Raw genomic sequence first — 57,671 nt, 5'->3', positions numbered from 1 at the left:
GCCTTCCCGACGAAGGTGCGCTACAGCGGGCTGTCACTGGCCTACAGCGCGGCGGTGTCCATCTTCGGCGGGTCCACCCCGCTGATCCTCTCCACGCTGGTGGAGTTCACCGGGAACCCGATGTCACCGGCGTACTACCTGATCGGGGTGGCGGCGGTGTCCGCGGTGGCCGCGTGGAGCCTGGCCGACACCTCCCGCGCCCCGGCGCCCGCTGAAACCGAGGCGGTCTCCGCCCGCTGAAGTGGGGTGTGGGTGGGGGAAGTTTTCATGAAAACTTCCCCCACCCACCCAATTCACCCCACACCCGCACCTCCACCCGCACCTCCACCCACGCCTCCCGCCGCGCCGGTACGCGCGTGCGTTTGGCGAGACGGGGATGCCGGTGGACGATCAGGGCATGGCTGGTGAATTCAAGCGGGACATGAACTACATCGCCACGCGGATCACCGCGGACGGGCGCGACGGGTACCCGGTCGAACCCGGCCGGTACCGCTTGGTGGTGGCCAGGGCGTGCCCCTGGGCGAACCGCGCGGTCATCGTGCGGCGGCTGCTGGGCCTCGAACCGGTGCTGTCGATGGCCATCGCCGGGCCCACCCACGACGAGCGGAGCTGGCAGTTCGACCTCGACCCGGGCGGGCGGGACCCGGTGCTGGGCATCGAGCGGCTGCGGGAGGCGTTCCTGGCGCGCTTCCCGGACTACGACAAGGGCATCACCGTGCCCACCATCGTCGACATCCCGAGCGGGCAGGCGGTCACCAACGACTTCCCGCAGATCACCCTCGACCTCTCCAGCGAATGGCGCGAGCACCACCGGCCCGGGGCGCCGGAGCTGTACCCGGAGGATCGGCGAGCCGAGATCGACCAGGTCAACGACCTGGTGTTCAAGGTGAACAACGGCGTCTACAAGACCGGGTTCGCGCAGACCCAGGAGGCCCACGACAAGGCCTTCACCGAGCTGTTCGAGGCGATGGACCTGCTGAGCGAGCGGCTGGCCGGACAGCGTTTCCTGGTCGGTGACACCATCACCGAGGCCGACGTGCACCTGTTCCCGACGCTGGTGCGCTTCGACGCCGTCTACCACGGGCACTTCAAGTGCAACCGGCACAAGGTCTCCGAGATGCCGGTGCTGCGCGACTACACGCGAGACCTGTTCCAGACCCCGGGTTTCGGCGACACGATCGACTTCCCGCAGATCAAGGAGCACTACTACGTGGTGCACCGCAACGTGAATCCCACCGGCATCATCCCGGCGGGTCCCGACCTGACCGGTCTGCTGGAACCTCACGGCCGCGAGGAGCTCGGCGGACGTCCGTTCGGCGACGGCACCCCGCCCGGACCGCCGCCGGCCGCGGAACGCGTCCCCGACCTGGTCTGACCCCGGGCGCCGCGTGCGGTCGAGGAGGAGCACGACCTCCACGGCCGCGCGCGGGAACCGGTCGCTGCGCGCGAAAGCCGTTCGAGTGCTGCGCGAATCCCTTCGTGCCGAGATGAGATCCACCCGTTCTCAACTCATTGCCCGCATTTCCCGGGGCATGGCATGTTTCACGCTCACCTGCTGAACGGAGATCCTCGGAGTCCTCTCCGCTGGAACTCCCGTTGAATTCCGACGCCGTCGGTTCGACACGGGCCGAGCAGTTCCGGCTCCGGGCGGCGCCGTGGCATCGCGCACCGAACACCGCAGAGGAGCGGATCGTGACCGCATCGGACGCAGCGACAACGGACCACGACAGACTCGCGAATCAGAACTCCGAACCCCGTTCCGGACCTCTGTCCGGTGACCCCTCGCTCATCGGAGTGCCCACCTTCGTCGTGGGTTCGATCGCCCTCGGGATGACGTTGACCGGGTTCGTGCCCGCCGAAGCCGTGGGAGCTCCGGTGGCGATCATCCTGGCCGCCACCGGGATCGGCCAGCTCGTCGCGGCGTTGTGGGCCGCCGGAGCAGGTCAGAGCGCGGTGGCATCCATCTTCGGTGTCTTCTCCGGGTTCTGGCTCAGCTACGGGTTCCTCGTCCTCGGGTTGACCCACGACTGGTTCGGGGTTCCCGCGGAGAGCGCGACCGCCACCCAAGCCGTGTTCCTGACGTCGTGGTTCATCGCCGTCGCACTGCTCACCGCGGCGACGCTGCGCCTGCCCGCCGCCTACACCGCGCTGTTCGCGCTGATCGCGGTCGCGCTCGGGCTGGTCCTGATCGCCACCGTGCAGGATTCGGCGCAGCTGAAGGCGATCGGCGGGTACGTCGTGTTCAGCTTCGCGGCGCTCGGCGGATACCTGTTCCTGCACGTGATGTCGGAGGCGACCGGCGGCCGCGGGCTGCCGCTCGGGCGCCCGGTGCTGGGGGCCTGACCCCGCGGGGCGCGGAGCGATCGGGAACGACCTCCGCGCCCCGCGGTCGTCAGGCTCAGGAGCGCAGCTCGGGGAACTGGTCGTCGCGCCACTCCACGTTCTGGCCCGCGGAGTCCTCTTCGCGGGCGCGCAGTTCGACGCGGCGGATCTTGCCCGAGATCGTCTTCGGGAGGTCGAAGAACTCCAGGCGGCGAACCCGTTGGTAGGGCGCGAGGTGCTCGCGCGCGTAGCGCAGGATCTCGAAGGCCGTCGCCTTGTCGGGTGCGTGACCGGGAGCCAGCGCGACGTAGGCCTTGGGCACCGCGAGCCGCACCGGGTCGGGCGAGGGGACCACGGCCGCCTCGGCCACCGCCGGGTGCTCGATCAGCACCGATTCCAGCTCGAACGGGCTGATCTTGTAGTCGCTGGCCTTGAACACGTCGTCGGTGCGCCCGACGTAGGTGATGTAGCCGTCCTCGTCGATCGTCGCGACGTCGCCGGTGTGGTAGAAACCGCCGTCCATCGCCGCGTCGTTGCGCTCGGCGTCGTTGCGGTATCCGGTCATCAGCGGCAACGGTTCCTGGGCGAGGTCCAGGCAGATCTCGCCTTCGCCGGGACCGTCCACCGGCCGGCCCGTCGCCGGGTCGACCAGCACGACCGGAACGCCGGGCAGGGCGCGGCCCATCGATCCCGGGCGGAGCTCGGAGCCGGGCGTGTTGGCGACCTGCGCCGTCGTCTCGGTCTGCCCGAACCCGTCCCGCAGCTTCAGGTCCCACGCGCGCTCGACCTGCTCGATGACCTCCGGGTTGAGCGGTTCGCCCGCGCCGATGACCTCCCGCAGCGCGCCGGGCCGCTCGCCGAGGTCGGAGTTGATGAGCATCCGCCACACCGTGGGCGGGGCGCAGAACGTCGAAACCTCCCACTGCCGCAGCCGGTCGAGCAGCATGGCGGGGTCGAACCGCCGGTAGTTGCACACCAGGATGGTCGCCTCGGCGATCCAGGGGGCGAAGAAGCACGACCACGCGTGCTTGGCCCAGCCGGGCGAGGAGATGTTGAGGTGCACGTCGCCCGGTCGCAGGCCCAGGAAGAACATCGTGGTCAGGTGCCCGACGGGGTAGGAGACCTGGGTGTGCTCGACGAGCTTCGGGCGCGAGGTCGTGCCGGAGGTGAAGTAGTGCAGCAGCGGATCTCCCGGCCGGGTGCCCGGATGGGTCACCGGACGGGAGGGGGAGGAAGCGGCCTCGCGCAGGTCCGCCCACCCGTCGGCGGCACCGACGCTGATGCGGCCGTAGTCGCCGGGCACGTCGGTGAACTTGCTCGTGTCGGCGGCGTTGGCGATGACGTGCCGGGCACCGCTGCGGAAGATCCGGTCGATCAGCTCGGCCGGTCCCACCGCGGTCGTGGTCGGCACGATCACCGCGCCCAGCTTCATGATCGCCAGCATCGATTCCCACAGCTCGACCTGGTTGTCGAGCATGAGCACGACGGAGTCGCCGCCGCGCACGCCCCTGGCGGACAGCCAGCCCGCCAGGCGATCGGAGGCGGCGGCCATGTCGGCGAAGGACCGCCGCAGCTCGGAACCGTCCTCCTCGACGATGACCAGCGCCGGGCGTTCGTTGCCGCGGGCGATCGCGTCGAACCAGTCGATCGCCCAGTTGAACCGCTCGCCGAGATCCGGCCAGCGGAAGTCGGTGACCGCGCGTGCGTGCTCTCCGCGGAGCGCCAGGAGCTGGTCGCGGCTTTCCCGGTATGCCCCGGTGACGTCCATTGCGGTTTCCCCTTCGATGTGACGACGCTGTCCGGGGACGAGAGTGCACCGCTCGCTGGGCGAGCGGACACCCACCCGTGGGGGTAGCGGTGATCGGCCGTTGTGGGGTATTCACCCACGAGAAGCGGGGAGGAGCGAGCATGGACGACGATGTCCAGGTGGCCGGCTGGATCGACCGGCTCCTGCCGGAACGGTTGAGCTGGCTGGCGCGATCGAGCGGAATTCCGGTCGTGTTCGGCGGCGGCACGTCGGCGACACCGGACCAGCTGGTGATCGGCCGGCTGAAGGGCACCTTCGGGTCGGGGTTGCGCGGGCTGGAGGTGGGCCGGGGCACCGGGCTCGGCGGCAGGGTCCTGCGCGACCGCGTCGCGCACCGCGTCAACGACTACGCCCGCACGACCGACATCACCCACGAGTACGACGCCATCGTGGTGCGCCAGGAACGCCTCACCTCGGTGTACGCTCTGCCCATCAAGGTCGGCGGTGCGGTGCGGGGCGTGATCTACGGGGCGGTCCGGGATCACCGGCCGCTGGGCGACCGCGCGCTGCGCACGGCGGAGGTCGTGGCCGCGCAGCTGTCCCGCGACGTCGAGAGCCGGTTGCGGCCGGACCCCGCGCTCCGCGAACCCGACCCGCTGAACGAGCTCGCCGCGCTCATCGAGGAGACCGGCGACGCGGCGTTGCGCGCCCGCCTCACCCGGATCCACGACAGCCTGGGTGGCAGCAGGGCCCCGGCGGTGAGCAGCGAGCGCTCCCTGGCCCCGCGCGAGATCGAGGCCCTGCGCCTGGTCGAGATCGGAGCGTCCAACGTGGAGATCGCCGCCCGGATGGGTCTCAGCCCGCAAACGGTCAAGACCTACCTGCGCAACGCCACCCGCAAGCTCGCCGTCCGCAACCGCACAGCAGCAGTCCACGAAGCTCGCCTCGCAGGTCTGCTGTAGGAGCCGGGGAACCTTCCACCGCCGACAACCCGCCTTTCACACGGCGTGAACTTCAACGACGAAGAACGAGAAAGTCGACGTCGTCGCGATCCGTAGGAAGGGGCCGGTCCCGGTTCCGGTTGTGATGTCCGGGGAGGTCGGTCGGTGGGGTGGGGAAGTTTTCATGAAAACTTCCCCACCCCACCGACCAGACGTTCCGGGGTCGGAGGTCGGGTCAGTGGAGGGTGATGAGGCCGAGAGCGAGGCCTGTGGTGATGACCACGGTGCAGACCAGCAGGGCCCACTTGATCGCGAACCGGTGGTGGTCGCCGAGGTCGACCTTGGCCAGGCCGATCAGGACGTACATGGCGGGCACCAGCGGGCTGAGCATGTGGATGGGCTGGCCGAGCAGGGAGGCGCGGGCGATCTCCATCGCGCTGATCCCGTGCTGGGCGCCGGCTTCGGCGAGGATCGGCATGACGCCGAAGTAGAAGGCGTCGTTGCTCATGAAGAAGGTGAACGGCACGCTCAGCACCGCGACGATGACGCTGAAGAACGGGAACAGCGCGTCGGGCATCGCGGTGAGCAGGTACTGCGCCATCTGCTCGATCATCCCGGTGCCGGAGAGCACCCCGGTGAACACCGCTGCGGCGAACACCATCGCGACCACGGCCACCACGCTGTCGGCGTGCGAGGCGATGCGGTCGCGCTGCTGCTCCAGCTTCGGGTAGTTGACGATCAGCGCCAGCGCGCAGCCGATCATGAACAGCACCGAGATCGGCAGCACACCGACGATCAGCGCGGTCAGCAGCGCGACGGTCAGACCGGCGTTGAACCAGTACAGCTTCGGGCGCAGCGACTCGCGGTCGGGAGCGAGCACGTCGAAGTCGCCCGACCCGGAACCAGCCGAGTCGGAACCACCCGAGCCGGAACCGCCCGAGTACGACACGCCCGAGCCCGCGCCGGCCAGGGCCGGAGCGGCGGCGCGCAGTCGGGCGCGCTCGCGCTGCCCCAGGACGTAGGCGAGCACGAACACCGTGACCAGACCTGCGGCCAGGGCCGGGATCATCGGGACGAACAGCTCCTGCGGGTCCAGCCGCAGCGCGCTGGCCGCGCGGGCGGCCGGCCCGCCCCAGGGCACGACGTTGAGGATCGCGTTGGTCAGGCACGCGAGGCCGGTCATCACCACCGGGCTCACGCCCAGCCTGCGGTAGATCGGCAGCAGCGCCGACACCGTGATCATGAAGGTGGTCGTGCCATCGCCGTCCAGGGACACCAGTGCGACCAGCGCGACGGTTCCCATGATCAGCCGCAACGGGTCGTTGTGCGTGAGGCGGACCACGCCGCGCGCGATCGGGTCGAACAGCCCGGCGTCGATCATGATCCCGAAGTAGAGGATGGCGAACAGCAGCATGGCCGCGGTCGGTGCGACCGACTTGATGCCGTCGGTGATCATGTCGCCGAGGTCGGGCGCGAAGCCTCCGATCAGGGCGAACGTCGCGGGAACCGCGATGAGCGACACCATCGGGGAGAGGCGTTTGCTCATCACCAGGTAGAGGAAAACCGTCACCATGCTCAAGCCGAGTAGCGCGATCAACGCGTCCTCCTCCCGCGGACCTCCGGTGGTCCTACTTGCAGCTCCGTTGCGTTCCGGGGAACCGTAGGTGAGCTACGTCGCGCTGACGAGATTTGTCGATGTTGCCCGCGTATGCCGCGTTCAGCACGTTCTGCGCGTTCTGCTCACGACGTAGGGTCGGGGGATGCCCCACCGCCCGATGCGGTTCGCGCGACAGGCCCTGCTCCTGCAGATCGCGTTGGTCACCCTGGTCACCACGATCGGGTTCTTCCTGGTCGCGTCGCTGCTGGACCGTCACCTGGTCGACCAGTACGGTCAGCGCGCCCTCACCGCCGCCCAAGTGCTGGCCACCGACACCGACCTCGCCGACTCGGTCGCGCGCGGCGACCAGCCCGGGGTCCGCGAACAAGCCGCCCGGGCGCGTGCCGCTTCCGGGGCGCTGTTCGTCGTCGTCACCGACAAGCGCGGCATCCGGATGTCGCACCCCAACCCGGACGAGATCGGCGAGCCCGTCAGCACCGACCCGCGCCAGGTCCTCGCGGGCCAGGAGGTCGTGAACGTGCAGCGCGGCACCCTTGGGTTCTCCGCCCGGGGCAAGGTTCCGCTGCGCGCCCCCGACGGAGTGGTGATCGGCCAGGTCAGCGTCGGTTTCGACGCCGAGGACATCAACACCTCGCTGCTGCGGCTGCTCGGCACGACCGCGGCGTTCACCGGTGGCGCCCTGCTGGTCGGCATCGCGGGCGCCGCGTGGCTCACCCGGCTGCTCAAGAGGCGCACGCTCGGGCTCGAACCGGAAGAGCTCGCGGAACTGGTGCGTCAGCGCGAAGCCGTGCTCTACGGGATCGGGGAGGGCGTGCTCGCCGTCGACGCCTCCGGCGACGTCTCCGTCCGCAACCGCGAGGCCGAGACGCTGCTCGGCACCGCGATCGAGGTCGGTACCCCGGCGAGCGACCTGGAGATCCCCTCACGGCTGCGGGACCTGCTGCTGCACCGACGCGAGGCCGACAACCTGGTCGCGCTGGCCGGGGACCGGGTGCTGGTCGCCAACCACAGGCCGGTCACGCGCGGAACCCTCCAGCTCGGCAGCGTGCTCACCTTGCGCGACCGCACCGACCTCGAGGCGCTCAACCGCGAGCTCGACAAGGTGCGGAGCATGACCAACACCCTGCGCGCGCAACGGCACGAGTTCACCAACCGCCTGCACACCCTGTCCGGTCTGCTGCAGACCGGTCGGCACGGCGAAGCCGTTGAGTTCGTGCAGGCGTTGACCCACGGCGAGGTCAGCGGGCTGGGGCCGGCCGCCGAAGCCGTGCGGGACCCCTACCTGGTGGCGTTCCTGTCGGCGAAGAAGTCGGTGGCCACCGAGCGGGGCGTCGATCTGGAACTGGCGGAGACGAGCTGGGTGCCCGCGGCGCTGAGCGCTCCGGTGGAGGTGATGACGGTGGTGGGCAACCTCGTCGACAACGCCATCGACGCGGCGCGAGCCGGGACCGCCCGCCCGCCGCGGGTCGAGGTCGACCTGCTGTCCGACGGCACCACGCTGCACGTGTCGGTCGTGGACAGCGGTGACGGTGTTCCGGAAGGGTTGCGCGAGGACATCTTCGTCGAAGGCGTGTCCTCCAAGGACTCCCACGGCAACGGCCTCGGGCTCGCGCTGTGCAGGCAGGCGGCGCGCAGCCTCGGTGGGGACGTGCGGATCGCCGGGACCGGCGACGAACCGGGCACGCTGTTCGTGGCGACGATGCCGAACGCCATCGAAGAAGGAACCCAGGCGAACGAGGAGGCGAAGTCGTGATCGGTGTGGTCGTGGTGGACGACGATTTCCGCGTGGCGCAAGTGCACGCCGAGTTCACCGATCGCGTCAGCGGTTTCCGGGTGCTGGGCACGGCGCACACCGCGCAGCAGGCGCGCGAGCTCATCGCCGAGCGGAACCCGGACCTTGTGCTGCTCGACAACTACCTGCCCGACCACGACGGGATCGCGCTGCTCGCCGAGCTCGAAACCGACGCCATCATGCTCACCGCCGCCACGGACCCCGCGACAGTGCGCGCCGCGTTCGCAGCGGGCGCGCTGAACTACCTGGTCAAGCCGTTCACGGCCGAGCAGCTCGCGGAACGGCTCAACGCCTTCGCCCGCTACCACGCGCGACTGCCCGTGACCGGAGGTGCCGTCGACCAGGAGGACATCGACCGCGCCATGCGGCTGCTGCGCGAAGGTGACCGCCCCGCAGCGCCGAAGGGGCGCTCGACGCAGACCACGCAGCTCGTCCTCGACGCCCTGCGCAACGACGGTCGCGCCCGCTCCGCCGCTGAAATCGCCGACGAGCTCGGGATTTCCCGCGCGACGGCTCAGCGCTACCTGGCAGCCCTCACCCAGGACGGCAAGGCCACGATGACGTTGCGCTACGGCGCCAGCGGTCGCCCCGAGCACCAGTACGAACCTCTCCCCGGTTAGGGACGAGTGTGTGGGGGTGGGGGAAGTTTTCATGAAAACTTCCCCCACCCCCACACGACGGCCCCCAGGCGCTCAGGCCGTCTCGTCGCCGGCTCGGCCCGGTTCCGGCGGTTGGGTCCGCGCTGCCACGACCTGGCCGATGAACAGGTCGTACACCACGGCACCGATCACCGCGCCGATGAGCGGACCGACGATCGGGATCCAGAAGTAGAAGCTGAACCACTCGTGGGTGCCCGGCAGCGCCATCTCACCCCAGCCGGTGAAGAAGGTCCACAGGCGCGGCCCGAAATCGCGTGCCGGGTTGATCGCGTACCCGGCGTTGGGGCCGAACGTCAGACCGATGACCGTGACCACCATGCCGATCATGAACGGCCCGAGGTTGGCCGCCGGGGCGCTGTTGCGCGCGTCGATCAGAGCGAAGATCAGCAGCACCAGGATGCCCGTGCCGACGATCTGGTCGAGCAGCGGCCCCCACCAGGAGCCGCCGAAGTACTCGGCCGGGAAGGTCGCGAATATCGCGTAGGTGTCGAGGGATTCGCTCCTCGGCACGCCCGCCTTCGCGTTGAATGCGTCGATCGCCCAGCTGTACACCGAGTACACCAGAGCGGCGGCGGCGAACGCCCCCACCAGCTGGGCGAACATGTAGGGCACGACCTTGACCCAGGGGAAAGCGCGGCGGACCGCGAAGGCCAGCGTCACCGCGGGGTTGATGTGCGCACCGGAGACCCCGCCCGCGACGTACACGCCGAACACCACGGCGAATCCCCAGCCGAAGGCGATAATGAGCCAGTTGCCGGCACCGAAGGCTTCTTCTTGCCGCCCGGACCCCGGTAGGCCGGCGACGGCGACTGCGACCGAGCCGCAGCCCAGGAGTATCAGCACGAATGTTCCCAGGAACTCCGCCAGCAGTTCGCCGGTGAGTCCTTTGCCGTAACCGGGGCGGCGTTGTGTCTGCTCGGCCATCGGTTCTCCAACGGACTTGCGGCGCGGGCGGCCTCATGACGACCCCGCCGCTGTGACCCCCAGAGGGGGGATTTCACCTAGCAGAGTAGGACGCCGGTGAACTCCCAGCATCTCGTCGCCGCTGGGCAACGGGCGTGGTGTCGGAGTCATACACGCGTTCAGCCGGATTCGTTGTAGTCGTGTGACTTGCCTCGGCTGACCGGGCCGCTATGTTGCGCGCACAGATTCGACGCCCCGAGGGAGTGGTTGTGTACCAACAGGTGCTGGATCCGCTGTTCGGCTCGCTCGGGTTGAGCGCGCTCGCCGCCGCTCTGCCGCTGCTGGTGCTGTTCGTGCTCCTGGGCGTGGTCCGGATGGCGGCGTGGAAGGCCTCGCTGATCTCCTTGCTGGTGGCCCTCGTGGTCGCGGTGCTCGTCTACCCGATGCCGGTCGGGCCCGCGGTGCTGTCGGCGACGCTGGGCGCGGCGTTCGGGTTCTTCCCGATCCTGTGGATCGTGATCAACGCGATCTGGGTGTACAACATGACCGTCACGACAGGGCATTTCGCGGTCCTGCAGCGGTCGTTCTCCCGGGTCAGCGGTGACCGCAGGATCCAGGCGGTGATCATCGCCTTCTGCTTCGGCGCGCTCCTGGAAGCGCTGGCGGGCTTCGGCACGCCGGTCGCCATCACCACGGTCATGCTGCTCGCGCTGGGGATCTCGCCGATCACCGCGGCCGTCGTGGCACTGGTCGCCAACACCGCGCCGGTGGCCTTCGGCGCGCTGGCGTCCCCGCTGGTCACCCTCGCCAGCGTCACCGACCTGCCGCTGTCCGAGCTCGGCGCCATGACGGGCCGCCAGACCCCGCTGCTGGCCGTGTTCGTGCCGATCGTGCTGGTGGGCATCCTCGACGGGATGAAGGGTGTGCGGCAGACCCTGCCCGCGACGCTGACCTGCGGCATCACCTTCGCCCTCGCGCAGTTCGTCGCGGCCAACTACATCTCGGTGCCGCTGACCGACATCATCGCCTCGCTCGTGGCCGCCGGTGCCACGGTCCTGCTGCTGAAGGTCTGGACCCCGCGCGGCGTCGACGAGCCGGAGGTCGTCGCTGAGCACGACTCGCGCGGCCAGGTGGCGCGCTCGTACCTGCCGTACCTGATCATCATCGCGGTGTTCGTCGTCGCGCAGCTCGGCCCGGTCAACGACCTGCTCGACGCGGTGACGGTGAAGTTCAACTGGCCGGGCCTGCACATCACCGACGTCAGCGGGGACGAGCTCTCGCTGACCGAGTTCAAGTTCAACTGGCTCACCAGCGCGGGCAGCCTCCTGCTGATCGCGGGAGCGCTGAGCATCCCGGCGATCCGGATCGACCCGCGCCGCGCTGTCGAGCGCTACCTGTCGACCTACGCCCAGCTGAAGTGGCCGATCGTCACCGTGATGTCGGTGCTCGCGATCGCCTACGTCATGAACGCCTCCGGCCAGACCGCCACGCTGGGCAGCTGGATGGCCGGGGCCGGCGGCGTGTTCGCGCTGATCTCACCGATCCTCGGATGGCTGGGCACGGCGGTGACCGGCTCGGACACCTCGTCCAACTCGCTGTTCGGCGCGCTGCAGGTCGCGGCCGCGAACAAGGTGGGCATCGATCCCACGCTCGCCGCGGCCGCCAACGGGTCCGGCGGTGTGCTGGGCAAGATGATCTCGCCCCAGAACCTCGCCATCGCCGCCGGTGCCGTCGGGATGTCCGGCAAGGAAGGCGATATCTTCCGCCGAGTGCTGCCGTGGAGCCTGGTGTTCCTGGTCGCGATGTGCGTTCTCGCCTACCTCCAGTCCCTCCCGGTCCTCGCCTGGATGGTGCCCTAGAGCTCCGTCACCGGGTCGCTCGGTCGATCACCAGTCGTGGACCGTTCCGTCGAGGAGGCGGTTGGTGGGGAGGTAAGCGGGCTCGTAGGGGTACTTCTCGGCGAGCTGCTCGTCGAAGTGGATGCCCAGCCCGGGTTCCTGGCTCGGGCGGAGGCCGCCGTCGGCGAACTCGACCGTCGGTCCGAACACCGCGTTGGTCCGCTCGTCGTGCAGCATGTACTCCTGGATGCCGAAGTTGTGCAGCGCGAGTCCCAAATGGACGGACGCGGACATGCCGACCGGTGACACGTCCGTCGGGCCGTGCATCCCGGACTTGATCTGGTACATCGCGGCGAAGTCCATGATCCGCCGCACGCCGGTGATTCCGCCGGCGTGCGTGACGGGGGAGCGGACGTAGTCGATGAGCTGCTCGCTGATGAGCGTCTGGTAGTCCCAGATCGTGTTGAACACCTCGCCGATCGCCAGCGGCGTGGTCGTGTGGCTGCGCACCAGCCGCAGGGCCTCCTGGTTCTCGGCCGGTGTCACGTCCTCCAGCCAGAACAGGTCGTACGGTTCCAGCGACTTGCCCAGCCGGGCGGTCTGCAGCGGGGTGAGCCGGTGGTGGGCGTCGTGCAGCAGCGCGAGCTCGGGGCCGAACTCGTTGCGCACCGCCTCGAAGACGGACGGCACGTGGCGCAGGTAGGCGCGGGTGTCCCACACCTCCTCGGCGGGCCGGGCGGAGCGTCGCGCGGGTTCGTAGTCGTAGCGGCCACCGCCGTCGTCGGACGCCGAGCTCGCGGCCACCCCGTACACCGAGGGCAGGCCCGGAACGCCGGTCTGCACCCGGATCGCGGTGAAACCGAGTTCGAGGTGCGCGCGGATCGAGTCGAAGAGCTCGGGCAGCTCGCGCCCGCTGGCGTGGCCGTAGACCCGGCAGCGCTCGCGGCTCTCGCCACCGAGCAGCTGGTACAGCGGCATGCCGGCCGCCTTGGCCTTGATGTCCCACAGCGCCGTGTCGACCGCGGCGATGGCCGTCATCGTCACCGGCCCCCGGCGCCAGTACCCGCCCCGGTACAGGTACTGCCAGGTGTCCTCGATGTTGTGGGCGTCGCGGCCGATCAGCAGCGCTGCGACGTGGTCCCGGAGGTAGCCGGCCACCGCGAGCTCCCGGCCGTTGAGGGTGGCGTCGCCGTAGCCGACCACGCCGTCCGAGGTCGTGATCTTCAAGGTGACGAAGTTTCGTCCGGGGCTGGTCACGATGACATCGGCGCGTTCGATGCGCACGGCGGTCACTCCTCTTGGCACGCGGGACTTTCGAGCGTCGGCTCGGCCACAAACTACGAACTTCGGGCTACTATGACAACTTGTTGCCAGGTGTTGTCAACGCTGTTTCCAGCGGTGCGGAGGGACGAGTGGAGCAGGAACGGCCGACGATCTACGACGTGGCCCGCCACTGCGGCCTCGCCGCGTCCACGGTCTCGCGGACCTTCAGCAACCCCGCGCGGGTCAGCCCCGCCACGCGGGAGCGGGTGCAGGCCGCGGCCGACGAGATCGGTTACGAGCCGAGGCCGTTGGCGCGGGCGGAGGCTCCCGGGCGCATCCGCGTGCTGACCCTGGTGGTCACCGACATCTCCAACCCGTACTACGCGAGCCTGATCAAGGCCGCCCAGGCCAGGGCCATCGAGCGCGACTACACGCTCGCGCTGACCGACAGCGACGAGTCGGCGCGCCTGGAGGCCAACAACCTGCGACAACTGCTGGCCACCACCAGTGGCGGGATCCTCGCGACCTCCCGGCTCTCGGACGACGCGGTGCGCCAGATCGGCGGCTACCGGCCGATCGTCATGATCAACCGCGAGGTCGAGGGCGTGCCGAGCCTCGTCGTGGACACCGCCGCCGGGATGCGCAAGGCCGTGCGGCACCTCGCCGTGCTCGGCCACCGCCGGATCGCCTACCTGTCGGGCCCGCGCAACTCCTGGGTCAACGGTCAGCGCTGGCAGGCGGTGCGCGAAGAGGCCGCGGAGCTGGACCTGGACGTGACGTTCCTGGGGCCGTTCCCGCCGAACCGGCGAGGTGGCGAGGACGCAGCGGACGCGCTCGTGCTGGGGAAGGTCTCGGCGGCGATCGGCTACAACGACCTCATCGCGATCGGAGCGCTGCAGCGGTTGCGCGCCACCGGCGTTCGGGTGCCCGACGACCTGTCCCTCGTCGGCTGCGACGACATCTTCGGCGCCGACCTCACCGTTCCCGGTCTGACGACGATCGCCGGACCCGCCGACAAGCTCGGTTCCCAGGCGGTCGACGCCCTGCACGCGCGCCTGTCGGGGCGCGGTGACGGCCTCGGCTCGGTCACCTTCGACTCCCACATGGTGATCCGCGGATCCACGGGCCCTCGCACGACCTGACCCCGAGGCCGGTCCGGGACGGTCGCGTGCGGTGGGGGTGACAACTGCTGGCAACCGGTTGTCCTCGGTGGCGTCCGCGGATGAAGCTCCGGCCATGGACGGCGCCACTGCACCCACCCCGGCCGACCGGCCGCTGAGTCCGCACCCCGATCGCCTGCTGCCGGTCGATCCGGTGGAGCGGGCGATCGCCCGGCGGCTGTACGACAGCGTCCGGGACCTGCCCCTGATCAGCCCGCACGGACACGTGGACCCGCAGCTGCTCGCGGACGACCCGGCGTTCACCGACCCGGCGTCGTTGCTGGTGACGCCGGACCACTACGTGACCCGCCTGCTCCACGCGCACGGCTGGTCGCTGCACGACCTCGGCCTGCCCGACGCCGAGGGCGCCCCTGTCGCGAAGCCGAGGGAGGTCTGGCGCGCGTTCTGCTCGGGGTGGCAGTACTTCCTGGGCACGGCGTCGCGGCAGTGGATCGAGGCGGAGCTGCACGACGTGCTGGGCGTGCGCAGGCAGCCCTCGCCCGACAACGCCGACGAGCTCTACGACGAGCTCGTCGACCGGCTCGCGACACCGGCCATGCGCCCGCGGGCGTTGTACGAGACCTTCAACATCGACGTCCTCGCCACCACCGACGACCCGGCCGACGACCTGCGGCACCACCAGGCGCTCGCGGCGGATCCGAGCTGGTCGGGACGTGTCGTGCCGACCTTCCGCCCGGACCGCTACGTCGATGCCACGAAGGCGGGATGGCTGCAGGCGCTCGACGACCTGGCGCAGGCCGGCGGGATCGACACCGGCAGTTACCGCGGGCTGGTGCGAGCGCTGGAATCGCGCCGCGAGCACTTCCGCGCCCACGGCGCCACCGCCACCGACCACGGCGCGCCGGACCCCGAGATGGCCTTCCTGCCGGAGGCGGAGGCGACCCGGCTCTTCGACGCGGTCCGCGGCGGCAGCGCGACGCCGGAAGAAGCGCAGCTGCTGTCCCGGCAACTGCTGGGGGAGAACGCGCGGATGTCCAGTGAGGACGGTTTGGTGATGGCGCTGCACTCCGGCAGCTGCCGCAACCACCACGCGCCGACCTTCGCCCGCTACGGCGCCGACACCGGTCACGACATCCCGGTGCGCACCGAGTTCACCCGGGCGATGCGGCCGATGCTGGAACGCTTCGGCACGCACCCGCGCTTCCGCAGCGTCGTGTTCACCCTCGACGAGACCGCGTTCTCGCGAGAACTGGCTCCGCTGGCGGGTTTCTACCCGTCGCTGCACCTGGGTGCTCCGTGGTGGTTCCTGGACGCGCCGCGTGCCATGCGCAGGTTCCGCGATGCCGTCACCGAGACGGCGGGATTCCACCGCACGGCCGGATTCGTCGACGACACGCGCGGCTTCTGCTCGATCCCGGCGCGGCACGACACCGCTCGACGCGTCGACGCCGGTCACCTGGCGAGCCTGGTGGCCGAGCACGTGCTCAGCGAGGAGGACGCGGCGGCAGTGCTGCACGACCTCAACGACGAGCTGCCCAGGAAGGCGTTCCGCCTGTGACGGCCAGGATCACCAGGGCAGCGGCCAAGCTCGGCCCCGCCGCGCCCGTCCGGGCCGTGCACCTGGGACTGGGTGCCTTCCACCGCTCCCACCAGGCTTGGTACACCGCCTGCGCACCGGAGTGGGGGATCGCGGCGTACACGTTCCGCAACACGGAGCTGCCGCGCGCGCTCACCGAGCAGGAGGGCGTGTACACGCTGCGGGTGCCCGGCGAAGTGGACGCCGTGGAGGCGATCGGCTCCCTCAGCCGGGCTCACGCGGGCAGCGAGCAGGAGCAGTGGCTGCGGGACCTGTCCTCCCCCGAGGTCGAGGTCCTTACGCTGACGGTCACCGAGGCGGCCTACGCGGCACCGGAAAGGGGCCGGGACACGGCGATGGGACGTGTGCTGGCGGGATTGCGGGAGCGCCACCGCACCGATGGCCCCCCGATCACGCTGGTCCCCTGCGACAACGTCCCGGACAACGGCGAGGTCCTGCGCTCGGTGGTCCGCGCGGCGGCTGCAGACGACCCCGACTTCGCCTCCTGGGTCGAGGACCAGGTCGGGATCGTCAGCACGGTGGTCGACCGGATCACGCCCGCACCGGGAAGCGATGCCGTGGCGGCGGCCGCCCGCGTGATCGGGCTCCGCGACGAAGCGCCCGTGGTGGCCGAGCCGTTCAGCGAATGGCTGCTGTCCGGCAGCTTCACCGGTGCGCGACCGCCGTGGGAGCAGCGCGGAGCGCGGTTCGTGAACGACGTGGGCGCCTACACCGACCGCAAGCTGTGGTTCCTCAACGGTGCGCACACCCTGCTGGCCTACGCGGGGCTCGCGCAGGGCCACAGCACGATCCGCGACGCGGTGCAGGACGGTCGTCTCGCCGCGCTCGTGCAGGAGTGGTGGGACACCGCAGCCCGGCACATCGCCGTGGACGCGGCCGAGATCACGGAGTACCGGCGGAATCTGTTCATGCGTTTCGCCGCGAGGGGCATCCGGCACGAGCTCGCGCAGATCGCGACCGACGGATCGCAGAAGATCCCAGCCCGGTTGCTGCCGGTCTTGCGCGCGGAGCGGGCGGCGGGACGGTTGCCGGCAGCGGTCGTCATCGAACTCGCCTGCTGGCTGCGCCACCTCCAGACCGGTGAGGTGCGCGATCCCCGTGCCGCTGAGCTGGTCGAAACCTCGCGATCCCAGGACCCGGTTCGCCGGACGCTGGTCGCGCTGGACCCCGCGCTCGGCGACGACGACGAACTCGTGTCCGCCGTCGCGTCGGAACTGCGGACGTTGTCCGCTCGCGGTGCGGTGCCGACCGCGCCGCGCTGACAATCCAGCGGCAGCACGTCGCTGCCGCGTGGTCGGTGCCTCGCAGGCCCGCCCCCACCTCGCGTCGCCGCAGCCGTCGCTCCTGGCGTTGCGGCGGCGTGCACCGAAGAAGAAGGGAGCAACGATGCTTCGTCCTCTCACCAACGCCTTCCGGGACCGCCGTTCGATCGACGGGTTGTGGCGCTTCGCCGTCGACGCGGAGGGAGTCGGTCGCGAGCAGCAGTGGTGGCGCGCGTCGCTGCCGGGCAAGGCGGAGATGCCGGTACCGGCCAGCTACAACGACATCCCAGTCGACGCCGCTGTCCGCGACCACGTCGGCGAGGTCTGGTACCAGACCTCCGCGCACGTGCCCGCGTCGTGGAGCGGGCAGCGGATCGTGCTGCGGTTCGACGCGGCGGCGCACCGCGCGACGGCGTGGGTGGGGGAGCAGCAGGTCGTCTCCCACGTGGGTGGCTACATCCCGTTCGAAGCCGACGTCACGGACCTGGTCCGCCCCGGCGAGGCGAACCGCATCACCGTCGTCGTCGACAACCGGCTGGACTGGGACTCGATCCCGCCGGGCCACGTCGAGGAGACCCCGGACGGGCCCCGGCAGCGCTACCACCACGACTTCTTCAACTACGCGGGCCTGCACCGCACGGTGTCGCTGTACGCGACGCGGCCCGCGCACATCACCGACGTGACCACGACGACCGGCTTGGAGGGGACCGCGGGCACGGTCGGCTACGAGGTCCGCACCACCGGCGGGGAGCGCGTGCGCGCCGTGCTGCTGGACGCGGAGGGCGTCGAGGTCGCACGCACCGAGGGGCTGTCCGGGCGGCTGCGCGTCGAGGACGTGCAGCCGTGGCGTCCGGGCGAGGGCTACCTCTACGAGCTGCGGGTGGACCTGCTCGACGCAGGGGGCGAGGCCGCGGACCGGTACTCGCTGAACGTGGGCATCCGCACGGTCGCTGTCGACGGGACGAAGTTCCTGATCAACGGCGAACCGTTCTACTTCACCGGTTTCGGCATGCACGAGGACCACGTCGTGCGCGGCAAGGGGCACGACGACGCGTCCATGGTGCACGACTTCGCACTGCTGGACTGGATCGGCGCGAACTCGTTGCGCACCTCGCACTACCCCTACGCCGAGGAAGTGCTCGACTACGCCGACCGGCACGGCATCGTGGTCATCGATGAAACCGCCGCTGTGGGGCTGAACCTCGGCATCGGTGGCGGCATCGTCGCCTCCAGCGCGCAGGAGACCTACTCCGACGAGACGGTCAGCATCCGGACCCGGGAAGCTCACCTGAAGGCCATCCAGGAGCTCGTGGAGCGGGACAAGAACCACCCGAGCGTGGTGCTGTGGAGCATCGCCAACGAACCCGAGTCGCACACCGACGCCGCCCGCGAGTACTTCGAGCCGCTGTTCGCCGAGGCGCGTCGCCTCGACGCCACCCGCCCGTTCGGGTTCGTCAACGTGATGTTCGCCCCGGCCGGCGAGTGCACGGTCTCCGAGCTCTCCGACGTGCTGATGATCAACCGGTACTACGGCTGGTACGTCCAGAGCGGCGACCTCGCCGCGGCCGAGCGGGCACTGGAGGCCGAGCTCAACGAGTGGGCGAAGGGCGAGGCCAAGCCGATCATCATCACCGAGTACGGCGCGGACGCCATGGCCGGAGTGCACTCGGCGGTGACGCAGCCGTGGAGCGAGGAGTACCAGACCGAGCTGCTGAAGACCTACCACCGCGTGTTCGACCGGGTCGAAGCCGTTGTGGGGGAACAGGTCTGGAACTTCGCTGACTTCGCCACCAGCGCCGGATTCGCGCGGGTGGACGGCAACAAGAAGGGCGTGTTCACCCGTGACCGACGACCCAAGGCCGCGGCGTTCGCGCTGAAGGACCGTTGGCGCGCGCAGAGCTGAGGCTTCCCGGAGAAGCGGAGAGGAGGGGTGATGAAGCTTCGGGTCCAACAGCTCTTCGGGTACGCGGCCGGTGATGCCGCCAACAACCTGGCCTTCTCGATGGCCTCGATGTTCCTGCTGCTCTACTACACCGACGTGGCCGGGATCCCGGCAGCGGCGGCCGGGACGATCTTCCTGGTCGTGCGCGTCTGGGACGGCGTCGCAGACCTGGTGGCAGGACGACTGGTGGACCGGACCTCCAGCCGGTGGGGGAAGTTCCGCCCCTGGCTGCTGTTCGGGTCCGTGCCGCTGCTCCTGCTGAGCGTGGCGACGTTCTCGGTTCCCGACTGGAGCCTGCCCGCGAAGCTGGTCTACGCCTACGTCACTTACGCGGCGGTCGGGACGGTCTACAGCCTGGTCAACATCCCCTACGGATCGCTGTCGGCGGCGATGACGCAGGACCCCATCGACCGTGCGAGGCTCGCCAGCGCGCGGGCGATGGGTTCGGCCGCCACGATGCTGCTGCTGAGCCTGGTGGTGGCACCGCAGGTCAAGAACGCGGCGAACCTCCAGGAATCGCTGCTGCTGACGACGCTCGCGTTCGTCGTGGTCGGTGCGGCGATGTACCTGTTCACCTTCTTCACCGCCCGGGAAACCGTGCAGCGGGACGTGCAGAAGGTCGGGCTGCGCCAGAGCCTGACCACGTTGCGGAAGAACCGGCCGCTGCAACTGCTGTGCGTGAGCTCGTTGTTCTTCCTGGCGGCGATGTTCTCGATCCAGACGATCGGCGTCTACTACGCCCGGGACGTCCTGGGTGACGCCAACCTCTACATCGTGATCACCGGGGTCCAAACAGGACTCATGTTCCTCGCGGCCCCGCTGGTCCCGCTGGTGGTGCGCACGGTCGGCAAGCGCACCGGATACCTTGCGGGCAGCGCCGTGACGGCCGTGGGCTGTGCTGCGGCGATGTTCGCCCCCGCGTCGCAGCCCTACCTCGCGGTGGGTGCGTTCTTCCTCATCGGCGTCGGGGTCGGAGTCGTCACCACCCTGATGTGGTCGTTGGAAGCCGACACCGTCGAGTACGGCGAGTGGCGCACCGGTGCGCGCACCGAAGGCACCACCTACGCGGTCTTCTCCTTCGTCCGCAAGGTGGGGCAGGCGCTGGGAGGTGCGGGCGCGGCGTACACCATCAGCCTCGCCGGCTACGTCGGTGGCGCGCCGGAGCAGGCCGGTTCAGCGGTGTGGGGCATCCGCGCCGCAGCGGGTGCGGTGCCCATCGGTTGCGTGGTGATCGGGATGGCGGTCATGGCCTTCTACCCGATCACGGAGAAGCGCTTCCGCGCGATGACCGCGGAGGTCGCCGCCCGCCGCGAGAACGACGCCGCGACGGCCCCCGTCGGCTGAACCTACGACGCGAAGTCCCCCTTGGAGGGTGGAGGAATCCCAGTTTTAGTCCAAACCGAGGACGTTCAGTGCCCGAAATGTCCGCTCAGTTTGGACTAAAACTGGGAGATGCCGGGTACTTTCCGTCTCGCCCGGGCGCGTGGGGTGCGGGGCCGGGGGGGCAGGAGATCGTTGGTAGCTCCCGGGTGAAGACCGGTTTGCGGTGGCGTTCCGGCAGGGCTTCGGGGAGGTCTTCCCAGTCGATGACGTCCGAGACGACCTTGCGGGGGTCGACCTGTCCGGTCCGAGCGAGGTCGAGCGCCTCGGGGAGATGCGCCTGGACGTTGTCGCGGGCGATGCGCGCCGCAGCGGGTCACGGGATGATCGGGCCCGCTTCGATCAGCTGCACCAGCTCCGGGCCGGGGAGCGCTTTGGCGAACAGCCAGCCCTGGTAGGCGTCGATGGGCATGGTCCGCAGGACGTCGAACTGCTCGCGGGTCTCCACGCCTTCGGCGACGGTCGTGCAGTTCAGCGACTGCGCCATGTCGGTCACCACGCCGACCAGCGTGCGATCGATGTGGCTGCCCGCGATGTCGGTGACGAATGTGCGATCGATCTTGATCACCTGGGCGGGGAACTCCCGGATCCGCGTCAGCGACGAGTAGCCGGTGCCGAAGTCGTCGACGGCGAAGCGCATCCCTCGGTTGCGGAGTTCGTGCATGCTCCTGCGCATCTGGTCCGGGAGGTCGACGATCGCGGTCTCCACCAGCTCCACGACGATGCGCTCCCAGGGGAGCCCCGTCTCGGCGACGAGGCGTTCGAGGAGGTCGGTGAAGATCGGGTATCCGGGCATCAGCTCCGCCACGTTCACCGACACCGACACCGGCCTGCCGGACCGGCTCGCGGGCCAGGTCGCCGCTTCGCGCAGCGCGGCGCTCAGCACCCAGGCGTCGAGGTCGGCGAGCATGCCCGCTCGCTCGGCGACCGGCAGGATCGTTGCCGGGGACAGCATCCCGCGCTCGGGATGCTCCCAGCGAAGCAGGGATTCGCAGGTGAGGATCGTGCCGTCGGCCGCGACCGTCGGTTGGTAGTGCAGTGAGAGCTCGTCGTTGTCGATCGCGTGGCGCAGCTCGCCCTCCAGCTCCAGCTGGCCGTCGATCGAGTCGATCAGCGTCGGGCCCGCGAACGCGATGTTCGCGTGTCCTGACTTCTTGCCCCTCAGCAGGGATCCGAACGCCCAGCGCACGAGATCCTCTCCACTACCGTGGCATTCGGAGCCGAGCGCCGCACCGATCAACGCGGACACCTGAACCCGGCGCCCGCGCACCTCGAACGACGCGTGCATCAGCCCGGCCACCGTCGTCGCTATCGCCGCGACCCCGCCCTCGGCCGCTACGTCCGGGCACACCACGACGAACTCGTCGGCCGCCGCGCGCGCCACCGACCAACCGGCGGGAAGCCCCTCCTCCAGTCGTCGCGCCATCGCGATCAGCACCTCGTCGCCGGCGGCGTAACCGAGGGCTTCGTTGATCCGGTTGAAGTTCTTGATGTCGCAGTAGAGCACCGCGGCCCGCTCCACGTCGGCGTCCGCGACCAGCTGCGGGATCGCGGCGCGGTTCCACAGCCCGGTCAACTCGTCGTGGTAGGCCCAGTAGCGCAGCGATTGGGACTCGCGGCGACGATCGGTGACGTCCTCGAAGACCACCAGCCAGAACGGATCACCGCCCGACTGGAGGGATTTGGCCATGTGGACCTCGCAGTGGACCTGCTCGCCGTCGGATCGCAGCAGCGTCCACTCCTGCGCGGCGGCGCCGTCCGGCGGCGTCCCCTCCTCGAAAGCCTCGGAGAGCCGCGCGAATTCGGGGGCGTCCTGATCCAGCAGCGAGGTCACGTGCGTTTCCCGGAGCGCTCTCGACGAGCGGTCCAGCAGCCGGCACATCGCCGTGTTGGAGTCGATCACGAACCCGTGGCGGTCGAACAGGCCGATCGCGACCGGGGTCAGCTCGTAGAGGTCCCGGAACTGCCGAAGCGAGGTCTCCAGCTGCTGATGCGCCGCCGTGTCGTCGCGGGTGAGCCTCGCGTAGCCGCGGAGCCTGCCCTCCGGCGACCACAGCGCGGTGGTCACCACGTTGGCCCAGAACCAGCTGCCGTCCTTGCGCACGCGCCAGCCCTCGTCGACGCTCGTGCCGTGCTCGCGCGCCTGTTCGAGCAGCGCCTCGGGGTGCCCGGTCCTGATCTGCTCCGGGGTGTAGAACTGCGCCAGGCTGCCACCGATCACCTCGGAGGCGAGCGCGCCGAGGATCCGCTCGGCCCCGAGGTTCCAGCTCACGACCTTTCCGGCGGCGTCGAGCGTGTACACCGCGTAGTTGCGCAGCGAGAAGAATGCCTCCGCGTCGACCGCGCCGAGCGCTTCGGTCATGTGCACCTCCACTCGAAGAGGGCTCGGGGTGTCCTCCAACGACGGGCGGCGGCGATTCCCCACGGCCCAGTGTCGCGGGAGGTGGGACGTCCTGCAGCGGGTCGGCGTGCCGGGTGGGTGGGACGGCTCTCAGATCAGCAGAGCGTTCGAACTGCTGGTCAGCGCTCTGGTGGCGCGTTGAACCGCGGTGCCTCCTTGCCGAGGAACGCGCGCACGCCCTCGGCCGCCTCGGGCGAGGCGAACGCCTGCTCGGACAGCGGCAGCGTCGCGCGGACGGCGTCCCGATCTCCGTCCCTGCTCCGGTGGACCGCTTGCTTGACCAGGGACAACGTCGAAGCCGGCAGCTCGGCCAGCCGACCGGCCAGTTCCAGGGCGGTGGCCAGCGCCCGCCCGCGCGGCACGACCCGGTTGAGCAGGCCCCAGGAGTGGGCGGTCTCGGCGGAGATCGGGTCGCCGAAGAACATGAGTTCCTTGCCGCGCGCCTCGCCCAGCCTGCGCGTGACGCGGATCGGCCCGCCCGAAGCCGGGATCACGCCCAGCTTGACCTCGGGCAGGGCGACCTCCGTGCCCGTCTCGCCGATGATGAGGTCGCAGCACGCCGCCAGCTCCAGCCCGCCGCCGTAGGCGAGCCCGTTGAGCGCCGCGATGGTGGGCTTCGGGAACTCGTCGACCATCGCGAAGGTGTCGTTCTCGAAGGTCAGCTTGCGGTCCACGACGTCGCCCTCGGCGATCAAGGACGGGAACTCCTTGATGTCCGATCCCGCGCAGAAGGCCCGGTCACCCGCTCCCGTCAGCACCAGCACGCGGACCTGCGGATCGTCGGCGACCCGTCGCAGAACGGCGTTGAGCTGCCGGGTCAGTTCGAGCGTGGTGACGTTCATCGGCGGGTCGTTCAGGGTCACGACCGCGATGTGATCCTCCGCGGTGCGGGTCACGAGATCTGTGCTCATCCGAGGCCGAGTCCTCTCCAACGGTCGGGCGGCGATGCCCCGCCTTTCGCGCGAGGTTGTCACCACCTCCCGGTTTTAGTCCAAACCGAGGGCCTCTCGCGCCCGAAATGTCGGCTCAGTTTGGACTAAGGGGTCGTTTCAGAATGCGGCGGAGCCGTTGTTTCAGGTGTGGGACTCAGCTGGCACCGCTGTGGCCTTCCCCTGCGGGGATTTCTCACCCGTCGTCTGGCGAGTACGCCGCGACGCCGTGTATTGGCATACATCAGGAGTGGCGCACGGAGTCCAGGCGGCGTGTGAGGTTCCGCTACCCGCACCGCCAAGCAAGGTGATTCTGCAACGACCCCTAAAACTGGGACCTGGTGAGGTCACCTGCGCGGAGCCCGTCCCCGTTGGTCCGGGCGGATCACCGGCAGGCATCCTGGTGGGGTCCGAGAGGCGCAGGACCGAATGCGGTGCCTGGCCCACCCCGACCGCAGGAGAACCACATGAGCACCCCAGGTGAGCGCCCGGAGATCGACCTCTCGCGGGACCCCAACCCCGGCGTCCCCGACCACGCCGCGCCCGAAGGCGCCGAGGTGGACCCCCTCATCGATCTCTCCCGCGACCCGAACCCGGGCAAGGCCGACCACGCCAAGCCCGACGACGAGGCCTGAGCGCCTACCTGACCTCGCGGAACACGGTTTCGCCGCGCTGACGGGTGGCGGGGCCGGCATCGTCGATCCGGCTGCGCAGGCAGAGGAAGAAGAAGATCAGCGCGATCGTGAGGACCACGTGGCCCAGCCCCGCCGGGCCTGAGATCGCGGGCCCGGCCGGTTGCCCCAGCACGGTCATGATCCCGTGAGCGGTCATGATGCCAGTGCTCAGCAGCAGGCCCGCGTGGTAGGTCCAGAAGAACGCGTTGAAGAACCGCCCGCTGCTCAACCGCAGGGACTTCTCCAGCGCGACGGCGATCAGGAAGAACACCGTGCCCAGCGTCAGCAGGTGCGTGTGGAGCACGGACAGCTGCGTGGCTCCGGTGAAGTCCTGCGCCTTGGTCAGTTCTCGGTAGAAGACCCCGCCGAGGAGGCCGAGGACGGTGTAGAGGACGGCGGAGTAGTAGAGCTTCTTCACGGGTGTCGAACCCCTTCGGCTTCGAGGTGGGTGGGAGCGGCTGCGAGGCACCGCGTTCGTGCCTCGCAGCCGCTGGTGCGGCCGGTCAGACGCCCGCGGTCAGGTGCAGGCGCCCGTCGTGGACCTCGGCGACCTGATCGACCGCGGTGAGGTGGGTGCGGTCGTGGGTGACCAGCACGGTCGCCGTGGCCTGCCGGTGGGTGAGCTGCGTGATCAGGTCGATGACCGCCGCGCCCCGCTCGTGGTCCAGAGCGCTGGTCGGCTCGTCCACCAGCAGCACGGTGGGGTCGTGCATCAGGGCGCGGGCGATGTTGACCCGCTGGCGCTGCCCCCCGGAGAGCTGGTGCGGGCGCCGGTCGGCCTGACCGGCGAGACCGACCGCGTCCAGGAGCTCCCTCGCCCGGTCCTTGACCGCGCGGGGCCTGTGGCCGTCCATCTGACCGATGACCTGCAGCTGCTCGGAGGCGGTGAGGGCGGGCAGCAGGTTGGGCTGCTGGAAGACGATGCCGATCTTCTTGCGCCGCAGGTCGGACAGCTCGCCGCGCGGCATGCCGGTCGTCGGGGCGCCGTCGATCGTGACGCTGCCGCGGTCCGGGGTGATCAGCGTGGCCGCCACCGCGAGCAGGCTGGACTTGCCGGAGCCGGACGGGCCGACGACGGCCGTGAGGCTGCCGGTCGGGACCTGGAGGCTCACCGCGTCGAGCGCGGTCAGCCGGGAGTCGCCGTCGGGGTAGGTGAGGGTGATGTCGGTCAGTTCGAGGCTCATCGTGCGCTCCCCAGTGCGGTCAGCGGGTCAACGGAGGTGATGCGGCGGATGGACAGCGCCGCGCCGAGCGCGCCGAGCGCGATCATCACGGCGGCCGGGATCAGGACCGTGGCGGGTGACAGCGAGAACGGCACGGGCGTGCCCGCCAGCAGCGCGCCCAGTCCGGCGGCGATGCCGGTGCCGATCAGCGTGCCGCCGGTGAGCAGCACGAGCGCCTGCCCGAGCGCGTCCTTGAGCAGGTAGCCGGTCGAGGCGCCCAGCGCCTTGAGCACCGCGACGTCGCCGCTGCGCTGGATGGTCCACACGGTGAAGAACGCGCCGATGACCAGCGCCGAGATGGCGAACAGGAAGCCGCGCATCAGCTGCAGGGAGCCGTTCTCGGAGGAGTACGAGCCGATCGCGTTCAGCGAGTCCGCCTTGGACACAGTCGTGGTGCCCGCTGCCTGGTCACCGGGCGCCACGTCGGCTCCCGGCGCGGTGTTCAGCGCGATGACGCTGGCGGTCGGGCCGTCGCGCCGGCTGGTCGGCGGTGCGGTCTTCTGCCAGGTGTCGAGGCTCGTCCAGATGACCGGGGTGTGGCTGAACGACGCGTCGCCGCTCACGCCGGCGACCACCAGGTCCTGCCCCGCGAGGGTGAACTGCGCGCCGGGCGCGACCCCGAGCTCTTCAGCGGCGGTCGCGGACAGGACCGCTGCGTTGCCGCCGATCTTGCTGCTCTCGGGGGCGAGCGCGGAGCCGGGCTCGACTCCGAACGCCGACACGCCGGTGCTCTTGTTCCCGCTGCTGGCCTTGGTGGTGGCGATGCCGAGCGGCTCGGCGTTGGCCACTCCGGGAGCCTGGGACAACCGCTGCCACTGCTGCTCGGTGACGGTGGAGTTGGCGTAGGACAGGTCCTCGCCGCTGCTGGGTGCGTTGAACGCGATCTTGTCCGCCGGGAGCGACGTGATCGCGGAGATGTTCTGCTGACCCAGCCCGGCGGTCAAACCCGACAGCAGGCCGACCAGCAGGGTGATCAGGATGATGACGACGCCCATCAGGGCGAACCGCCCCTTGGCGAACTTCAGGTCTCTCCAGGCGACGAACACGGTTCGGGCCCGTCCTCTCATGCGGTCTGTTGGGTACCTCTCGACTCTCGTCGTCGCGTCCCCCGACGGGCATCTGGCGCAGGGCAGCAGTTCCCGGGCCGAAAGGCGGCGCGCCGGTTGTCACTTTCGATAGAGGCCGCGCGGGGTCAGCCGACTTAGACTGGACGGACTGTGAATACGATCGTTCCCGGCCGGGCGCCCGCGATTCGGGCCTTGACGCTGTGCCTGCACCTGCTCGTCGCCGGCCTGCTCGTGCTGGCCGTCGGCCGCGCGCTGGCCGATCACCACCCCCACGGGGGTTTCGTCGTCGCCGCGGCGGTGGTCTGCGGGCTGATCTACGCGGCCGGGCCCGCGCTGCCCCGGGTGAGTCGTTCGGGCCGGGCCGCCGCGCTGTGGCTCGCCGTCGTGGGGATCGCGTGGCTGGTGCTGCTGGCGCTGTCGGCCGACGGGGTGTGGCTGGCGTTCCCGCTGTACCTGCTCCAGCTGCACCTGCTGCCGCGCCGGGCCGGGCTGGTCGCCGTGGTGCTCACCGCGGCGGCGGCGATCACCGGCTTCGCGGTGCACCAAGGCCGGTTCGGTGCCGCGATGGTGATCGGACCGGCCATCGGGGCTGCTGTCGCCGTCGCGGTCGTGTGGGGGTATCAGACGCTCTACCGGGAGAGCGAGCAGCGAAGGCAGCTGATCCAGGAGCTGACGACCACTCGCGCCGATCTCGCCGCGGCCCAGCACACCGCCGGGGTGCTGGCCGAGCGCGAACGCCTGGCCCGCGAGATCCACGACACCGTCGCCCAAGGGCTCTCCAGCGTCCTGCTGCTGCTGCGCGCCGCCGAACGCGCGCTGCCCGACGCACCCGACAACGCCGCCCGCCACGTGGACCAGGCGCGGCAGGCCGCGGCCGACGACCTCGCCGAGGTGCGCCGCTTCGTCGCCGCGCTCGCCCCGCCGACGCTGGAGGGCACCACCCTGGCGGGTGCGCTGGAGCGCCTGTGCGCGATCACCAGCACGAGGCACCACATCGCGGCCCGCTTCCACCTGGCCGGGGAACCCGTGCCGCTGCCGACCGCGCACGAGGTCGCGCTGCTGCGCATCGCGCAATCCGCGCTCGCCAACAGCGTTCGCCACGGGGAGGCCGCCACCGCGGAGGTGACGCTGAGCTACCTGGGCGACCACATCGCCGTGGACGTCGTCGACGACGGGCGGGGATTCGACGCCGACGAGCTCCCCGTCCCCGACCCGGAGGCGGGTGGGTTCGGGCTGGCGGCCATGCGCGCCCGGGTGCGCGCCCTCGGCGGGACCTTCAACGTGGAATCCGCCCCCGGTCGGGGCTCAGCCCTGGCCGCCCACCTGCCGATCCGCACCGCCCCCGACACCGCACCCGAGGCCCGCTCGTGACCGACGAACCCATTCGACTGCTCCTGGCCGACGATCACCCGGTCGTCCGCGCCGGGCTGCGCGCCGTCCTCGAAACCGAGGACGGCATGACCGTGGTGGCCGAGGCCGCCACCGCCGAAGAGGCCGTCAGGGTGGCCGCCGACGGCGACGTCGACGTGGTCCTGATGGACCTCCAGTTCCGCGAAGGGATGAACGGGGCGGAGGCGACCGCTGAGATCACCGCCAAGCCCGGCGCACCGCGCGTCCTGATCGTCACCACCTACGACAGCGACGCCGACACGCTCCCGGCCATCGAAGCCGGCGCGACCGGTTACCTGCTCAAGGACGCGCCGCCGGAGGAGCTCGCGGCGGCGGTCCGCACCGCGGCGGCCGGGCGGACCACGCTGGCTCCGGCGGTCGCGGACCGGCTGATGAACCGCCTCCGCATCCCGGGAACGAGCCTGACCCGGCGCGAGACCGAGGTGCTGACGCTGGTCGCGGACGGGCTGTCGAACCAGGCGATCGGTCGGCGGCTGTTCCTCACGGAGGGGACCATCAAGTCGCACCTGGTCCGCATCTACACCAAGCTCGAAGTCGATTCGCGCACCGCGGCCATCGCCGCCGCCACCCAGCTCGGCCTGATCCGACGCTGACAGCACCCGCGAGCGCTCGGTTCTCCCGGAGTGATCCACTGTGGAGAGTGGCGCTGCGGAGCGGGCCGTTCCGGGGAACCATCGCGGTATGCGGTGCGTGGTGCTGGGAGCGACGGGGTACATCGGTGGCCGGTTGGTGCCGGAGCTGCTGGATGCCGGACATCAGGTCCGGGTTCTGGCCCGCTCCCCGCGCAAGCTCGACGAGATGGAGTGGCGCGACCGGGTCGAGGTCGTGCGGGGCGATGTGTTCGACCCGGCGAGCACGGCGGAAGCCACTGCGGACCAGCACGTCGTGTACTACCTCGTGCACTCGCTCAACAGCCGGGATTTCGTCGCCGCCGATCGCGAAGCCGCCCGCAACGTCGCCGGCGCGGCACGAGCGTCCGGTGTGGAACGGATCGTCTACCTGGGCGGGATCGTTCCCGGTTCGCAGGACCTGTCCCCGCACCTGGCGTCGCGGACCGAGGTGGGGGAGGTGCTGGCGGGCTCGGGAGTGCCGACGCTCGTGCTCCGGGCAGCCGTGATCATCGGATCGGGCTCGGCGAGCTTCGAGATGCTGCGGCACCTGTCCGAGCGGCTGCCGGCGATGGTCACGCCGGCCTGGGTCCACAACCGGATTCAGCCGATCGCGGTGCGCGACGTGCTGCATTACCTCGTGGGCGCGGCTGAGGTGTCGTCGGAGGTCGGCGGCGCGTTCGACATCGGTGGGCCGGACGTGCTGACCTACCTGGGCATGATGCACCGGTACGCGGTGGTGGCCGGTCTGCCGCGCCGGGTGGTGGTTCCGGTCCCGTTGCTGACGCCGTGGTTGTCGGCGCAGTGGGTCAACCTCGTGACACCGGTGCCGAAGTCGATCGCGGTGCCGCTGATCGAATCGCTGATCCACGAGGTGGTGTGCCGCGACCGCTCGGTGGCTGAGCACATCCCCGATCCGGCGGGTGGCCTCACTGGCTACGACGATGCGGTCCGGCTCGCGCTGACGCGGTTGCGCAGCGCGGATGTGCCGACGCGCTGGTCGGACGCGAGCGTGCCTGCGGCCCCGTCCGACCCGCTGCCCAGCGACCCGGACTGGACCGGCGGCAGCGTGTACGAGGACGAGCGGGAGCAGGCCACGACAGCCTCGCCCGAGGCGCTGTGGGAGGTGGTCGAGTCGATCGGCGGTGAGCACGGCTGGTATTCCTTCCCGCTGGCGTGGTCGGTGCGCGGCTGGGCGGACCGCCTGGTCGGCGGGGTGGGGTTGCGGCGAGGCCGTCGCGATCCGCGACGCTTGCACGTCGGGGAAGCGCTGGACTGGTGGCGGGTCGAAGACCTGGAACGCCCGCGGCTGCTGCGGTTGCGCGCGGAGATGAAGCTGCCCGGCCGTGCGTGGCTCGAACTGCGCGTCGATCCCGGCCCCGACGGCGGGGCGGTGTACCGGCAGCGGGCGGTGTTCGAGCCGCACGGGCTGAGCGGGCAGCTGTACTGGGCGGCGGTGTGGCCGTTCCACGGCTTGGTGTTCGGCGGGATGGCCCGCAACATCACGAGCGCCGCGAGCGCCCTCGGCGCGGGGGAGCGAGCCGGCGGCTGAAGCGGTGCGAATCCCGCTGCGGACGGTCAGCGGATGCATGACCTTGCGTTTCGCGGTAGTGACACAACCGTGTGATTTCGACGGTGTGTGCCCTGCGAACGGGTGAGTTCCGGTGGCTGTGCGCGACAGCACTGGTTACAACATCGCCAGCCGATCATTTCACTCTTCAGGAGACCTAGGAGTGTTCTCGTGCCGAAGTCAAGACACCGCGCACCGTCCCTCTGCCTGCGGCAGTGGGTGGTGTGGGCAGTGGCAGCACTGGTGGTCGCCGCAGCGTTCGCGTTCGTCTCGCTGCTCGGTGGCGGCTCCGCACCCGTTGCGTGGACGTTCGTGCTGCTCCTGCTGTGCTTCATGACGGGCTCGCTGGCGAGCTCGATGTTCCTGTCCCATCCGATGCGACCCGGCGGGCACATCGTGCTTCCCGCGGTGCGCGAACCCGAAGCGATCGAGGCGGTCTCGGTCGAGTCGGAGCGGGTGCACCCGCACCCGCACCCGCAGCCGCAGCCGGAACCGGTGGCGGACCGGCCGCGGATCACGCGCTCCGACTCGGAGGTCCCGTCGTTCGCGTCGACCAACGAGATCGGTGGCAGCCTCGGAGTCACGGTGCTCATCTCCAGCAGCGTGGGAACCGACCCGGCCCGAGGTGGGGCGGCGGGCCTCGGCCTCGCGGAGCTCAGCGAGGTGCACGTCACCGACAGCATCCCGGTGCAGACCAGCCGCACCAGCGTTGCCGCTATCGAGGCCGAACCCGTTGTGCTGGAAGAGGAATCAGGTCCGTTCCCGGGTGCGGTGCGGGCGAAGCCGAACGGGCAGTCGCCGGACCGCGGCTACCGGGTCAAGGGCAACACCCGGTCCAAGCGGTACCACACGATGCAGTCCCCGTACTACGAGCGCACCAAGGCCACCGTCTGGTTCCGCTCCGCTGCGGACGCCGAGCGCGCGGGCTTCGCCGCGTGGAACAGCAAGGTGCAGAACTCGATTCAGAACTGAACACCGGACCAAGCCCGCACGCGGGCCCACCGAGCCGGGTTGGGGAGCGACAGGCCGATCGCCCCCAACCCGGCTCTTTCGTGCGGACAGAAGTTTTCATGAAAACTGCGCTTCCTCACCGACCGCTGACTGCGTGGGCGCGATCAGCACCACCTCTTCGGCGATGCAGAGGTCCGGCACGGCGATCTCCTCCCTCGTCACGAGTCGGCGCCAGCGGCCGGGCCGGCGAGCTCGGCGAGGATCTCCACCAGCTCCGGGCGGTGGAACGGGCCGACGTGGGGTGCTGCGACGCTGCGGACGTCGGTCGGGTTGTCCGGGGTCAGCCTGTCCGCCTCGGCGATGAAGCGGTCCTGCAGCGCGGGCGGGATCAAGCGGTCCTCGGTGAAGCGCACGTAGGTGCGGGGAACCCGGCCCCAGGTGTGCGCCTCGCCCCTGGCATCGGTCGCGGGAATCGCGGCGGTCTCGTCCGGTTCCAGCATGTTGGCCAGCCAGAGCACGGCCTCATCGGTGAAATCGCCTGCGAGGCAGTGCTTGATGGCGTGGAACGCGGCCGGATCGGCCGAGCGCCAGTTGATCCGGCTGACACCGAGCTCCGCCGGATCGCCGACCTTCATCGCCTCCACCAGGGGCAGGAGGCTGTCCGCGTTCTCCGGCGTCTCCAGGTAGGACAGCATGTTCGGCAGGTCGACGCAGCAGTACGCGGCGACGTAGACGACGCGATCGATGAGACCGGGAACGGCGTTGCCGACCCTGCTCACCGTGACGCCGCCCTGGCTGGAGCCGACGAGGATCACGGGCCCGCGGCGCCGGGCGCGGCGCACCACCTCCACGACGTGCTCCACGTAGTCGTCGATGGTGATCCCGGCCAGCGGAGAGGGTTCGGTCGCCAGCGCTTCCAGGTCCTGCGGAGCCTGGTAGGAGCGGGGGATGAACTGGTGGTCCCCGTGCCCGGGGAGGTTGACGGCCACGCTCCGGTGGCCGCGCAGGGTGAGCTCGTTGATCAGGCCGGACCAGCCGTAGGCGTTGGAGTTGGTCCCGTGGATGAACACCAGGGTCGGTCGGTCGTCGGTGGTCATTCGATGATCCCTCCGTGGATCTGCTCGGTCGTGAGATGGGGCAATCGGGTGCTCAGGGCTGCGGCTCGCGCCACATCGGCCAGAGGGACGGGCCGCCGGCCGGGCGCACCGGCCCGTCCAGATCGGTGAAACCGTGGCGCAGGTAGAGAGCGCGGCTGCGCGGGGAACTGGCCTCCAGGTAAGCGGCGGTCCCGTCGGCGTCGGCCCGCTCCAGGCGGTCCCGCAACATCGCGGATCCCAGCCCGGAACCTCGCTGGCTGCCGATCACACCCATGCAGAACAGGTAGAGGTGCGGCCGGTCGTCGGGATGCCGCGGCGCCAGGGCCCGGCCCAGCGCGTGCAGCCGCGGTCCGCTGTCGCCGAAAGCCGCCTCCAGGTCCGGCTCCTGCGCTTCGTCCTGGGCGGGTTCGCCCGGTGTGAGCGCGTGCCAGAGCGCAACTCCCTTGCCGCGATCGGTCAGGTAGACCTCGGCGGCGGGGTGGGCGAGCTGGTGGCGGTAGAAGCGCTCTTGGCGGCGGTGTCGTTTGTCCGCCGCCGGGAACAGCCAGCAGGCGACCGGGTCCTCGGCGAACGCCTCGGTCAGCACGTCCACCACCTCGTCGTGGTCGGCGCGGGTGGCGCGCCTTAGCGCAGCGTGCACGGGAATTCCCTTCGCGGGGATGGTGGGTGATGAGCAGAGCTGGCTTGCGGTGAGTGTCAACGAGTTCCGAACCGATCGCGTAGTGCGTACGCTGTATCAGATATCTGCGTACACTGTATTAGCGGTCGGGTCACGGTCAACGAAAACGGAGTGTCCAATCGAAATAGTGCGCTAGACCAATCGGCTATGAACTAGTACGGTTGGTGCGCTGGTCAGTTCGCGGGAACAGGAGGCGCGGCATGGCGTCGGAGGTGCGACCGGATCCGCCGTACGTGCGGATCGCCGCGGAGATCGGTGAGAGGATCCGGTCCGGAGAACTCCGGCCGGGGGAGCGCCTGCCCTCGACGCGTCAGATCGCGGGTAGATGGGGAGTGGCCGTCGCGACCGCGACGAAGGTCCTCGCCAACCTGCGCGAGCAGGGGCTGGTCGAGGCGAAGGTCGGTTCCGGCACGGTCGTCAGCGCGCGCCCTGCCAGGAGGCGCCAGTCCGGGCAGGGCTCACGACCTCCACGCCGCCCGGAAGAATCCCGGCCCGGGCTCAGCCGGGAGCAGGTCCTCCGCGCAGGCATCTCCATCGCCGATGTGGAGGGGCTCGACGCCGTGTCGATGCGGCGAGTCGCGGCGGAACTGGGCGTGGGCCCGATGTCGCTGTACCGCCACGTCCAGAACAAGGACGAACTGGTGGCGCAGATGGCCGACGAGGTCTTCGGCGAAGTGCGGCTGCCGGTTCCCGGCCCTGCGGGCTGGCGAGCCAAGCTGGAGCTGATCTCCCGCCGGCAGTGGGCGCTGTTCCTGCGGCATCCCTGGCTGCCCAAGGCCGTGTCGTTCACCCGCCCCGTGCTCGCGCCCCACATGATGCAGCACACCGAGTGGACGCTCGCCGCGCTCGACGGCCTCGGCCTGTCGGTGACCACGCAGATGCGAGAAGCCCTGCGACTGCACTCGATGGTGCTCACCGTGGCGATGTCCGCGGCCGCCGAGGTCGAAGCGGAGCAGGAGACCGGGGTGACGCTCGCGCGGTGGCTCGTGGAGCAGCGTGCCCGCGCCGACGAGCTCTTCGCCGGCGGGAAGTTCCCCTTGCTGGCGAGGGTGCACGAGGAGACGACTCCCGATCTCGACGGGCTCTTCGACTACAGCCTCGACCGCCACCTCGACGGTTTCGCCGCGCTCCTCCAGGAATCTGGTCGGTCCTAGGCGCTGGTCGCTCGGTGGTTCCGGAGGCGATCCCGCTGAAAGCGACCGGACCTCAAGAGCAATCGGGTCAACTGATGGAAGTCGCTGCGGTGGAACGGGTCCGGAGGTGGCGGGCGAGCGCGATCAGCAAGGCCACCTCAACGACGATGATGATGATCCCGGTGATGGTCGCGGTCGGCGAGGCGGGAATCATGAACGCTGTGTGACCGACCAGGATTCCGCCCGCGAGCCAGACCCGGTGCCGGTCGCTCCAGTCGTCCGCGCCGCTCCAGCGCAGCACCGACCACCCGGTCGCGATGCCCACCAGCGCTGCGGCGGCCAGCAGCAGCGGTAGCGGGACGACGCTGTCGAGCAGCGAGTTCGGTCCGAGTCCGGGCGGCAGCAGCAGCGCCAGGAAGACGACGGTCGCCAACCCCAGCACGACACCGACGACGGCAGGCTTCGGCGCTGACGACGCGCTCGGCGCCAAGTCGCGCGGAGCCCGCAGTCGCATCGCCACCGCGATCAGCGCGGCCATGAGAACCAGGAACGCCGTGGTCCACCCCCAGGGGGCCACGTATCCGGGGTCTTCGGTGGCGGAGATGACCACGCGCAGCCCGAGCACTCCCAGCACCGCCAGCGCACCGACCCCGATGAGACCGCCGGTGCGCAGGTAGGGCCGGCCGCGATGGGCCGGGAACAGCAGGTTCGTGAGCATGACCGGGATGAGCACGCTGAACACCACGTGCACGCCGATCTGCGATTCCCAGTAGGACCAGTTGATCCCGAGAGCCCGCCAGCCCCACTCGGCCGCGCCGTAGATCCGCGGGCTCGTCAGGGCCTGCAGCCCGAGGCCGTCCTCGGCCAGCTGGTAGGCGAGGGCCAGCAGCACCAGGCTCAGCCATCCGCCGCCGCGAGAGCGCGTGAAGAGCTCTCGAACCAGCAGGACCCCCGCGCCGTACATCACGAGCAGCAGCGGCAGGAGGAACCAGACGAACGGCACCGCGACCGCCGTGAACGTCAGTTCCGCGCACACCGTGGTCAGCAGGACCAACGTCCAGGCCGCGCGCAGCCGCCCGGTCGTCGGCGGGGTGCTCGTCTGTGGCACGCGGTCCACTTCCCTTCGCTGGTGGAGACGGCCCGCCCGGCCGCTCCCCGAGGTGGGTTCACGAGCGGATCGGACCGTTCGGCGTCGTACGCCGCCGGACCGCGCGGGAACCGTACCACCGCACGCGTACACCGTCTCATGCGACGCGGAAACGATTGGGGTGAAAGGAGAAACGTGCTAGTGCGGTCAGGTAGTGGACTAGTGCACCGCGCTCCTCGTCCCGCCGCCCGCGCGCGTGCGGCCGGGGGCCGGCTCAGCGCACTCCGATGCCGAGTCGTCCAGCGGTGCGGACGGTCTCCGGGTCGATGACATGATGGCTCCTCGTGGAGTTGAACCAGGTGCTCGAACGGATCGTCGAGGAAATCGCGCCGTTGCGCGGAGCGGGAGTCGCCGCGGACTACATCCCCGCGCTCGCCCGCGTGGACCCGGGAGGTTTCGGCATCGCGCTCGCCGATATCGACGGTCAGGTCCACGGGGCGGGTGAGTGGGAGACGGCGTTCTCGATGCAGAGCATCTCGAAGGTCTTCACCCTCGCGCTCGTGCTCGCAGGCAGCGATGAGTCGCTGTGGCGCCGCGTCGGCCGGGAACCCTCGGGCAACGCCTTCAACTCGCTGACCCAGCTGGAGCGCGAGCGGGGGATCCCGCGCAATCCCTTCATCAACGCCGGAGCGCTGATCGTCACCGACGAGCTGATCTCCCAGGTCGGTGACGCCTCCGGTGATCTCCTGGCCTTCCTGCGCGCCGAGAGCGGGAACCCGGACCTGCGGGTGGACGAGGAGGTCGCGGCCTCCGAGGCAGCCCATGCGGACCGCAACCTGGCGGTCACCCACTTCATGGCCTCCTACGGGAACATGCGCAATCCCGTGCCCGAGGTCCTCGACCAGTACGTCCGGCAGTGCTCGATCGAGATGAGCTGCCGAGATCTGGCGCTGGCCGGACGGTTCCTGGCCGCCCACGGGGTTCGCCGCGACGGCGCGGAGCTGGTGACCAGCAGGCAGGCGAAGCGGATCAACGCGATCATGCTCACCTGCGGGACCTACGACGCCGCAGGCGAATTCGCTTACCGCGTCGGCGTTCCCGGCAAGAGCGGGGTCGGCGGCGGGATCCTGGCGATCGTGCCGGGCCGGTGCGCGGTCGCGGTGTGGAGCCCGGGGCTCGACGCGCGCGGCAACTCCGTGGCCGGTGTCGCGGCGCTCGACCACTTCACCACCCTCACCGGCTGGTCGATCTTCTGACGGCTGCTCACGGCTCGGGGATCTCGACGCCGAAGGCTTCGAGGGTCACCTCGGACGGGTCGGGGCCGCCCCGGACTCCGGTGTCGAGCGCGTCGAGGGCGGTCAGCTCCATCTCGCTGAGCTCGAAGTCGAACACCGCGAAGTTCTCCTCGATCCGCTCCGGCCGAACCGATTTCGGGATGACCGACCGTCCCTGCTGGAGTCCCCAGCGCAGCATGACCTGAGCGGGTGTCTTCCCGTGCTCCTCGGCGATGCGCACGACGGTGCCGTCCCGAAGCGTGCTCGTGTGCTCGCCTTCGCGGTAGAAGGTGATGCCGCCGATGGGGGACCACGCCTGCGAGACGATGCCGTGCTCGGCGTTGGCGTCGAGCACGTCGGACTGCCGGAAGTAGGGGTGCACCTCGATCTGGTTGACCGAGGGCACGACCGAGGTGTCGCGGATGAGCCGGTCGAGGTGGTCGCGCATGAAGTTGCTGACGCCGATCGCGCGCACCCGGCCGTCGGCGAGCAGCTTCTCCAACGCCCGGTAGGCCTCGACGGTGAGGTCGAACCGGGAGGGCAGGGCCTGGTGCAGGATCAGCAGGTCGATCTGCTCCACGCCGAGCTTGCCCGCGCCCTTGTCGAACGCGTGCAGCGTCTGCTCGTGACCGTAGTCGCTGATCCACACCTTGGTCTCGATGAAGATCTCGTCCCGGTCAAGTCCGCTGCGGCGGATTCCCTCGCCGACCTCGCGCTCGTTGCCGTAGGCGGCAGCGGTGTCGATGTGCCGGTATCCCGTGCGCAACGCGGACTCGACGGCGGCGACGGTCTCCTCGGGCGGGGTCTGGAAGACGCCGAAGCCCAGGGCGGGCATCTCGACGCCGTTGTTCAGCGTGAGGTTCGTGGTCATGCCTCCCACGCTAGGACCGTCGGGCGGGCCCGGGCGACCGCGCCGCCCATCGACCACGGTCGGGTGAAGTGGCAGCCCGTGCGTCAAAACCGCCGCGACCTGCGGCTATGGGGCCATTCATTCATCTATGAAGGAAATTGCTACAGTGGTGCAGGAAGTGCTTCCCGCTCAGTTCGAGGAGTCCGGTTGGCGGAGACACGCGGTGCGCGGTCCAGGGCGCAGCACCTGGGCCCGGAGCGGCGCAGGCCCCAGGTGCTCGACGCCGCGCTGACCATCGCCGTCCAGGACGGCATCGGCGCGGTGAACGTCGGTTCCGTGGCGGCGCAACTCGGGGTCACGCGGCCGGTGGTCTACGCGTGCTTCTCCGACCGCGTCGAGATGGTCGAGGCGCTGCTCGATCGCGAGGGCACGGCGCTGGTCGACTCGCTGATCGAGTCGTTGCACAGCACCCGAGGAGCACCCGGACCGCAAGCGGCGTTCGAGCAGGGGTTCCGGTCGATGCTGGCCGCCGTCGCCGCCAACCCGGACCCGTGGCGGCTGATCTTCACCGGTGCGCCCGACCCCGCGGTGTCCGCGTGCTTCCGGAAAGCGCGGGAGCACCTGGAGCAGCGATCGACCGAGTGGTTCCGGCCCGCTGTGCTGGCGTGGTGGCAGACCTCAGACCTGGACCGGAAGCTGCCCGTGCTGATCGAGCTGTTCCTGTGCTCGTGCGAGGCCGCGGTGCGCTCGTTGCTCGCCGGAGCCGACGGGTGGACCGCGGACGAACTGGGGGAGTTCATGGGACGAGCGACCTACCGAGCCTTCAAGGACGCGTGATGACCGAATACCAGCACCTGCTCTCGCCGATCCAGGTCGGCGGCACGACGCTGCGCAACCGCGTGGTGATGGGCTCGATGCACACGGGCCTGGAGGACTTCCCCTGGGACACGGGGAAGCTCGCCGCCTACTTCGCCGAGCGGGCCGAGGGCGGCGTCGGGTTGATCGTGACGGGTGGCTACTCGCCGAACCTGCGCGGAGCGCTGTGGCCGCTGGGGTCCACGATGATCAACCGGCTGCAGGCCCGCAGGCATCGCACGATCACCGATGCGGTCCACCGGCACGACGGCAAGATCGTGCTGCAGGTCCTGCACGCCGGCCGCTACGCCTACTCGCCTGCCAACGCCTCCGCCTCGGCCATCAAGGCGCCGATCAACCCGTTCAAGCCCGGTGCGCTGTCGGCCCGGTCCGTCGACAAGACCGCGACCGCCTTCGCGGAGGCGGCCAGGCTCGCGCAGCGGGCGGGCTACGACGGCGTCGAGATCATGGGATCCGAGGGCTACCTGATCAACCAGTTCCTCACCGCGCGCACCAACACCCGCGAGGACGCCTGGGGCGGAACGGCCGCCAAGCGGATGCGCTTCCCCATCGAGGTCGTCAAGCGCACGCGCGAGCTGGTCGGCGAGAACTTCCTCCTCCAGTACCGGATCTCGCTGCTCGACCTGGTCGAGCAGGGGCAGACCTGGGAAGAGACGGTGGAGCTGGCGAAGTCCCTGGAATCGGCCGGGGTCGACGTGTTCAACACCGGAATCGGCTGGCACGAAGCGCGAATCCCGACGATCATCACCCAGGTCCCGCGCGGTGCGTGGATCGACAGCACCGCGCGGCTCCGGCCGGAGGTCGACGTCCCGGTCATCGCCTCCAACCGCATCAACACCCCCGAGATGGCCGATCGGATCATCGCCGACGGGCACGCCGACATGGTCTCGATGGCCCGCCCGCTGCTGGCGGACCCCGAGTTCGTCAGCAAGGCCGCTGCCGGCCGGGCCGACGAGATCAACATCTGCATCGCCTGCAACCAGGGCTGCCTGGACCACGTGTTCCGCAAGAAGCGCGCCACCTGCCTGGTCAACCCGCGCGGTGGGTACGAGACCGAGCTCGTGCTCGCACCCACCCGCGTGAAGAAGAGGGTCGCGGTCGTCGGCGCCGGTCCCGCCGGGCTCTCGGCCGCGGTCTCGGCCGCCGAGCGGGGGCTGGACGTCACGCTGTTCGAGAAGGACGCGGTGATCGGCGGCCAGTTCCGGCTCGCCATGCAGGTCCCCGGCAAGGCCGATTTCCGCGACACCGTGCGGTACTTCACCCGCAGGCTGGAAACCCTGGGCGTCGACGTCCGGCTGAACACCACCGCCGACGAGGCCGCGCTGACCGGGTTCGACGACGTCGTCGTGGCCACCGGGGTCCAGCCCCGGGTGCCCTCGATCAACGGCATCGACCACCCCAAGGTCGTCTCCTACACCGACGTCCTCAACGGAACCGTCGTTCCCGGCGGCAAGGTCGCGGTCGTCGGCGCCGGGGGCATCGGCGTGGACATGGCGGTCTTCCTCACCCACGAGGAGGAGTCGCTGGGGGAGTGGAAGGCCCACTGGGGCGTCGGCGATCCGCGGGAGCACCGGGGCGGGCTCACCCGCGCCGAATCGCGAGCGCCCGCGCGCGAGGTCTGGTTGCTGCAGCGCAAGACCACGCCGGTGGGCCTCGGCCTGGGCAAGACGTCGGGGTGGGCGCATCGCGCTCACCTCAAGCAGTCCGGTGTGCGATCCGTCAGCGGAGTGACCTACGACCGCGTCGACGACGAGGGCCTGCACATCACCGACACCGCGACGGGCGAGCGCACTGTGCTCGACGTCGACCACGTCGTCATCTGCGCGGGCCAGGAATCCGTGCGCGACCTGCACGCGGCGCTGGGCCCCGGTCGCGATGGCCTGCACCTGATCGGCGGCGCCGGGCTCGCAGCGGAGCTCGATGCCAAGCGCGCCATCAGAGAGGGCGCGGAAACCGCCGCGGCGCTGTGACCCGCCGGGTCGCGCCACCGGAGGTCCGGTAGCGCGACCCGGGCGGTCACCGGGTGAGCTCCCGGTCGTCGTGACCGCGCTCGGTGGACTCTCCGCCTGCTGCTCGGACGCCATCAGCTTCGCCGAAGCTTCGGGCGCCGCCAGGGTCTCGCGGGCCCGCACCGGGTCGAAGGCTCCGTCCCACTTGGACACGACGAAGGTGGCCACGCAGTTGCCGAGGAGGTTGGTGACCACGCGCATGGTGTCCATGATCCGGTCCGCGCCGAGGATCAGCGCGACCGCCGCCACCGGGATCACCCCGACCGCGGACGCCGTGGCCGACAGCGCGATGAAGGCCGAACCCGGCACGCCCGCCATGCCCTTGGAGGTCAGGACGAGCACGAGGACGACGGTGATCTGCTGGCCGACGGTGAGATCGACGCCCACGGCCTGCGCCATGAACAGCGTGGCCAGCGACAGGTAGATCGACGCGCCGTCGAGGTTGAACGAGTACCCGGTCGGCACGACGAGGCCGACGGCCTCCTTGCGGCAACCGGCCCGCTCCAGCTTCTCCATCATGCGCGGCATCACGCACTCGCTGGAGGCGGTGCCCACGGCCAACGCGAACTCCTCGCGCGTGAACCGCACGAAGCGGATCAGGCTCAACCCGGTGAACGCGCGCAGGAGGAGGCCGAGCACGACGATGAACAGCGCTGCCGCGCCGTAGCAGGCGGCGATCAGCTTGGCGTAGGTCGACAGCGAGGACAGGCCGTACTGCCCGATCAGGTAGGCCATCGAGCCGAACACCGCGATCGGCGCCAACCGCATCACGTAGCCGATGATCTTGAAGATGATCTCGCCGGTCTACTCGATGAAGTGGAAGACCTGCGGGGCGCGGTCGATTCCCACGTGCAGCAGGCCCGCGGCGAAGAGCACCGCGAGCAGCAGGACCTGGAGCAGCTCGTTGTCGGCGAAGGCACCGACGGCGCTCTCCGGGATCATGTGCAGCACGAAGTCCGCGGCGCCGGGCATCTGCTCGCCGTGCGTCTTGGCCTCCACGCCGGAGGCGTCCAGGGTGCTCGGGTCGACGTTGAGACCGGCGCCCGGCTGGACGACGTTGCCCGCGACGAGGCCGAGCGCGAGTGCTGCCGTGGTGACGATTTCGAAGTAGATCAGGGCTTTGAGCCCGATCCGCCCCACCGAGCGCATGTCGCCGGCCTTGGCGATCCCGACGACCACGACGGAGAGGATCAGTGGGGCGATCACCATCTTGATCAGCCGGATGAACCCGTCACCGACCGGCTTCAGCGATTCGCCGAAGCTCGGCCAGAGGTGGCCGACGAGGATGCCGAGGGCGGCGGCGATGAGGACCTGGACGAACAACGAGGACAGGACGCTGCGAATCGGACTTCGCGATGCTTGCGCCGAAGCTGCGGACACGATCGCCTCATTCCGTTATCCGGAAATATACTTTCAGGCAGTGTCGTGAAGTGTGAATCGCTGTACGGGGCGCGTCAAGGTGTGATCCGCGGGAAACTCGCAGCGCAGCGCGATCAACAAAGCGTTGAAGGCGAATCGGTTCCCAGGGGTGGGCCGGAAGACCGTTCGGGTCCCCGATCAGTCCGGCGTGCGACCGCATCCAGGGCGAAGGCCTGCGCGCGGGTCAGGGCTTGAAGAACGACGAATCGTGGGTCTGGCCGAGGGCGGCGCGCCCGATGGTGGCCAGGACGTGGTCGTCGTTGTCGTGGCGCGCGTAGAAGGTGAGGTCGCGCAGGATTCGTTCGACCGGGCTGGGGCGGACCAGGCTGCGCGCCCCGCACGCTCGGACGCAGTGGTCGACCGTCTCCAGCGCGAGGTGCTCGACGAGGTGGCGCGCCCGGTTGCCCGACCGCTGAGCACCGGCGCGGTCACCGGCGTCCCAGAGGCGAGCGACGTGCGCGAGCCAGAGATGCGCGGTGTCGATGTTGACCGCCATGGAACCGGCGCGCTGCTGGACGTAGGGATCGGCGGTCTTCTCCTGCCGCAGCAGGTACTCCAGCGCGTAGTCGAAGGCGCCCTCCGCGGCACCGAGGAAGCTAGCCGCGTAGTGCGGGGTGAAGGCGCTCTGCCACCCCTCGTGCAGGTAGGCGCCGGGAGTGCCGATGAGGTGTTCCTCGGGCAGGAACGTCTGGTGGAACTCGACGACGTGACTCGCGGTGGCGCGCATGCCGATCGGGTCCCACCACGAATCGTCCACGATGACCGTGGGATCGGAGAGATCGCACGCCAGCAGGAGCAGCCCTTCGGGTGGACCGTCGGCGTGCCGGGCTCCTCCGGGACCCGCGGTGTTCACCAGCAGGATCGCCCAGTCCGCGCCGGTCGCGCTGGTGGCGAACGCCTTCGACCCGTCGAGCACCCACCCGCCGTCGACGGCGGTGATGCTGGTGCCGAACCTGTTCCCCTCGCCCGGTTTTCGCGCCTGGGGCTCTCCGCTCCAGGCCACCCACTTCTCGCCGCCGCGCACGATCCCGTCGAACCAGCGGGCCTGCTGCTGTTCGGAGGCCAGCGCCTGGAGCAGGACGAGCGAATTGGCGTGCCCCTCCCAGCAACGGCCCAAGGACAGGTCGGCCTTGGCGAGCTCCTTGGTCATCAGCCACAGGGTCAGCGTGTCGCCGTTCAGCGGGCCGAGCCCCAGACCGCCGTGCTCGCGGGGAACGGTCGCCGCGTTCAGCCCGGCGGCGGCCAGATCGTCGAAGTCCTCGCCGGGGAACGTCGCCGCGCGGTCGTGCTCGTCGGCGCGCCCCGCGCACGCCCCGGCGACTTCGCCGACGCGGTCGAGCAACTCCCGGCTGCGAGGGCCGAGGTCGTGCAGCCGCGGTGCTTCGGAGATCGTCTCGAGGTTCACGGGTGATCCTTCCTGCCGTCAGCGGTGCTGGGTTCGCCGGGAGATCCGCGCGGCGTGCAGCAGCGCTCGGGTCTGCTCGGCGGGGATCTCGTGGTCGGTCATGAAGCGGAACTGGCAACCGGCGTCGGCGAGGAGCACGTCCCACCCGTCGATGACGGCGAGCCCGCGATCGCGAGCGCCGATGCTCACGGCGGTCTCCTCCGGGGCGTAGACCATGTCCACGACGACGGCGTCGTCCGGGAGCTGGGCCGGATGGAACGGGGCCCGGTCGGTCATCGGGGTCGCGTGCACGAGGAGCGAATACCCGGTGGCGTGGAAGTCCTCGAGGGGGATGAAGCCGAGACCCAGCTCCTCGGCGACGGCACGTCCTCGACTCGGGTCGCGGTTGACGAGCACGGTATCCGCCCCGAGCGCGGCGAGCGCCAGGGCAGCGGCACGTCCCGCGCCGCCGCAGCCGATCACGGCGGCCTTGCGGCCGGCGACCGGCACCTGTTCGCGGGCCAGGGCGCGACTGATGGCCGGGCTGTTGGAGGTGTCGGCGTGCCAGGAGCCACCGTGGCGGACCAGCGAGTTCGCCGACCCCGAACCGTGCGCCGCAGGGCTGGCGGTGTCCGCGACCGCGAGCGCGGACTCCTTGTGCGGAGCGACGACGGTGGCCGCGCTCAAGGGCAGGCCGAGCTCGGCGAGACCGGATTCGGCCACCTCGCTCCAGAACGACTCGAAGTCCTCCACCTGGAACGGCAAGTACAGCGCGGGGATGTCCAAAGCGCGGTAGCCGGCGTTGTGCACGCGCGGTGACACCGACCGCAGCACCGACCGGCCGACGATCCCGCAGACCGCGTTCAGCTCTCGCATCCGCGGAAATCCGTAGTCGGTCACCAGCTGCTGGACGGTGGGCAGCTCGGTCTCGTCGCCGACCCCGCCGAACACGACGGGCGCACCGAGGTGGGGCGCGAGCAGGCGGCTCCACAAGCCGGACGGTCCGGTCCCGAACGCGGTGACGTCCGACCGGCCGAGACCGCGGAGGAACCGCAGCGGCACCAGGGCGTGTTCGGCCCGCGAGGTGACCGTGGTGAGCAGGTAGTGCGCGGCACCCGCGGCGGTCATCCGGGTGAACTGCTCGTGCAGCACGTCCTGATCTGCGGCGACCCCGTGCCAGGACAGGCGACGCCGATGCGGCGGAAGTCGCTCCAGCAGCTCGGGGACGAGGTCGCGCCCGGCCTCCAGATCGACGATGTCGTAGTGCTCGGCTGCCGTGAGCAATCGCGCTCGTCGCTGTGCGGGCGAGCCGTCGAAAGCCCCTCCTCGGTCGGAACTGCGAAGGCAGTAGACGAGACGACCGCCGACATGCTCACGGAGTCGTGCGGTGTTCATCTCACCGAGAAGATCAGCGCGCACCTCGACGAGATCCGCATCCGCTCGCAGATCGCTCAATTCTTCTGCGCGGAATGGCGGTCGTTCGGTGAGAACAGCGTTGATCGCGGCTCTGTCGCACTGCGCATCTGATCCAGCGCGCATGGATGTCGCCTCCCAGTCGTACGGATGGCTGAATCGGATCGCGGAGGTCTCCTGTTGATTCGCTGGTGTCACCACTTCTGGTGCGGACGGCGCTCGGCGGCCCTGATGATCGAGTCGAGGACGAGGAATCCGATGAGGGAAACGCCGAGGACGGGCATCGCCCAGGCGAGGATCGCGCCGAGAACCACCGCCCCGATCAGTGCTGCTCGTGGTAGCGCTCGCCACACCGGACCCGGAGGGGACGGCCACGCCGCGCCGGTCGGGCGACGCCGCCACCACATCAGGTAGGCGAAGCCGGTCAGGACCAGCGTTCCGAGCGCGAGCGTGGACACCACGACCTGGTTGGCGATCCCGAACAACGTTCCGTCGTGCGCCTTGATGCCGAGCACGTTGAGCTTGGCGAGCAGCGGGAAGTCCTCGAACGCGACGCGGTCGATCACCTGCCCGGTGTGGGGATCCACGGCGATGCGGTCGTTCTGGACGGGCCAGCCGTCACCGGTCTCCGCGACCGCGAAGACCTCGCCGGGTTCGGTCGGTGCGGTGACGGTCAGCTCTCCGCGCAGCCCGTCGGCGTGGGCCGCCTCCAGCGCCTGGTCCACGCCGACGGGCTGCGCACCCGGTGGCACGGCGACGGCATCGGTGTCGAGTTCCGGTTCGCTGGAGCTGAGATTCGCGAGCACCTGGTCGAAGCGGTCGCCGACGTAGTGGGATTGGGAGAAGCCCGTGACGGCGAGCGCCACGAGCCCGAGCCCGAGGCACAGCCCCCACGTGCTGTGCCGCGCGCGGGTGCGCGCCCGTGGCGTGACCGTTCCGGACCGGCGCCCGTGTGCGAGCCGGAGGACGAGACCGCAGACGACGATCACCGGCACCCAGCTGGTCGCGAACTCGGAGTAGACCCTGCCCACCTGGCCGAGGTGCAGGTTCCCGTGGACGTTGCGCAGCCACACCTGCGTGGGCGTCCGGTCCTTCACCGTCGTGAGCTCGCCCTGCACGCGGTTGGTGTGCGGGTTGACGTAGACGGTGAGGTCCTCGTCGGAGAACCGGTCGATGTCGGGAAGTCCTGTCGTCGACAGGACGACACCGGTCGTGCGGCCGGGTTCGGCGGGCGGGAGAACGGCTTTCAGCGTCGCCTGCGGATGTTGCGAGAGCGCTGCGGCGACCTGCTCGGACGCGGGACCGGGTTCACCGGCGGTGTTGTCGGCGAACAACTCCTGCCCGTGCACCGCGTTGACGATCTGCGGCGTGAACGCGTTGGCGAGTCCGGTGAGGCACATGACGGCCAAGAAGGGAGCGACGGCGAGCCCGGCGATGAAGTGCACGCGACGGGCGACGGCTGCCAGGCCCGAGCGCGTGCCGACGGTGTCGGTCAGTGCCGCGCCGTCGGCGTGCGGCACCTCGTCCGGGATCTGTGCTCGGCCAGTGGTGGGAGGTGCCATGCAATCCCTCAGGTGAGTGGTGGTCGACGTTCAGGAAGGGGAGAACTCAGGAATTCCGAGAGCATTTCGATCCGATGGCGCAGCGAAGTCCGCGAACGCTCGGATTTCCGCACAGCACCATGCTGATCCCGGTTCGCATTCCGGGACAATGATCGCAGGACGAAAGGCGTCTGAACCGTCACCACCGGAGGTTCCGCCGAAACGGGCGGATTTCCAACACAATCGGCGGAGCGACGAGAAGGAATTCGCGCCGACCAACGGGAATCCTAACCGCCGTTATGATTGAAGAGCAACGGGAAATGGATTGGCGCTCGTCATGCGCGATGCTGAACCCGGTTGGCGGTATCGAGAGCCGTGATGGGCGACGGCGATCAACCTCGTGTGGCGCTCCCGATCTCGTACCGGACCTGTGCTGGGGCCACCGCGTACGTCCCCGCTGATGCCCGTGCGCGGTGAGGCCGGGTTGCGGTGGGCGGGGGAGCGGGGCGGGTGCGACCGTGGGGTGCACGTCGCGTTCCCGGGGGTGAGTCGTGCACTTCGATCCCGAGCTGGCCGCAGCCTTGCCCGCGCGGCCGGACCTGCACATCCACGACCTCTACGGAGCTCGCCGGCGGATGGCGGAGCTCGCCGCACGTGCAGCGCCGGTCGACACCAGCGGGGTCGTCATCAGCGAGCACGAGGTTCCTGGTGTCGACGGGGTGGCGGTCCGGGTCTTCCGCCCGTCCGGCGCACCCGATCCACTGCCTGCCGCGCTGCTGCTGCACGGGGGCGGTTTCGTGATGGGAGGGCTGGATTCGCTCACCGCGCAGGCGGTGAACATGTGCTCGCAGCTGCCCGCGGTCGTCGTCGCGGTCGACTACCGGCTGGCGCCCGAGCACCCGTACCCGGCGGCGCTGCGGGACTGCGAATCGGCTCTGCGCTGGACCGCGTCCGAGGGGGTCGCGCTGGGCGTGGACCCGGCGCGCATCGGGGTCTACGGGATGAGCGCGGGTGGCGGGCTCGCCGCCGCGCTCACCTTGGTCGTCCGGGACCGGGGTGGTCCGCCGGTGCGCTTCCAGGTGCTCGACGCCCCGGAGGTCGACGACCGGATCGAGACGTCCTCGGTGCGCGCCTTCGAGGACACACCGCTGTGGAACCACGCCGACGCGGTGCTGAGCTGGCAGCACTACCTGCGCGGGTGGAGCGGGAGTGTTCCCGCGTACGCCGCACCGGCTCGCGCCGACGATCTGACGGGACTTCCGCCCGCGTACGTCTCGGTGTACGAGAACGATCCGCTGCGCGACGAGGGCTTGGCCTACGCCTCCGCGCTGCTGCGCGCGGGAGTGTCGGTGGAGCTGCACTTGTTCCCCGGGACTTTCCACCGGTCGGCGGTGGTCACGGGTGCAGCGGTGTCGCAACGCCAGGCGACCGAAACCCTCGACGCTCTCCGCCGAGCACTGCACTCGGACGAATGATGCTGTCGCCGAAGGTGTTTCTTCGCCTCAGCCGGCGCTGGGCCGGGGTTCGGTGGCGCGGGTGATGAGGCCCTCGAGCAGTGCGTCGAGAGCCGCGGGGTGTTCCAGGGGGAGCATGTGGCCCGCGTTCGGGATCATCGCCAGTTCGGATCCAGGTACGGCTCGGGCGATCGCCGCGCTGTGCTCCGGCGCGATCGTGACGTCGTTCCCGGCCCCCACGACGAGCGTTGCCGCCCGGCCGAGAACCGGCAGCGCCGCGCGCTTGTCCAGGGTCAGGAACTGGGGGATGAGCGCCACCAGCGCGTGGACCGGATTCGACCGCGTGAGCTGCAGGACGAAATCCACCAGCGACGGCGGTACCCGGGAGGCGAACGAGAAGGCCCGCGCCGTGGCGAGGGCCGCACGCCTGAGGGCGCGGCACGAGACGGAGGTCAGCCGCAGCCGGTCGATGACGGCCAGCACGAGGTTGGCCGCCTCGGGCGGGAGCAGGGCGCGGCCGTTGACCGGTGCCGCCGCCGTCGTCACCAGGCCGACGCCGACCACGCGGTCGCCGAAGAGCTCGGGGCGCTGCTCGGCGAGCGCGAGGATCGCCATGCCGCCCATCGAGTGCCCCACCAGCACCACCGGACCTTCGGGAGCGGCCTGGTCGAGCACCGCTGCCAGGTCCTCGCCGAGCTGGTCGAGGGTGAGGGCGGACATCCCGCCCGTCTCGGACCGGCCGTGGCCCCGGTGGTCGTAGGAGACCACCCGCGCCCTGCGGGCGAGCGACGAGCGCTGGAAGTGCCAGAAGTCATTGTCCGCCAAGAACCCGTGGGCGAGGACCACGGTCACCGGCGATCGCGGATCCCCGGTGACCTCCACGTGCAGCGGCACGCCATCGGATGCGGCGACGCCCACCGCTGCTTCCTCCGCTGAGCGCGACACCGGATCCGCGGTCGGGGCCGGCGCGGAGGTGCCGCTGGTGAAGCGCAGGGCGAGGCCGGACGCGGAACCGCGCACGCGCCGCGCCATCGTCCGGACCCGGGCGCCGAGGGCGGCCTGCGGCGACCCCAGGGGAACGGTCACCACGGGCGCACCGCCTCCGGCTCGGGCGCGCTCGCGCCGCAGGTCTGCTCGGCTGCGAATGCCGGCTCGGGGGAGCACCGGCCTGCGTAGCGGAGGTTGCCCACGTGCGCCTTCCGTGTCGGGGATGGAGGTCCGGCCACGACGCCGCTGTCGGGGGAGATCTCGACGCCGTGACCGAACCGTGATGTCTCGACCAACGTAACCGACGGTTACAGAGCCTTCAAGTCGAACACTCACACGGGTTAACAGGCTGACTGTCTCCGCGATCGCCTGACTTCAACGAGTAACCAAAACTCGCATTCTGATGGTCCCCGCGATGGGATCAGTGGTGAATGAAATCAACCCGGGACGTCACGCACCGCCGACCGCCGGGAGCTGGGGCCGGCACTCGACGCGCTGGGCGTTCGCCGGATCGAGCCGGTTGAGGACCAGGCGGGCCGCGTTGGGGTCAGCGGCGAGCTGCAAGTGGTCGGAGAAGTCCTGCGGGCATAGGTCCTGGATGACGGTGTTCGTCATGCCCGGCGCCGCTCCGGAGGTGTGCGGGACGACCAGCTCGTCGTACCTGGTCATGATGTTGAGGTAGTCCACGCCGGGAGAGGCGAGGCCGCCCTCGTGCAGGTCGGCGAGGAACTGCGATCCGGCGAGCATCTGCGGGCAGGCGCCGCACACCGGGACCTGCAGGCCGAACGCGTTCGCCAGCGCGCTCAACGGCCGGACGGGATCCGTGCCCGTGCCGTTCCACGCGGGCGCGATCGAGATGTAGTGGTGCACCGCCGAAGCTCCGCCGAGGAACTTGACGTAGTGCGCCGGCATCAGCGTTCCCTGCGAGTGACCGACGAGATCGACCTGGTCGGAGCCGGTGGCCGTGCGCACCTCGTCCACGAACTTCGCCAGCTGGGCGGCGCTGGCGCGCATGTCGCCGAGGCCGCCGAGCGCGTCGTGGCCGGTGGGCGAGGACACCGGAGCTCCGTAGGTGAGTGCGAAGACGCAGTAGCCCTCGTTCTTCAGCAGCGGACCGTAGGTGGCCCAGTTCGTGGACTTGTTCCCGCCGGTCCCGTGCACCAGGACGACCGGACGCGGGTGCTCGGGAGACGGTCTGCACGCCCAGTCGTTCGTGCCCGGCGCGTTGACCTGCGCCCCCGCGGCGATCGCCGACGGCAAGAACTGGTACGGGACGGGCAGCGGCTCGGCGGCTGCGGCAGGGGTGGTGGCGGAGAAGGCCATGACGGCGGCGGCTACGGCGGTGAGAGCGAGGCGAGATGCGCGCATGGACGGCCCTTCGTCGGGTGGTCCCGGTCACAAGCACACCGGCTTGCGAACATCGATACCTCCGCTCCGCCTGCCGCACAAGGCTTTCGCGTGGATGCGCGCGAACCGGTGGAGCTGAGGGGAGCCGGGAGGCGGGCCACCCCGGTGATCGACATCGACGATCTCGGTGACTGGCGTTACTGCACGGCACGGCGGCGGGTGGCAACCTGTGGCCGGTTCGCGGACAACTAGACTCGGGCGGTCCTGAGCTTCATCGTGGGTGGTGGTGTGTGCACGTGATCGGCAGAGCGGACCGCTTCTCGCGGTCGTGCGGGAAGCGCCACCTGCGAGCGGTCGATGCGCGCGGTCTCCCGGCGCGGAGCGCGCGATGATCGTGAACCGGATCGAACGCGCGGGTCGCCATGCGTGAACACGACTCCCGGGTGACCGTCGTCGGAATCGGCGCCGACGGAACGCCCGGCCTCTCACCCGCGGCCGAACGCGCGCTGCGCGCGGCGGACGTCGTCATGGGCAGTGCGCGGCAGCTCGCCGCGCTCGGCGATGGCGTTGCCGCGGAACGCATCTCCTGGCCGTCGCCCATGCTCGACGCGCTGCCCTCGCTGCTGGCGGACAACGCCCATCGGCAGGTGTGCGTGCTGGCCAGCGGCGACCCCATGTTCTTCGGCGTCGGCGGCACCCTGGTGCGCTTGCTGGGGCCGGAACGCGTCCACGTCATCCCGCACCCCTCCTCGGCGTCCCTGGCGTGCGGCCGGATGGGCTGGGCGCTGGACAAGGTCGACGTGGTGAGCCTGGTGGGCAGGCCGCTGGAAACCCTGCACCCCGCCGTTCAACCCGGTCGCCGGGTGCTGGTGCTGAGCTCGGACGGCCGCACCCCGGCCGCCGTGGCGGCTCTGCTCACCGAACGCGGGTGCGGGGACAGCGAGTTGAGCGTGCTGGAACAGCTCGGCGGTCCGGAGGAGCGCAGGATCGACGGCGTCGCGGGCGAGTGGACCCACGCCGAGGTCGGCCCGCTCAACGTCATCGCGATCGACGTGCGGCCGGAGCCCGGTGCGCCGATCCTGTCGCGCGCGCCGGGGCTTCCCGATGACGCCTTCGAGCACGACGGCCAGCTGACCAAGCGCGAGATCCGCGCGATCACGCTCTCGCGCCTGGCTCCCGTGCCAGGTCAACTGCTGTGGGACGTCGGTGCCGGTGCGGGCAGCATCGGCATCGAGTGGATGCGCAGCCACCCCGCGTGCCGCGCGATCGCCGTCGAAGCGCACGCCGAGCGAGCCGCCCGGTGCGCGCGCAACGCCGCCGCTCTCGGAGTACCCGGCATGGACGTGGTCACCGGTTCCGCGCCGGATGCGTTGCCAGGTCTGGAACGGCCGGACGCCGTCTTCGTCGGCGGAGCGGTCACCGTCCCGGGAGTCGTGCAGACCTGCTGGGACGCGCTCGCGCCCGGCGGCCGGATGGTGGTCAACGCGGTGACGCTGGAATCGGAAGCGGCGCTGGCCGACTGGTACGGACGGCTCGGCGGTGAGCTGGTGCGCACCGCGGTCAGCCGTGGTTCGCCGGTCGGGAAGTTCACCGGGTGGCGCGCCATGATGCCAGTGACGACATGGAAGGTAAGCAAGCGATGACAGTGCATTTCATCGGAGCCGGACCCGGCGCCGCCGACCTCATCACGGTGCGGGGGCAGAACGCGATCGCCGCGGCCCCGGTGTGCCTGTACGCGGGCGCGCTGGTCCCGGAGGAGCTGCTGGAGAAGTGCCCGCAGGGCGCGCGCCTGGTCAACACCGCGAAGATGACGCTGGACGAGATCATCGACGAGCTGGTGACCGCCGATCAGCAGGGCCTCGACGTGGCCCGGCTGCACTCCGGCGACCCGTCGGTGCTCAGCGCGATGGCCGAGCAGATGCGCCGCCTGGACGCGGCGGGGGTGGACTACGACGTCATCCCGGGCGTGCCCGCGTTCGCGGCCGCGGCCGCGTCGCTCAAGCGCGAGTTCACGGTGCCCGGCGTGTCCCAGACCGTGGTGCTGACGCGCACCGCCGCGCGAGCGACGGCGATGCCCGAGGGGCAGGACCTGGCGACGCTGGGCCTCTCGCGCTCGACGCTGGTGCTGCACCTGGCGATCCAGCGAGTGGACCAGATGGTCGAGGAACTGGTGCCCAACTACGGGCAGGACTGCCCGGTGGCCGTCGTGGCGCGCGCGAGCCGCAGCGACGAGGTCATCCTGCGCGGCACGCTCAAGGACATCGCCGAGCAGGTCCACGCCGCCGAGATCAAGCGCACCGCGGTGCTGGTCGTCGGCGAGGCGCTGGCCGCCTCCCAGTTCCAGGACAGCAGCCTCTACTCGCCGTCGCGGCAGCGGGATTGAGGACGCGGGCGGTGCTCGGACCTGGGAGCTGTTGAGGACTTGTTCTGCGTGGCGGTGCGTGCGCCGCTCCTGATGCACGTCGTGCGGGTGGGGTGGGGAAGTTTTCATGAGAACTTCCCCACCCCACCCACACCACGGCGTCCAGGCGTGCTCGCCACGAAGGCGCTCAGAACCCGCGGCGGTGCCGGTTGCCCAGGTGGTGGAAGAGGACGCGGCTCGGCCGCATTCTGCGAACAGCCTCTAGTGGCCGGACGTCCGCCCGACGATGGTGCCGGCGCGATCGATGACGATCACGTCGACCGCGACCGGCGCCTCGCGCAGCACGGCGACGGCCTCGACCCGCGCCCGCTCGGCGATGATGTCGCCCAGCGCGACCCCGGCGGACTGGCTGTGCCGCAACGCTTCCAGCGCCGTGTTGGAGTTGCGGATCTGCTCCAGCAGGTCGTCGTCGCCCCCGATCTCCCGCGCCATGTCCGCGAGCGCGCTCAGGTCGACCTGGCTGCGCCCGGAGTGCAGGTCCAGGTGGCCGAGGGCCAGTTTGGACAGCTTGCCGACGCCACCGCCGATGGTCAGCCGCGGAACCGGGTGGCGGCGCAGGTACTTCAGCACCGCGCCGACGAAATCGCCCATGTCCAGCAGAGCGTCCTCGGGCAGGTCGTGGACCTCGCTGACGACGCGCTCCGACGTGCTGCCCGTGCACCCGGCCACGTGCTGGTGGCCCGCGGAGCGGGCGACGTCCACACCGCGCCGGATGCTCGCGATCCACGCCGAGCACGAGTACGGCACGACCACACCCGTGGTGCCCAGGATGGACAGTCCACCGAGGATGCCCAGCCGCGGGTTCCAGGTGTGCGTGGCGATCTCCTCGCCGTCGTCGACGGAGATCTCCACGACGACGTCGCCGCTGCCTCCGTGCGCGGCCGCAACGCCGTCCACGGCCTCGCGCATCATCTGCCGCGGCACCGGGTTGATCGCCGGTTCGCCCACCTCCAGCGGCAAACCGGGTTTGGTCACGGTGCCCACGCCGGGACCGGCGACGAACGACACGCCCGAGCCCGGCTCGCCGTGCCGCACGGTCGCGCTGATCACGGCCCCGTGCGTGACGTCGGGATCATCACCGGCGTCCTTGACCACCGAGGCGCTCGCGGAGTCCTCGGCCAGGTCCTCCCGCGCGAGCGCGAACTCCGGCGTCTGCCCCTTGGGCAGGACGATGCCCACCGGGTCGGGGAAGGATCCGGTCAGCAGCGCGGTGTAGGCCGCGGTGGTGGCCGCGGTCGCGCAGGCTCCTGTCGTCCACCCGTGGCGGAGCTTTCCGCCTTCGTTCGCGGGCGTGGTCATTCCAAGGTTTCCCGTCTTGCGGAGGTCGTGCTGTGAGCATCTCGGTGCTGGTACTGGGTGGGACCGGCGAAGCGCGTCGGCTCGCCGCCGAACTCACCGAACGCACCGGCTACACCGTAGTGTCCTCGCTGGCAGGGCGCGTGCGCGATCCCCGGGTTCCGGACGGCGCGGTCCGCGTCGGCGGGTTCGGCGGCGAAGAGGGCCTGGCGGCGTGGGTGCGGGAGCACGCGATCGACGTCGTGATCGACGCGACCCACCCCTTCGCCGATCGGATGACCACCAACGCCGTCGGAGCGGCCCGGCGCACCGGGTGCGGGCTGCTGATCCTCCGCCGCCCGGGCTGGCAGGAGCAGCCGGGTGACGACTGGCGCTGGGTGAGCTCGCTGCCGGAGGCCGCGCAGTCGCTGACCCCGGCTCAGCGGCGGGTCTTCCTGGCGACCGGGCGTCAGGGCCTGGCCGCCTTCGCCGACCTCGACGATCACGAGTTCCTGCTGCGCTGCGTCGATCCGCCGGATCCGGAATCCCCGCGTCCCCGCCACCTGGAGGTGCTGCAGGAGCGCGGGCCGTTCGCGGTCGCGGGGGAGTTGCAGCTGCTCCGAGAGCACCGCATCGACGTGGTCGTGACCAAGGACAGCGGAGGTGAGATGACCGCGGCGAAGCTGGTGGCAGCCCGTGAGCTCGGGTTGCCGGTGATCGTCGTGCGCCGTCCTCCGCCACCCGAGGCGCCACGCGTGGCGACCGTGGAGGCCGCCATCGCGTGGCTCGACGACTACGCCGGATAGCGCCGCGGCGTGTAGGTGACCGTGCTGTCACCGCGCTGCACCACGCGCGTGGTGGACGAGCCGATGATCAGCAGGCACCGCATGTCGACGTCGTCCGGGTCGAGATCCGCCAACGTGGTCACCGTGATGTGCTCGTTCGCGTACCCGGCGTTGCGGCCGATGATGACCGGCGTCTGCGGACTCCGGTGCTCCAGCAGCAGGTCCCGCGCGGCGGAGACCTGCCACTTGCGGCTGCGCGAGGCAGGGTTGTAGAGCGCCAGCACGAGATCGGCCTCGGCGGCCGCGGTGAGGCGCTTGGCGATCTGGTCCCACGGCTTGAGGCGGTCGGACAACGACAGCACGCAGTAGTCGTGTCCCAGCGGCGCGCCCGCGCGGCTGGCGACCGCGTGCGCCGCGCTCAGGCCCGGCAGCACCCGCACGTCCACCTTCTCGAACCTGGGGTCCGCGGCGGCTTCCAGGACGGCCGTGGCCATGCCGAATACGCCGGGGTCGCCCGAGGAGACCACCGCGACGCGAGAACCGTTGAGCGCCAGCTCCAGCGCGTGCTCCGCGCGCTCGGCCTCCACCCGGTTGTCCGAGGCGTGCCGCACCTGCCGCGGGTTGGCCGGAACCCGGTCCAGGTACGGGCCGTACCCGACGAGTTCGTCGGCGGTGGCCAGGGCGTCCTGCGCCTGCGGGGTCAGCCACGAGCGCTCCGCGGGACCGAGCCCGACCACCACGACCTCGCCCACCTGCGCGGGCGCCGGAGGGGTGGGGGCGGGAGTCCCGTCCGCCTGCGGGCGGTTGGCCGGGCTGGGGATCAGCGCCAGCGAGAAGTAGGGGACCGACTCGGGATCCACCTCGGCGAGCGGCTCGAAGCGCTCGCGGTCGGTCGAGGCGCGCTCGACGTACCAGGCCTCGTCGAGCCGGCCGGACTTGTCCAGCGCCTCGCGGACCGACCCGAACGTGCGCCCCAGCTTGAGGATCGCCGCGGCGTCGGTGCCCGCGAGCCGTTCGGCGAGGACGTCGCTCGGCAGGGTTCCCGGGAGCACGGTCAGCACCTCGTCGCGCTCCACGAGCGGGCGGCCCAGGGAGGCCGACGCGGCGCTCATCGACGTCACGGCCGGCACGACCTCCGTCGGGTAGCGGTGCGCGAGCCGCTTGTGCATGTGCATGTAGGAGCCGTAGAAGAGCGGATCTCCCTCGCACAGGACGACGACGTCCCGTCCCGCGTCGAGGTGCGCGGCGAGGCGGCCGGCGCTGTCGGCGTAGAAGTCGTCGATCGCGCCCTGGTACCCGCCGGGGTGGTCGGTGCCCTCGGTGGTCACCGGGTAGACCAGCGCCTCCTCGATCTGGCCACCCGGCAGGTACGGCTCGGCCAGCGAGTAGGCGATGCTGCGACCGTGGCGGGCGCTGTGGAAAGCGATCACGTCCGCCGAGCCGATGAGCCGGACGGCCTTGATCGTGGCGAGCTCCTTGTCGCCGGGACCGAGGCCCACGCCCCAAAGACGGCCCGTGGAAGGGCTGGTTTCTTCCGCTGCGTTCATTCTTCCTCGCTCGCAATTGCATTGATGGCGGCTGCGGTGAGAGCGCTGCCGCCGCGACGCCCGTGCACGACCACGTACTCCAGTCCGAGGTCGTTGCGGGCCAGCGCCACCTTGGACTCGGCGGCACCGATGAAGCCGACCGGGATGCCCAGCACCGCAGCGGGAACCCCGGCCCCTTCGGCCACGAGTTCCAGCAGCCGGAACAGCGCGGTCGGCGCGTTGCCGACGGCCACCACGGCGCCGTCGAGCCGGCCGCGCCACAGCTCCATCGCCGCCGCGCTCCTGGTGTTGCGCAGCTCGCTCGCCAGTTCCGGGACCTGCGGATCGCCCAGCGTGCAGATCACCTCGTTGTCGGCGGGCAGGCGCTTGCGCGTGACACCGGCGGCGACCATGTTGGCATCGCACAGGATCGGGGCACCGCGCCGCAAGGCCGCGCGGGCGGCGAGGACCGCGTTGGCGGAGACGTCCAGGTCGTCGACGATGTCGACCATCCCGCAGGAATGAACCATGCGCACCGCGACCTGAGCGGCCTCGGGTGACAACCCGGACAGGTCCGTCTCGGCGCGGATGGTGGCAAAGGACTGGCGGTAGATCTCCGCGCCGTCGCGGATGTAGTCGTTCACTCATTCCCTCCGGGACGCCGCGACCGCGGTGGCGGCGTCATCGATGTTGCCGTTGTGCGTGCGGACCTGACCGTCGTGGCTCACCTGGTAACCGCCCTCGGTGGCGACCACGTCGACGACGTCCCCCCGGGGAACACCGCAGCGGCGGCTGCATCCGGCCCAGTGCACGGCTCTTCCTCCCGGCAGCAGCGGCAACGCGCGTGCTGCGTCGGTCTGCACGTCGGCGAGCGCCTTGCCGCATCCCGGGCGGCCGGTGCACGCGGTGACGCCGATCCACGGCGACATCGGGTCGGTCACGAGCCCAGCGCGCTCCACAGTGGACACGTGCTTCCGGTGCGGGTCGAGCATGAACGGGATCAGCGCGCCGCGCCACGGAGTGAGACGGATCTCGCCCGCACCGGCGTCGGCCACCTCGGCGAGCGCGGCCGCCTGCTCGCCCGACAACCGGCCCAGCGGGACCACGGTCGCGAGGGTGACCTGCCCGTCCCTGCCCTCGAGCGTCCCGGCGGGAACGATCGTCTCGGGCTCCGGCCGATCGGGCATGGCCGCGTCCTGCCGGAGCTGGTGATCGGTGCCGTCGAGCACGGCGAGCACTCTCGCGGTCACCCGGGGCGATCCCCGGTCGAGCTCGGCCAATCGCCACGCGCCCGAGCTCTGCTCCTCGCGCTCGGCCAGGAACGCGCGGGCTGCGACGTGCATCACCGCAGCGGCGCTCGCCGGGGGCATTCGCACTCCGGTGTCGGTGCCTGCCAGCAGCAGCGCGACCTCGTGCGGGCCGACCGCGATGACCGACACGTCGCCGCCCAGGCCTGCGACGTCGCCGCGGCCGTCGTCGAAGGCGAACAGGAAGCGTCCGGACAGCGCGGTGAGTTCTGGATCACCGCACAACTTCTCGTCCAAGTCGGTGACCAGGGGCTGGACGTCGAGGAGGCCGATCCGATCGCATCCGCTCAGCGGCGAACCGAGGATGTTGCGCACCCGCTCGTGCGGGACGGAGGGCAGCAGCCCGGCCGCGGAGAGCCTGCGCGCCAACTCCTCTCCCGAGTCCTCGCGCAAGCCGCGGACCTGCAGGTTCCCGCGCGAGGTGAGTTCGATATGCTGATGTCCGAGCTCGTGGGCGGCAGTTGCCACCGACCGCATCTGATCAGCGGTCAGCCTGCCGCCGGGAACGCGGATCCGTGCCAGGCCACCGTCCTCGGCCGGGTGCAGGCGCACCGCGCCCGGGCAGGCGTCGTCCCGGAGCCGGGAATC

General features: G+C 70.4%; 47 protein-coding genes and 1 pseudogene (2 of these 48 cut by a window edge). 25 read left to right on the top strand and 23 right to left on the bottom strand.

Translation table 11 applies throughout. The features are described from left to right. From ACYVF3_RS10555 to ACYVF3_RS10545, 3 genes are all read left to right on the top strand, one after another. Window positions 1–240, top strand: partial view of an MFS transporter gene (locus ACYVF3_RS10555; protein ID WP_461154035.1) — the 3' end only. The gene continues 1,059 nt to the left of window position 1, outside the view; only the last 240 of its 1,299 coding nucleotides appear in the window; its start codon lies beyond the left edge, outside the window; the stop codon is at window positions 238–240. Window positions 241–376: 136 nt separating this feature from the next. Further along, window positions 377–1,375, top strand: coding sequence for a glutathione S-transferase family protein (locus tag ACYVF3_RS10550; RefSeq protein ID WP_461154034.1), 999 nt, complete (start codon window positions 377–379; stop codon window positions 1,373–1,375). A 317-nt stretch (window positions 1,376–1,692) separates the two neighbouring features. Continuing rightward, window positions 1,693–2,343 carry a GPR1/FUN34/YaaH family transporter gene (locus tag ACYVF3_RS10545; protein WP_461154033.1) on the top strand — a complete coding sequence of 217 codons (651 nt, stop codon included), beginning with the start codon at window positions 1,693–1,695 and terminating at the stop codon, window positions 2,341–2,343. Between the two features lie 55 nt (window positions 2,344–2,398). Here ACYVF3_RS10545 and ACYVF3_RS10540 read toward each other — a convergent pair whose 3' ends face one another. Then, a complete protein-coding gene (locus ACYVF3_RS10540) occupies window positions 2,399–4,090 on the bottom strand; it encodes an AMP-binding protein (protein WP_461154032.1) in 1,692 nt (563 codons plus the stop codon). A gap of 140 nt (window positions 4,091–4,230) precedes the next feature. Here ACYVF3_RS10540 and ACYVF3_RS10535 point away from each other — a divergent pair, with 140 nt between their 5' ends. Further along, the gene (locus tag ACYVF3_RS10535) at window positions 4,231–5,031 is read left to right on the top strand and encodes a LuxR C-terminal-related transcriptional regulator (RefSeq protein WP_461154031.1); all 801 of its coding nucleotides are present in this window, start codon (window positions 4,231–4,233) and stop codon (window positions 5,029–5,031) included. Window positions 5,032–5,245: 214 nt separating this feature from the next. On the opposite strand, the gene ACYVF3_RS10530 is transcribed toward ACYVF3_RS10535, so the two are convergent. Beyond that, a complete protein-coding gene (locus ACYVF3_RS10530) occupies window positions 5,246–6,607 on the bottom strand; it encodes a CitMHS family transporter (RefSeq protein ID WP_461154030.1) in 1,362 nt (453 codons plus the stop codon). 163 nt (window positions 6,608–6,770) lie between these two features. Here ACYVF3_RS10530 and ACYVF3_RS10525 point away from each other — a divergent pair, with 163 nt between their 5' ends. Together ACYVF3_RS10525 and ACYVF3_RS10520 are read left to right on the top strand one after the other, a co-directional pair. Continuing rightward, window positions 6,771–8,381 carry a sensor histidine kinase gene (locus tag ACYVF3_RS10525; RefSeq protein WP_461154029.1) on the top strand — a complete coding sequence of 537 codons (1,611 nt, stop codon included), beginning with the start codon at window positions 6,771–6,773 and terminating at the stop codon, window positions 8,379–8,381. Then, a complete protein-coding gene (locus tag ACYVF3_RS10520) occupies window positions 8,378–9,040 on the top strand; it encodes a response regulator (protein ID WP_461154028.1) in 663 nt (220 codons plus the stop codon). The genes ACYVF3_RS10525 and ACYVF3_RS10520 overlap by 4 nt, the downstream gene beginning before the upstream one ends. 72 nt (window positions 9,041–9,112) lie before the next feature. On the opposite strand, the gene ACYVF3_RS10515 is transcribed toward ACYVF3_RS10520, so the two are convergent. Then, window positions 9,113–10,003: an MIP/aquaporin family protein gene (locus ACYVF3_RS10515; protein WP_461154027.1), complete on the bottom strand. Its 891-nt coding sequence runs from the start codon at window positions 10,001–10,003 to the stop codon at window positions 9,113–9,115. Window positions 10,004–10,251: 248 nt separating this feature from the next. On the opposite strand from ACYVF3_RS10515, the gene ACYVF3_RS10510 reads away from it, so the two are divergent. After that, complete coding sequence (locus ACYVF3_RS10510) at window positions 10,252–11,841, top strand: L-lactate permease (RefSeq protein ID WP_461154026.1); 1,590 nt, start codon at window positions 10,252–10,254, stop codon at window positions 11,839–11,841. Between the two features lie 27 nt (window positions 11,842–11,868). Here the strand turns inward: ACYVF3_RS10510 and manD are convergent, their stop codons facing one another. Further along, a complete protein-coding gene (manD, locus tag ACYVF3_RS10505) occupies window positions 11,869–13,104 on the bottom strand; it encodes a D-mannonate dehydratase ManD (protein WP_461154025.1) in 1,236 nt (411 codons plus the stop codon). Between the two features lie 80 nt (window positions 13,105–13,184). On the opposite strand from manD, the gene ACYVF3_RS10500 reads away from it, so the two are divergent. The 5 genes from ACYVF3_RS10500 (at window position 13,185) to uidB (ending at window position 20,349) form a co-directional block, all read left to right on the top strand. Continuing rightward, window positions 13,185–14,225 carry a LacI family DNA-binding transcriptional regulator gene (locus ACYVF3_RS10500; RefSeq protein WP_461154024.1) on the top strand — a complete coding sequence of 347 codons (1,041 nt, stop codon included), beginning with the start codon at window positions 13,185–13,187 and terminating at the stop codon, window positions 14,223–14,225. Window positions 14,226–14,319: 94 nt separating this feature from the next. Next, window positions 14,320–15,762, top strand: a complete 1,443-nt coding sequence (gene uxaC / locus ACYVF3_RS10495) for a glucuronate isomerase (RefSeq protein ID WP_461154023.1) — start codon at window positions 14,320–14,322, stop codon at window positions 15,760–15,762. Then, the gene (locus ACYVF3_RS10490; RefSeq protein WP_461154022.1) at window positions 15,759–17,063 is read left to right on the top strand and encodes a mannitol dehydrogenase family protein; all 1,305 of its coding nucleotides are present in this window, start codon (window positions 15,759–15,761) and stop codon (window positions 17,061–17,063) included. Before uxaC ends, ACYVF3_RS10490 begins: the two co-directional genes overlap by 4 nt. Window positions 17,064–17,187: 124 nt before the next feature. Beyond that, complete coding sequence (gene uidA, locus ACYVF3_RS10485) at window positions 17,188–18,966, top strand: beta-glucuronidase (protein ID WP_461154021.1); 1,779 nt, start codon at window positions 17,188–17,190, stop codon at window positions 18,964–18,966. Window positions 18,967–18,996: 30 nt separating this feature from the next. Then, window positions 18,997–20,349 (top strand): glucuronide transporter, encoded by a 1,353-nt coding sequence (gene uidB, locus ACYVF3_RS10480; protein ID WP_461154020.1) that lies wholly within the window; start codon window positions 18,997–18,999, stop codon window positions 20,347–20,349. Between the two features lie 352 nt (window positions 20,350–20,701). Here uidB and ACYVF3_RS10475 read toward each other — a convergent pair whose 3' ends face one another. Both ACYVF3_RS10475 and ACYVF3_RS10470 read right to left on the bottom strand, forming a co-directional pair. Beyond that, complete coding sequence (locus ACYVF3_RS10475) at window positions 20,702–22,747, bottom strand: putative bifunctional diguanylate cyclase/phosphodiesterase (protein WP_461154019.1); 2,046 nt, start codon at window positions 22,745–22,747, stop codon at window positions 20,702–20,704. Between the two features lie 158 nt (window positions 22,748–22,905). Next, window positions 22,906–23,697 (bottom strand): enoyl-CoA hydratase/isomerase family protein, encoded by a 792-nt coding sequence (locus tag ACYVF3_RS10470; protein WP_461154018.1) that lies wholly within the window; start codon window positions 23,695–23,697, stop codon window positions 22,906–22,908. A 485-nt stretch (window positions 23,698–24,182) separates the two neighbouring features. On the opposite strand from ACYVF3_RS10470, the gene ACYVF3_RS10465 reads away from it, so the two are divergent. Beyond that, entirely contained in the window at window positions 24,183–24,350 is a 168-nt protein-coding gene (locus tag ACYVF3_RS10465; RefSeq protein ID WP_461154017.1) for a hypothetical protein, read from the top strand. A 4-nt stretch (window positions 24,351–24,354) separates the two neighbouring features. On the opposite strand, the gene ACYVF3_RS10460 is transcribed toward ACYVF3_RS10465, so the two are convergent. The 3 genes from ACYVF3_RS10460 to ACYVF3_RS10450 all read right to left on the bottom strand — a co-directional run bounded on the left by ACYVF3_RS10460 (window position 24,355) and on the right by ACYVF3_RS10450 (window position 26,658). Next, the gene (locus tag ACYVF3_RS10460) at window positions 24,355–24,807 is read right to left on the bottom strand and encodes a DUF2871 domain-containing protein (protein ID WP_461154016.1); all 453 of its coding nucleotides are present in this window, start codon (window positions 24,805–24,807) and stop codon (window positions 24,355–24,357) included. Between the two features lie 85 nt (window positions 24,808–24,892). After that, entirely contained in the window at window positions 24,893–25,573 is a 681-nt protein-coding gene (locus ACYVF3_RS10455) for an ABC transporter ATP-binding protein (RefSeq protein ID WP_461154015.1), read from the bottom strand. Then, window positions 25,570–26,658, bottom strand: coding sequence for an ABC transporter permease (locus tag ACYVF3_RS10450; protein WP_461154055.1), 1,089 nt, complete (start codon window positions 26,656–26,658; stop codon window positions 25,570–25,572). Before ACYVF3_RS10450 ends, ACYVF3_RS10455 begins: the two co-directional genes overlap by 4 nt. A 171-nt stretch (window positions 26,659–26,829) precedes the next feature. On the opposite strand from ACYVF3_RS10450, the gene ACYVF3_RS10445 reads away from it, so the two are divergent. The 4 genes from ACYVF3_RS10445 to ACYVF3_RS10430 all read left to right on the top strand — a co-directional run bounded on the left by ACYVF3_RS10445 (window position 26,830) and on the right by ACYVF3_RS10430 (window position 31,239). Further along, window positions 26,830–28,050: a sensor histidine kinase gene (locus ACYVF3_RS10445; protein ID WP_461154014.1), complete on the top strand. Its 1,221-nt coding sequence runs from the start codon at window positions 26,830–26,832 to the stop codon at window positions 28,048–28,050. Continuing rightward, complete coding sequence (locus ACYVF3_RS10440; RefSeq protein ID WP_461154013.1) at window positions 28,047–28,682, top strand: response regulator; 636 nt, start codon at window positions 28,047–28,049, stop codon at window positions 28,680–28,682. The genes ACYVF3_RS10445 and ACYVF3_RS10440 overlap by 4 nt, the downstream gene beginning before the upstream one ends. Window positions 28,683–28,770: 88 nt before the next feature. Further along, window positions 28,771–30,249, top strand: coding sequence for an SDR family oxidoreductase (locus tag ACYVF3_RS10435; RefSeq protein WP_461154012.1), 1,479 nt, complete (start codon window positions 28,771–28,773; stop codon window positions 30,247–30,249). A gap of 249 nt (window positions 30,250–30,498) precedes the next feature. Then, window positions 30,499–31,239, top strand: a complete 741-nt coding sequence (locus ACYVF3_RS10430) for a sunset domain-containing protein (RefSeq protein ID WP_461154011.1) — start codon at window positions 30,499–30,501, stop codon at window positions 31,237–31,239. 197 nt (window positions 31,240–31,436) lie between these two features. Here ACYVF3_RS10430 and ACYVF3_RS10425 read toward each other — a convergent pair whose 3' ends face one another. Both ACYVF3_RS10425 and ACYVF3_RS10420 read right to left on the bottom strand, forming a co-directional pair. Next, a complete protein-coding gene (locus ACYVF3_RS10425) occupies window positions 31,437–32,315 on the bottom strand; it encodes an alpha/beta hydrolase (protein WP_461154010.1) in 879 nt (292 codons plus the stop codon). A gap of 52 nt (window positions 32,316–32,367) precedes the next feature. Continuing rightward, window positions 32,368–32,955 (bottom strand): GNAT family N-acetyltransferase, encoded by a 588-nt coding sequence (locus tag ACYVF3_RS10420; RefSeq protein WP_461154009.1) that lies wholly within the window; start codon window positions 32,953–32,955, stop codon window positions 32,368–32,370. A 239-nt stretch (window positions 32,956–33,194) separates the two neighbouring features. On the opposite strand from ACYVF3_RS10420, the gene ACYVF3_RS10415 reads away from it, so the two are divergent. Continuing rightward, window positions 33,195–34,148, top strand: coding sequence for a TetR/AcrR family transcriptional regulator (locus tag ACYVF3_RS10415; protein WP_461154008.1), 954 nt, complete (start codon window positions 33,195–33,197; stop codon window positions 34,146–34,148). Window positions 34,149–34,215: 67 nt separating this feature from the next. Here the strand turns inward: ACYVF3_RS10415 and ACYVF3_RS10410 are convergent, their stop codons facing one another. After that, window positions 34,216–35,235 (bottom strand): hypothetical protein, encoded by a 1,020-nt coding sequence (locus ACYVF3_RS10410; protein WP_461154007.1) that lies wholly within the window; start codon window positions 35,233–35,235, stop codon window positions 34,216–34,218. A gap of 323 nt (window positions 35,236–35,558) precedes the next feature. Here ACYVF3_RS10410 and ACYVF3_RS10405 point away from each other — a divergent pair, with 323 nt between their 5' ends. Beyond that, complete coding sequence (locus tag ACYVF3_RS10405) at window positions 35,559–36,470, top strand: glutaminase (RefSeq protein WP_461154006.1); 912 nt, start codon at window positions 35,559–35,561, stop codon at window positions 36,468–36,470. A 7-nt stretch (window positions 36,471–36,477) separates the two neighbouring features. Here ACYVF3_RS10405 and ACYVF3_RS10400 read toward each other — a convergent pair whose 3' ends face one another. After that, a complete protein-coding gene (locus tag ACYVF3_RS10400) occupies window positions 36,478–37,359 on the bottom strand; it encodes an aldo/keto reductase (RefSeq protein ID WP_461154005.1) in 882 nt (293 codons plus the stop codon). Window positions 37,360–37,545: 186 nt separating this feature from the next. Here ACYVF3_RS10400 and ACYVF3_RS10395 point away from each other — a divergent pair, with 186 nt between their 5' ends. Beyond that, window positions 37,546–38,175: a TetR/AcrR family transcriptional regulator gene (locus ACYVF3_RS10395; RefSeq protein ID WP_461154004.1), complete on the top strand. Its 630-nt coding sequence runs from the start codon at window positions 37,546–37,548 to the stop codon at window positions 38,173–38,175. Further along, on the top strand, window positions 38,175–40,184 hold the full coding sequence (locus ACYVF3_RS10390) for an FAD-dependent oxidoreductase (RefSeq protein WP_461154003.1): 2,010 nt from the start codon (window positions 38,175–38,177) through the stop codon (window positions 40,182–40,184). Before ACYVF3_RS10395 ends, ACYVF3_RS10390 begins: the two co-directional genes overlap by 1 nt. 240 nt (window positions 40,185–40,424) lie before the next feature. On the opposite strand, the pseudogene ACYVF3_RS10385 reads toward ACYVF3_RS10390, so the two are convergent. From ACYVF3_RS10385 to ACYVF3_RS10370, 4 genes and pseudogenes are all read right to left on the bottom strand, one after another. Beyond that, window positions 40,425–41,603, bottom strand: a pseudogene (locus tag ACYVF3_RS10385) (cation:dicarboxylate symporter family transporter); the annotation flags it as partial. A gap of 223 nt (window positions 41,604–41,826) precedes the next feature. After that, window positions 41,827–43,047 carry an acyl-CoA dehydrogenase family protein gene (locus ACYVF3_RS10380; RefSeq protein ID WP_461154002.1) on the bottom strand — a complete coding sequence of 407 codons (1,221 nt, stop codon included), beginning with the start codon at window positions 43,045–43,047 and terminating at the stop codon, window positions 41,827–41,829. Window positions 43,048–43,065: 18 nt separating this feature from the next. Further along, window positions 43,066–44,565: a type I 3-dehydroquinate dehydratase gene (locus tag ACYVF3_RS10375; protein WP_461154001.1), complete on the bottom strand. Its 1,500-nt coding sequence runs from the start codon at window positions 44,563–44,565 to the stop codon at window positions 43,066–43,068. A gap of 68 nt (window positions 44,566–44,633) precedes the next feature. Further along, the gene (locus ACYVF3_RS10370; protein ID WP_461154000.1) at window positions 44,634–46,001 is read right to left on the bottom strand and encodes a PepSY-associated TM helix domain-containing protein; all 1,368 of its coding nucleotides are present in this window, start codon (window positions 45,999–46,001) and stop codon (window positions 44,634–44,636) included. Between the two features lie 530 nt (window positions 46,002–46,531). Between ACYVF3_RS10370 and ACYVF3_RS10365 the strand changes: the two genes are divergently transcribed. After that, on the top strand, window positions 46,532–47,455 hold the full coding sequence (locus tag ACYVF3_RS10365; RefSeq protein ID WP_461153999.1) for an alpha/beta hydrolase: 924 nt from the start codon (window positions 46,532–46,534) through the stop codon (window positions 47,453–47,455). 27 nt (window positions 47,456–47,482) lie between these two features. Here the strand turns inward: ACYVF3_RS10365 and ACYVF3_RS10360 are convergent, their stop codons facing one another. Further along, complete coding sequence (locus ACYVF3_RS10360; RefSeq protein ID WP_461153998.1) at window positions 47,483–48,523, bottom strand: alpha/beta fold hydrolase; 1,041 nt, start codon at window positions 48,521–48,523, stop codon at window positions 47,483–47,485. A gap of 348 nt (window positions 48,524–48,871) precedes the next feature. After that, entirely contained in the window at window positions 48,872–49,789 is a 918-nt protein-coding gene (locus ACYVF3_RS10355; protein ID WP_461153997.1) for an esterase/lipase family protein, read from the bottom strand. Window positions 49,790–50,211: 422 nt separating this feature from the next. Here ACYVF3_RS10355 and cbiE point away from each other — a divergent pair, with 422 nt between their 5' ends. Together cbiE and cobM are read left to right on the top strand one after the other, a co-directional pair. After that, window positions 50,212–51,411, top strand: a complete 1,200-nt coding sequence (gene cbiE / locus ACYVF3_RS10350) for a precorrin-6y C5,15-methyltransferase (decarboxylating) subunit CbiE (protein ID WP_461153996.1) — start codon at window positions 50,212–50,214, stop codon at window positions 51,409–51,411. Beyond that, the gene (gene cobM, locus ACYVF3_RS10345) at window positions 51,408–52,151 is read left to right on the top strand and encodes a precorrin-4 C(11)-methyltransferase (RefSeq protein ID WP_461153995.1); all 744 of its coding nucleotides are present in this window, start codon (window positions 51,408–51,410) and stop codon (window positions 52,149–52,151) included. Before cbiE ends, cobM begins: the two co-directional genes overlap by 4 nt. 240 nt (window positions 52,152–52,391) lie before the next feature. Here cobM and ACYVF3_RS10340 read toward each other — a convergent pair whose 3' ends face one another. Next, on the bottom strand, window positions 52,392–53,489 hold the full coding sequence (locus ACYVF3_RS10340) for a cobalt-precorrin-5B (C(1))-methyltransferase (RefSeq protein ID WP_461153994.1): 1,098 nt from the start codon (window positions 53,487–53,489) through the stop codon (window positions 52,392–52,394). A 38-nt stretch (window positions 53,490–53,527) separates the two neighbouring features. Here ACYVF3_RS10340 and ACYVF3_RS10335 point away from each other — a divergent pair, with 38 nt between their 5' ends. Then, window positions 53,528–54,271 (top strand): cobalt-precorrin-6A reductase, encoded by a 744-nt coding sequence (locus tag ACYVF3_RS10335; RefSeq protein ID WP_461154054.1) that lies wholly within the window; start codon window positions 53,528–53,530, stop codon window positions 54,269–54,271. Here ACYVF3_RS10335 and ACYVF3_RS10330 read toward each other — a convergent pair. The 3 genes in view from ACYVF3_RS10330 to cobG are tightly spaced (each overlapping or abutting the next) and all read right to left on the bottom strand, a layout consistent with a single transcriptional unit that may run on beyond the window. After that, the gene (locus ACYVF3_RS10330; protein WP_461153993.1) at window positions 54,259–55,797 is read right to left on the bottom strand and encodes a precorrin-2 C(20)-methyltransferase; all 1,539 of its coding nucleotides are present in this window, start codon (window positions 55,795–55,797) and stop codon (window positions 54,259–54,261) included. The genes ACYVF3_RS10335 and ACYVF3_RS10330 overlap by 13 nt on opposite strands. Continuing rightward, a complete protein-coding gene (locus ACYVF3_RS10325) occupies window positions 55,794–56,420 on the bottom strand; it encodes a precorrin-8X methylmutase (RefSeq protein WP_461153992.1) in 627 nt (208 codons plus the stop codon). The genes ACYVF3_RS10330 and ACYVF3_RS10325 overlap by 4 nt, the downstream gene beginning before the upstream one ends. After that, on the bottom strand, window positions 56,421–57,671 hold the 3' portion of the coding sequence (gene cobG, locus ACYVF3_RS10320) for a precorrin-3B synthase (protein ID WP_461153991.1). The gene runs 18 nt beyond the window's last position; 1,251 of the gene's 1,269 nt are visible here — the last part of the coding sequence; the start codon falls outside the window, past its right edge; its stop codon occupies window positions 56,421–56,423.

This window comes from Saccharopolyspora tripterygii (genome assembly GCF_054778355.1).
This window is presented reverse-complemented; position numbering and strand designations above follow the sequence as displayed.

Coding starts and splice junctions, on each gene's coding strand:
- ACYVF3_RS10550 (WP_461154034.1), top strand. CDS start 377: ATGCCGGTGGACGATCAGGGCATGGCTGGTGAATTCAAGCGGGACATG.
- ACYVF3_RS10540 (WP_461154032.1), bottom strand. CDS start 4,090: ATGGACGTCACCGGGGCATACCGGGAAAGCCGCGACCAGCTCCTGGCG.
- ACYVF3_RS10535 (WP_461154031.1), top strand. CDS start 4,231: ATGGACGACGATGTCCAGGTGGCCGGCTGGATCGACCGGCTCCTGCCG.
- ACYVF3_RS10525 (WP_461154029.1), top strand. CDS start 6,771: ATGCCCCACCGCCCGATGCGGTTCGCGCGACAGGCCCTGCTCCTGCAG.
- ACYVF3_RS10515 (WP_461154027.1), bottom strand. CDS start 10,003: ATGGCCGAGCAGACACAACGCCGCCCCGGTTACGGCAAAGGACTCACC.
- uxaC (WP_461154023.1), top strand. CDS start 14,320: ATGGACGGCGCCACTGCACCCACCCCGGCCGACCGGCCGCTGAGTCCG.
- uidA (WP_461154021.1), top strand. CDS start 17,188: ATGCTTCGTCCTCTCACCAACGCCTTCCGGGACCGCCGTTCGATCGAC.
- uidB (WP_461154020.1), top strand. CDS start 18,997: ATGAAGCTTCGGGTCCAACAGCTCTTCGGGTACGCGGCCGGTGATGCC.
- ACYVF3_RS10475 (WP_461154019.1), bottom strand. CDS start 22,747: ATGACCGAAGCGCTCGGCGCGGTCGACGCGGAGGCATTCTTCTCGCTG.
- ACYVF3_RS10470 (WP_461154018.1), bottom strand. CDS start 23,697: ATGAGCACAGATCTCGTGACCCGCACCGCGGAGGATCACATCGCGGTC.
- ACYVF3_RS10465 (WP_461154017.1), top strand. CDS start 24,183: ATGAGCACCCCAGGTGAGCGCCCGGAGATCGACCTCTCGCGGGACCCC.
- ACYVF3_RS10455 (WP_461154015.1), bottom strand. CDS start 25,573: ATGAGCCTCGAACTGACCGACATCACCCTCACCTACCCCGACGGCGAC.
- ACYVF3_RS10435 (WP_461154012.1), top strand. CDS start 28,771: ATGCGGTGCGTGGTGCTGGGAGCGACGGGGTACATCGGTGGCCGGTTG.
- ACYVF3_RS10425 (WP_461154010.1), bottom strand. CDS start 32,315: ATGACCACCGACGACCGACCGACCCTGGTGTTCATCCACGGGACCAAC.
- ACYVF3_RS10415 (WP_461154008.1), top strand. CDS start 33,195: ATGGCGTCGGAGGTGCGACCGGATCCGCCGTACGTGCGGATCGCCGCG.
- ACYVF3_RS10400 (WP_461154005.1), bottom strand. CDS start 37,359: ATGACCACGAACCTCACGCTGAACAACGGCGTCGAGATGCCCGCCCTG.
- ACYVF3_RS10390 (WP_461154003.1), top strand. CDS start 38,175: ATGACCGAATACCAGCACCTGCTCTCGCCGATCCAGGTCGGCGGCACG.
- ACYVF3_RS10375 (WP_461154001.1), bottom strand. CDS start 44,565: ATGCGCGCTGGATCAGATGCGCAGTGCGACAGAGCCGCGATCAACGCT.
- ACYVF3_RS10370 (WP_461154000.1), bottom strand. CDS start 46,001: ATGGCACCTCCCACCACTGGCCGAGCACAGATCCCGGACGAGGTGCCG.
- ACYVF3_RS10355 (WP_461153997.1), bottom strand. CDS start 49,789: ATGCGCGCATCTCGCCTCGCTCTCACCGCCGTAGCCGCCGCCGTCATG.
- cobM (WP_461153995.1), top strand. CDS start 51,408: ATGACAGTGCATTTCATCGGAGCCGGACCCGGCGCCGCCGACCTCATC.
- ACYVF3_RS10340 (WP_461153994.1), bottom strand. CDS start 53,489: ATGACCACGCCCGCGAACGAAGGCGGAAAGCTCCGCCACGGGTGGACG.
- ACYVF3_RS10330 (WP_461153993.1), bottom strand. CDS start 55,797: ATGAACGCAGCGGAAGAAACCAGCCCTTCCACGGGCCGTCTTTGGGGC.